The sequence below is a fragment of the Azonexus caeni genome, from assembly GCF_048146105.1.
Lineage (GTDB): Bacteria > Pseudomonadota > Gammaproteobacteria > Burkholderiales > Rhodocyclaceae > Azonexus > Azonexus aromaticus_B.
The window spans coordinates 1-57,145 of sequence record NZ_JBKJAD010000011.1; the positions used below are offsets into that span (position 1 = coordinate 1).

At 62.4% G+C, this 57,145-nt stretch carries 48 protein-coding genes and 1 pseudogene; 22 read left to right on the plus strand and 27 right to left on the minus strand.

Annotated elements, in window-relative coordinates; genetic code table 11:
* Positions 1-164: 164 nt before the first annotated feature.
* The gene (locus ACLIIZ_RS11755) at positions 165-977 is read right to left on the minus strand and encodes an inositol monophosphatase family protein (protein WP_416692316.1); all 813 of its coding nucleotides are present in this window, start codon (positions 975-977) and stop codon (positions 165-167) included.
* Positions 978-1,056: 79 nt separating this feature from the next.
* On the opposite strand from ACLIIZ_RS11755, the gene ACLIIZ_RS11760 reads away from it, so the two are divergent.
* On the plus strand, positions 1,057-1,818 hold the full coding sequence (locus ACLIIZ_RS11760) for an RNA methyltransferase (protein WP_416692318.1): 762 nt from the start codon (positions 1,057-1,059) through the stop codon (positions 1,816-1,818).
* Between the two features lie 113 nt (positions 1,819-1,931).
* Here ACLIIZ_RS11760 and ACLIIZ_RS11765 read toward each other — a convergent pair whose 3' ends face one another.
* From ACLIIZ_RS11765 to mnmH, 3 genes are read right to left on the minus strand one after another with little or no spacing between them, the layout of a single operon-like run.
* Positions 1,932-2,381, minus strand: coding sequence for a YaiI/YqxD family protein (locus ACLIIZ_RS11765; protein ID WP_465221447.1), 450 nt, complete (start codon positions 2,379-2,381; stop codon positions 1,932-1,934).
* Between the two features lies 1 nt (position 2,382).
* The gene (locus ACLIIZ_RS11770) at positions 2,383-2,682 is read right to left on the minus strand and encodes a hypothetical protein (RefSeq protein WP_416692320.1); all 300 of its coding nucleotides are present in this window, start codon (positions 2,680-2,682) and stop codon (positions 2,383-2,385) included.
* The gene (gene mnmH / locus ACLIIZ_RS11775) at positions 2,679-3,782 is read right to left on the minus strand and encodes a tRNA 2-selenouridine(34) synthase MnmH (protein ID WP_416692321.1); all 1,104 of its coding nucleotides are present in this window, start codon (positions 3,780-3,782) and stop codon (positions 2,679-2,681) included. Before mnmH ends, ACLIIZ_RS11770 begins: the two co-directional genes overlap by 4 nt.
* Positions 3,783-3,844: 62 nt before the next feature.
* Here mnmH and selD point away from each other — a divergent pair, with 62 nt between their 5' ends.
* Positions 3,845-4,900: a selenide, water dikinase SelD gene (gene selD, locus ACLIIZ_RS11780; protein ID WP_416692322.1), complete on the plus strand. Its 1,056-nt coding sequence runs from the start codon at positions 3,845-3,847 to the stop codon at positions 4,898-4,900.
* Positions 4,901-4,918: 18 nt separating this feature from the next.
* Here selD and asd read toward each other — a convergent pair whose 3' ends face one another.
* From asd to ACLIIZ_RS11815, 7 genes and pseudogenes are all read right to left on the minus strand, one after another.
* Entirely contained in the window at positions 4,919-5,773 is an 855-nt protein-coding gene (asd, locus tag ACLIIZ_RS11785) for an archaetidylserine decarboxylase (protein ID WP_416692323.1), read from the minus strand.
* Between the two features lie 77 nt (positions 5,774-5,850).
* Positions 5,851-6,852: an LLM class flavin-dependent oxidoreductase gene (locus ACLIIZ_RS11790; protein WP_416692324.1), complete on the minus strand. Its 1,002-nt coding sequence runs from the start codon at positions 6,850-6,852 to the stop codon at positions 5,851-5,853.
* Entirely contained in the window at positions 6,849-7,478 is a 630-nt protein-coding gene (locus ACLIIZ_RS11795) for a class I SAM-dependent methyltransferase (protein WP_416692325.1), read from the minus strand. Before ACLIIZ_RS11795 ends, ACLIIZ_RS11790 begins: the two co-directional genes overlap by 4 nt.
* A 333-nt stretch (positions 7,479-7,811) precedes the next feature.
* Positions 7,812-7,946, minus strand: a pseudogene (locus ACLIIZ_RS11800) (transposase); the annotation flags it as partial.
* 51 nt (positions 7,947-7,997) lie between these two features.
* Positions 7,998-9,434 (minus strand): hypothetical protein, encoded by a 1,437-nt coding sequence (locus tag ACLIIZ_RS11805; protein WP_416692326.1) that lies wholly within the window; start codon positions 9,432-9,434, stop codon positions 7,998-8,000.
* Between the two features lie 10 nt (positions 9,435-9,444).
* On the minus strand, positions 9,445-14,400 hold the full coding sequence (locus ACLIIZ_RS11810) for an AAA domain-containing protein (RefSeq protein ID WP_416692327.1): 4,956 nt from the start codon (positions 14,398-14,400) through the stop codon (positions 9,445-9,447).
* Between the two features lie 338 nt (positions 14,401-14,738).
* A complete protein-coding gene (locus ACLIIZ_RS11815; RefSeq protein ID WP_416692329.1) occupies positions 14,739-16,310 on the minus strand; it encodes a Fic family protein in 1,572 nt (523 codons plus the stop codon).
* Between the two features lie 460 nt (positions 16,311-16,770).
* Here ACLIIZ_RS11815 and ACLIIZ_RS11820 point away from each other — a divergent pair, with 460 nt between their 5' ends.
* Positions 16,771-17,505 (plus strand): hypothetical protein, encoded by a 735-nt coding sequence (locus tag ACLIIZ_RS11820; protein WP_416692330.1) that lies wholly within the window; start codon positions 16,771-16,773, stop codon positions 17,503-17,505.
* A gap of 252 nt (positions 17,506-17,757) precedes the next feature.
* On the opposite strand, the gene rlmF is transcribed toward ACLIIZ_RS11820, so the two are convergent.
* Positions 17,758-18,744: a 23S rRNA (adenine(1618)-N(6))-methyltransferase RlmF gene (rlmF, locus tag ACLIIZ_RS11825; RefSeq protein ID WP_416692331.1), complete on the minus strand. Its 987-nt coding sequence runs from the start codon at positions 18,742-18,744 to the stop codon at positions 17,758-17,760.
* A gap of 160 nt (positions 18,745-18,904) precedes the next feature.
* On the opposite strand from rlmF, the gene ACLIIZ_RS11830 reads away from it, so the two are divergent.
* A complete protein-coding gene (locus tag ACLIIZ_RS11830; RefSeq protein WP_416692332.1) occupies positions 18,905-20,602 on the plus strand; it encodes an AAA family ATPase in 1,698 nt (565 codons plus the stop codon).
* Between the two features lie 16 nt (positions 20,603-20,618).
* On the opposite strand, the gene ACLIIZ_RS11835 is transcribed toward ACLIIZ_RS11830, so the two are convergent.
* The gene (locus tag ACLIIZ_RS11835) at positions 20,619-23,123 is read right to left on the minus strand and encodes a cache domain-containing protein (RefSeq protein WP_416692333.1); all 2,505 of its coding nucleotides are present in this window, start codon (positions 23,121-23,123) and stop codon (positions 20,619-20,621) included.
* 263 nt (positions 23,124-23,386) lie between these two features.
* Here ACLIIZ_RS11835 and ACLIIZ_RS11840 point away from each other — a divergent pair, with 263 nt between their 5' ends.
* Positions 23,387-23,692, plus strand: coding sequence for an antibiotic biosynthesis monooxygenase family protein (locus ACLIIZ_RS11840; RefSeq protein WP_416692335.1), 306 nt, complete (start codon positions 23,387-23,389; stop codon positions 23,690-23,692).
* 7 nt (positions 23,693-23,699) lie between these two features.
* On the opposite strand, the gene ACLIIZ_RS11845 is transcribed toward ACLIIZ_RS11840, so the two are convergent.
* Entirely contained in the window at positions 23,700-24,857 is a 1,158-nt protein-coding gene (locus ACLIIZ_RS11845) for an NnrS family protein (protein ID WP_416692336.1), read from the minus strand.
* Between the two features lie 182 nt (positions 24,858-25,039).
* Between ACLIIZ_RS11845 and ACLIIZ_RS11850 the strand changes: the two genes are divergently transcribed.
* From ACLIIZ_RS11850 to ACLIIZ_RS11865, 4 genes are all read left to right on the plus strand, one after another.
* Positions 25,040-26,296 (plus strand): nitronate monooxygenase, encoded by a 1,257-nt coding sequence (locus ACLIIZ_RS11850; RefSeq protein WP_416692337.1) that lies wholly within the window; start codon positions 25,040-25,042, stop codon positions 26,294-26,296.
* 85 nt (positions 26,297-26,381) lie between these two features.
* Positions 26,382-27,587, plus strand: a complete 1,206-nt coding sequence (locus tag ACLIIZ_RS11855; protein ID WP_416692338.1) for a hypothetical protein — start codon at positions 26,382-26,384, stop codon at positions 27,585-27,587.
* A 4-nt stretch (positions 27,588-27,591) separates the two neighbouring features.
* Complete coding sequence (locus ACLIIZ_RS11860; protein WP_416692339.1) at positions 27,592-28,023, plus strand: hypothetical protein; 432 nt, start codon at positions 27,592-27,594, stop codon at positions 28,021-28,023.
* Between the two features lie 112 nt (positions 28,024-28,135).
* Positions 28,136-28,576 (plus strand): CBS domain-containing protein, encoded by a 441-nt coding sequence (locus ACLIIZ_RS11865; RefSeq protein ID WP_416692340.1) that lies wholly within the window; start codon positions 28,136-28,138, stop codon positions 28,574-28,576.
* Here ACLIIZ_RS11865 and ACLIIZ_RS11870 read toward each other — a convergent pair.
* The 3 genes from ACLIIZ_RS11870 to ACLIIZ_RS11880 all read right to left on the minus strand — a co-directional run bounded on the left by ACLIIZ_RS11870 (position 28,570) and on the right by ACLIIZ_RS11880 (position 31,340).
* Positions 28,570-29,301: a tRNA pseudouridine(65) synthase TruC gene (locus tag ACLIIZ_RS11870; RefSeq protein ID WP_416692342.1), complete on the minus strand. Its 732-nt coding sequence runs from the start codon at positions 29,299-29,301 to the stop codon at positions 28,570-28,572. The genes ACLIIZ_RS11865 and ACLIIZ_RS11870 overlap by 7 nt on opposite strands.
* Positions 29,294-30,277, minus strand: a complete 984-nt coding sequence (locus ACLIIZ_RS11875) for an HpcH/HpaI aldolase/citrate lyase family protein (RefSeq protein ID WP_416692343.1) — start codon at positions 30,275-30,277, stop codon at positions 29,294-29,296. Before ACLIIZ_RS11875 ends, ACLIIZ_RS11870 begins: the two co-directional genes overlap by 8 nt.
* Before the next feature lie 70 nt (positions 30,278-30,347).
* Positions 30,348-31,340 carry a malate dehydrogenase gene (locus tag ACLIIZ_RS11880; protein ID WP_416692344.1) on the minus strand — a complete coding sequence of 331 codons (993 nt, stop codon included), beginning with the start codon at positions 31,338-31,340 and terminating at the stop codon, positions 30,348-30,350.
* A 197-nt stretch (positions 31,341-31,537) separates the two neighbouring features.
* Between ACLIIZ_RS11880 and ACLIIZ_RS11885 the strand changes: the two genes are divergently transcribed.
* The 10 genes from ACLIIZ_RS11885 (at position 31,538) to lpdA (ending at position 43,026) form a co-directional block, all read left to right on the plus strand.
* Positions 31,538-32,293: a GntR family transcriptional regulator gene (locus ACLIIZ_RS11885; protein WP_416692345.1), complete on the plus strand. Its 756-nt coding sequence runs from the start codon at positions 31,538-31,540 to the stop codon at positions 32,291-32,293.
* A 121-nt stretch (positions 32,294-32,414) separates the two neighbouring features.
* On the plus strand, positions 32,415-32,813 hold the full coding sequence (gene sdhC / locus ACLIIZ_RS11890; RefSeq protein WP_416692346.1) for a succinate dehydrogenase, cytochrome b556 subunit: 399 nt from the start codon (positions 32,415-32,417) through the stop codon (positions 32,811-32,813).
* Positions 32,810-33,157 (plus strand): succinate dehydrogenase, hydrophobic membrane anchor protein, encoded by a 348-nt coding sequence (gene sdhD / locus ACLIIZ_RS11895; RefSeq protein WP_416692347.1) that lies wholly within the window; start codon positions 32,810-32,812, stop codon positions 33,155-33,157. Before sdhC ends, sdhD begins: the two co-directional genes overlap by 4 nt.
* Before the next feature lie 2 nt (positions 33,158-33,159).
* Positions 33,160-34,944 carry a succinate dehydrogenase flavoprotein subunit gene (gene sdhA, locus ACLIIZ_RS11900; RefSeq protein ID WP_416692348.1) on the plus strand — a complete coding sequence of 595 codons (1,785 nt, stop codon included), beginning with the start codon at positions 33,160-33,162 and terminating at the stop codon, positions 34,942-34,944.
* An 11-nt stretch (positions 34,945-34,955) separates the two neighbouring features.
* Positions 34,956-35,666 (plus strand): succinate dehydrogenase iron-sulfur subunit, encoded by a 711-nt coding sequence (locus tag ACLIIZ_RS11905; RefSeq protein ID WP_416692349.1) that lies wholly within the window; start codon positions 34,956-34,958, stop codon positions 35,664-35,666.
* Positions 35,666-35,908: an FAD assembly factor SdhE gene (locus ACLIIZ_RS11910; protein WP_416692351.1), complete on the plus strand. Its 243-nt coding sequence runs from the start codon at positions 35,666-35,668 to the stop codon at positions 35,906-35,908. The genes ACLIIZ_RS11905 and ACLIIZ_RS11910 overlap by 1 nt, the downstream gene beginning before the upstream one ends.
* A gap of 112 nt (positions 35,909-36,020) precedes the next feature.
* The gene (gltA, locus tag ACLIIZ_RS11915; protein ID WP_416692353.1) at positions 36,021-37,319 is read left to right on the plus strand and encodes a citrate synthase; all 1,299 of its coding nucleotides are present in this window, start codon (positions 36,021-36,023) and stop codon (positions 37,317-37,319) included.
* Between the two features lie 105 nt (positions 37,320-37,424).
* On the plus strand, positions 37,425-40,265 hold the full coding sequence (locus ACLIIZ_RS11920; protein WP_416692355.1) for a 2-oxoglutarate dehydrogenase E1 component: 2,841 nt from the start codon (positions 37,425-37,427) through the stop codon (positions 40,263-40,265).
* Positions 40,266-40,290: 25 nt separating this feature from the next.
* Positions 40,291-41,529, plus strand: coding sequence for a 2-oxoglutarate dehydrogenase complex dihydrolipoyllysine-residue succinyltransferase (odhB, locus tag ACLIIZ_RS11925; RefSeq protein ID WP_416692357.1), 1,239 nt, complete (start codon positions 40,291-40,293; stop codon positions 41,527-41,529).
* A gap of 75 nt (positions 41,530-41,604) precedes the next feature.
* A complete protein-coding gene (gene lpdA, locus ACLIIZ_RS11930; protein ID WP_416692358.1) occupies positions 41,605-43,026 on the plus strand; it encodes a dihydrolipoyl dehydrogenase in 1,422 nt (473 codons plus the stop codon).
* Between the two features lie 112 nt (positions 43,027-43,138).
* On the opposite strand, the gene ACLIIZ_RS11935 is transcribed toward lpdA, so the two are convergent.
* Positions 43,139-43,669, minus strand: coding sequence for a hypothetical protein (locus ACLIIZ_RS11935; RefSeq protein WP_416692359.1), 531 nt, complete (start codon positions 43,667-43,669; stop codon positions 43,139-43,141).
* A gap of 148 nt (positions 43,670-43,817) precedes the next feature.
* Between ACLIIZ_RS11935 and zapE the strand changes: the two genes are divergently transcribed.
* Together zapE and ACLIIZ_RS11945 are read left to right on the plus strand one after the other, a co-directional pair.
* Complete coding sequence (zapE, locus tag ACLIIZ_RS11940) at positions 43,818-44,936, plus strand: cell division protein ZapE (RefSeq protein ID WP_416692360.1); 1,119 nt, start codon at positions 43,818-43,820, stop codon at positions 44,934-44,936.
* A gap of 10 nt (positions 44,937-44,946) precedes the next feature.
* Entirely contained in the window at positions 44,947-45,747 is an 801-nt protein-coding gene (locus ACLIIZ_RS11945; protein WP_416692361.1) for a hypothetical protein, read from the plus strand.
* A 46-nt stretch (positions 45,748-45,793) separates the two neighbouring features.
* Here ACLIIZ_RS11945 and ACLIIZ_RS11950 read toward each other — a convergent pair whose 3' ends face one another.
* The 5 genes from ACLIIZ_RS11950 to lysS all read right to left on the minus strand — a co-directional run bounded on the left by ACLIIZ_RS11950 (position 45,794) and on the right by lysS (position 52,133).
* Positions 45,794-46,417 (minus strand): acetate uptake transporter, encoded by a 624-nt coding sequence (locus ACLIIZ_RS11950; RefSeq protein ID WP_416692362.1) that lies wholly within the window; start codon positions 46,415-46,417, stop codon positions 45,794-45,796.
* A 276-nt stretch (positions 46,418-46,693) separates the two neighbouring features.
* Positions 46,694-47,965 (minus strand): O-acetylhomoserine aminocarboxypropyltransferase/cysteine synthase family protein, encoded by a 1,272-nt coding sequence (locus ACLIIZ_RS11955; protein WP_416692363.1) that lies wholly within the window; start codon positions 47,963-47,965, stop codon positions 46,694-46,696.
* Positions 47,966-48,079: 114 nt separating this feature from the next.
* Complete coding sequence (mnmC, locus tag ACLIIZ_RS11960; RefSeq protein WP_416692364.1) at positions 48,080-49,999, minus strand: bifunctional tRNA (5-methylaminomethyl-2-thiouridine)(34)-methyltransferase MnmC2/FAD-dependent 5-carboxymethylaminomethyl-2-thiouridine(34) oxidoreductase MnmC1; 1,920 nt, start codon at positions 49,997-49,999, stop codon at positions 48,080-48,082.
* Positions 49,999-50,511, minus strand: coding sequence for a hypothetical protein (locus ACLIIZ_RS11965; RefSeq protein WP_416692365.1), 513 nt, complete (start codon positions 50,509-50,511; stop codon positions 49,999-50,001). Before ACLIIZ_RS11965 ends, mnmC begins: the two co-directional genes overlap by 1 nt.
* A gap of 128 nt (positions 50,512-50,639) precedes the next feature.
* Positions 50,640-52,133: a lysine--tRNA ligase gene (gene lysS, locus ACLIIZ_RS11970; protein WP_416692366.1), complete on the minus strand. Its 1,494-nt coding sequence runs from the start codon at positions 52,131-52,133 to the stop codon at positions 50,640-50,642.
* A gap of 670 nt (positions 52,134-52,803) precedes the next feature.
* On the opposite strand from lysS, the gene ACLIIZ_RS11975 reads away from it, so the two are divergent.
* The gene (locus ACLIIZ_RS11975; RefSeq protein ID WP_416692367.1) at positions 52,804-53,742 is read left to right on the plus strand and encodes a nucleoside recognition domain-containing protein; all 939 of its coding nucleotides are present in this window, start codon (positions 52,804-52,806) and stop codon (positions 53,740-53,742) included.
* Here ACLIIZ_RS11975 and ACLIIZ_RS11980 read toward each other — a convergent pair whose 3' ends face one another.
* The 4 genes from ACLIIZ_RS11980 to prfB all read right to left on the minus strand — a co-directional run bounded on the left by ACLIIZ_RS11980 (position 53,743) and on the right by prfB (position 57,028).
* Positions 53,743-54,069, minus strand: coding sequence for a cupin domain-containing protein (locus ACLIIZ_RS11980; RefSeq protein WP_416692368.1), 327 nt, complete (start codon positions 54,067-54,069; stop codon positions 53,743-53,745).
* Positions 54,070-54,079: 10 nt separating this feature from the next.
* Entirely contained in the window at positions 54,080-54,676 is a 597-nt protein-coding gene (locus ACLIIZ_RS11985; RefSeq protein ID WP_416692369.1) for a DUF4276 family protein, read from the minus strand.
* Positions 54,676-55,905, minus strand: coding sequence for an AAA family ATPase (locus ACLIIZ_RS11990; protein ID WP_416692370.1), 1,230 nt, complete (start codon positions 55,903-55,905; stop codon positions 54,676-54,678). Before ACLIIZ_RS11990 ends, ACLIIZ_RS11985 begins: the two co-directional genes overlap by 1 nt.
* 18 nt (positions 55,906-55,923) lie before the next feature.
* A protein-coding gene (prfB, locus tag ACLIIZ_RS11995) for a peptide chain release factor 2 (protein ID WP_416692371.1) occupies positions 55,924-57,028 on the minus strand; the annotation gives its coding sequence in 2 pieces (ribosomal slippage) (positions 55,924-56,946 and positions 56,948-57,028; 1,104 coding nt in all).
* Positions 57,029-57,145: the final 117 nt, after the last annotated feature.

The following is a 57,145-nucleotide window of genomic DNA, read 5'->3' on the forward strand; positions in this document are numbered from 1 at the left end:
CGAACCCAGCTTCAATACGCCATCGTGGAAAAACGACGGGGGCGTCAATGCCCCCGTATCGTCAAAGCCCTGCCAAAACGCTACACCGTTCGTTACCTGAAGAAAGACATTAACTGAACGGCATTACGCCCGGCGGGCGCTTTTTCGGGGATGTCGGCGGGGACTCAGCCGCGCACCGATTCCGGCAGCTTTTCCTCGATCAGCTTGAGCAGCGGCAGGAAGACCTTGGGCGTGCCGGCGACGATATTGCCAGTTTCCAGGTAGTTGGCTTCGCCGCGCAGGTCGCTGACCAGGCCGCCGGCTTCGGCAATCAGCAGGGCGCCGGCCGCCATGTCCCACGGCGCCAGGCCGAATTCCCAGAAGCCGTCGTAACGGCCGCAGGCGACGTAGGCGAGGTCGAGCGAAGCGGCGCCGGGGCGGCGCTGGCCGGCGGTCTTCTGCGCCAGCTCCTTGAAGATGGACAGGTAGAGGTCGATCTTGTCGAATTCGCGGTAGGGGAAGCCGGTGCCGATCAGCGCTTCGCCGAGGCGGATGCGCTTGGAGACGCGGATGCGGCGGTCGTTGAGGAAGGCGCCGCCGCCCTTGGAGGCGGTGAACAGTTCGTTGCGGTTGGGGTCGAAGACGACCGCGTGTTCCAGCACATTGCCGCGCGCCAGCGCGATCGAGATCGCGTATTGCGGCAGGCCGTGGATGAAGTTGGTGGTGCCGTCGAGCGGATCGATGATCCACTGGTATTCGCTGTCGCCGCCTGCCTTGGCCGGGGAGACGCCGGACTCCTCTGCTAGAATCCCGTACGCCGGATAGGCATCCACCAGGGTTTCGATGATCGCGGCTTCGGCGGCCTTGTCGACTTCGGTGACGAAATCGTTCGGTTGCTTGCTGGCAACCTTGAGCGAATCAAGGTCGTTGGAAGCGCGGTTGATGATCTGGCCGGCGCGACGCGCGGCCTTGACGGCGATATTGATGGCTGGATGCATGGCTTTGAAAGAGCGATCGGGCGGTCCGCGTCTCGTCGGCCGTCCGATTCAGATTTTAGGAAAGCGCGAATTTTACACCATGAAACCGGAAGTCCTGCTCTCACGTATCCGCATCGTGCTCTGTCGTCCCAGCCACCCGGGCAACATCGGCGCCGCAGCGCGGGCGATGAAGACAATGGGCCTGTCCGACCTGCGCCTGGTGACGCCAAAACAGTTTCCCGACCCGGAAGCCGACACCCGGGCGACCGGCGCCGTCGACCTGCTCGAACGGGCAAAGGTCACCGAGACCCTTGCCGAAGCCCTGCAGGGGACGGTGCTGGCCGTAGCGCTGTCGGCGCGCCGGCGCGATCTCGGGCCGCCGGTCGGCACGCCGCGCGAGACCGTCGCCCGCCTGCTCGCCGCGGCGGCCGAAGGTGAGGTGGCGCTGGTCTTCGGCAACGAGACCTCCGGCCTGGCCAACGAAGAAGTCCTGCAATGCCAGGCGGCGGTGACCATCCCGACCAACCCGGAATTCAGTTCGCTCAACCTCGGCGCCGCTGTCCAGCTCCTTTGCTACGAATGCCGCATGGCCGCCTTTGCCGGCGCCGCGCCGCTGGCCGGCGACGGGGCGACGCCGTTCGCTTCACCGCCGGCAACGCACGACGAGGTCGAAGGCTTTTACGGCCACCTGGAAGCGGTGATGACCACCAGCGGTTTCTTCAACCCGCAGCAGCCCGGCCGCCTGCTGCCCAAGCTGCGCCGCCTGTTCGGCCGCGCCGGGCTGGAGAAGGACGAAGTCAACATCCTGCGCGGCATCCTGTCGGCGACGCAGAAGCCTACCGGGCACGGGCGCAAGGACTGAGCCGGCGTGGCGGACGGTCGAGGAAGCGTCCGCTGACATTTGACGCAACGGGCTGTGCCTGCCGTGAAACTGGCGCCAGTTTTCCGTCCGTCAACGCGGGCGGGCCGCGGCGCTCAACCCGGAATCTTCGCCAGAAAGCGGTCGAGCTGGTTGGCGAAGGCCTGCCGGTCGGCCTGGCTGAAGGCCGCCGGGCCGCCGGTTTCGATGCCGGCGGCGCGCAGGCCTTCCATGAAGTCGCGCATGTTCAGGCGTTCGCGGATGGTCGCCGTGGTGTACAACTCGCCACGCGGATTGAGTGCCTGCGCGCCGCGTTCGATGACCAATGCGGCGAGCGGGATGTCGGCAGTGATGACGAGATCGCCGGGCGCCACCTGGCTGACGATGTGCGCGTCCGCAACGTCGAAACCATGGGCGACCTGGATGGCGCGGATGAATTTCGACGGCGGCGTGCGCAGCATCTGGTTGGCGACCAGCGTGGTGCGGATCTGCCGGCGCTCGGCAGCGCGGAAAATGATTTCCTTGATCACGCCGGGGCAGGCGTCGGCATCGACCCAGATCTGGATGTCAGCCATGGAAGGCCCACCAGGCTGCGAGCGCGAAGCAGGCGATCATCAGGTAGCCGGCCAGTCCGCCGTAGAGCATCTGGCGGTCGCCCTGGCGGCCGAGCGGCAGCATCTCGGTGACCGGTACGCGGCGGCCGTAGCGCGCCTGCCCGGCTTCGCCGACGCGCAGCGAGAAGAGGGCGGCGCCGATGCCGAGCGCAATCAGTAGCGGTACCGGCGTCGTCGTCCAGGCAATCCAGCCGAGTACGGTGAACAGGATGGCGAGGCTGAGGCCGCGCATGGCGAGCTGAACGGGTTTCATGCCGTGGTGGTCTCCGGTTCGTGGGCAGCGAGGAGGCAGGCGGCGAGCTCGTCAATGCCGGCGGCGTCGAGGCTGGCGGCGGGCAGTGGCTGGTGCGTCGCGGCGCCGTAGTCGCGGGCACGGGCGCGCGCATAGAGCGGATCGTAATGGTGTTCGAGCAGCGAATCGGTGAGGCCGGCAAAATCGCCGTCATTGATCTGCCGGTGCCAGCCGGCGATGCGCGCTGCGCCGAGCAGCGGGTGGAGGGTGTCGAGGTTGGCCTTGAGCGCCGCGCCGTCGGCGGTGAAATAGTCGTAGTCGCGCAGCAGGTAGGCGACGCGCGTTTCCCGCTCGGCGACGATGTCGCAGCAGGGACCGGCCTGCATCGCCGCGAACAGCGCGGCGGGCAGGCGCAGGCTGCCGATCTTGCGCGATTCGGCTTCGATGAACAGCGGGCGGGCCGGATCGAAACGGCGCAGCGTGTCCCAGATTTGCGTCTCGAACCATTTCTGCGACGGTTGCGGCTGGCCGGGCAGGCGGCCGAGCACCGAGCCTTTGTGGCAGGCCAGTCCTTCGAGGTCGAGCGTCTGCGCGCCGCGCGCCGCCAGTGCCTGCAGCACGCGCGTCTTGGCCGAGCCGGTGGGGCCGTCGAGGACGACGTAGCGGAAGCGGCCGGGCAGGGTTTCCAGGTCGTCAAGCACTTGCTGGCGGAAACGCTTGTAGCCGCCTTCGAGCTGGCAGGCGTCCCAGCCGACCGAGCGGAAGACGGTGGCCATCGCCCCCGAGCGCATGCCGCCGCGCCAGCAGACGATCAGCGGTCGCCAGTTGCGGTCGCGATCGAGGAAGTGGTCGCGCAGGTGGCGGGCGATGTTGGCCGAAACATAGGCGGCGCCGAGCTTCTTGGCGGCAAATGGCGACACCTGCTTGTACAGGGTGCCGATCTCGGCGCGCTGTTCGTTATCGAGCACCGGACAGGAAATCGCGCCCGGCAGGTGGTCGTCGGCGAACTCGGCCGGCGAGCGGACGTCAATGATGGTATCGAAGCCGGCCGCTTCGTCGAGTGTGGCGATACCCTTGCGGGAGCGCTGAAATTCCTGGCCGGCGGTGGGCGCCTGCGACATCTTCCGTTATCCTTCGCGGCGTTCGAAAAAAAACGGCATTTTAACCAGCCTCGGTGCGGAATATGGAAAACCCAGACAATACCCCGGCCTTGCGCCTGACCAGCTTCGCCCACGGCGGCGGCTGCGGCTGCAAGATTTCGCCGGCCGTGCTCAACCAGATCCTGGCCCATGTCGGCCCCGGCGTGATTCCGCCGCAACTGCTGGTCGGCATCGAATCGTCCGACGATGCCGCCGTCTATCAGTTGAACGAGCGGCAGGCGATCGTCGCCACCACCGACTTCTTCACGCCCATCGTCGACGACCCCTACGACTTCGGCCGCATCGCCGCGACCAACGCGCTGTCCGACGTCTATGCCATGGGCGGCACGCCGATCCTGGCGCTGGCGCTGGTCGGCATGCCGCTCGACAAGCTGCCGCTGGAGGTCATCGGCCGCATCATCGAAGGTGGCGCCAGCGTCTGCCGGGAAGCCGGCATCCCGGTCGCCGGCGGTCATTCGATCGACGTCGTCGAACCGATCTACGGCCTGGTCGCGCTCGGCATCGTCGATCCGGCCAAGGTGCGCAAGAACGCCGCGGCGCAGGCCGGCGACGTGCTGGTGCTGGGCAAGCCGCTCGGCATCGGCGTCCTCTCGGCGGCGCTCAAGCAAGGCAAGCTTTCGGCCGACGGCTACGCCGAGATGCTGCGCTGGACGACGCTGCTCAACACGCCGGGACCGGCGTTGGCGGAAATCGACGGCGTGCATGCGCTGACCGACGTCACCGGTTTCGGGCTGGCCGGCCACTTGCTGGAAATCTGTCGCGGCTCCGGGCTCGGCGCCGCAGTGAACTTCGCCGATCTGCCGCTGCTCGCCAGCGCCGTCGCCTTCGCACGCGACGGCGTGGCCACCGGCGCGTCGACGCGCAACTGGCAGAGCTACGGCAGCGAAGTGACGCTGCCGGCCGATTTCCCGCTCTGGCAGCAGAAGCTGCTGACCGATCCGCAGACCTCGGGCGGCCTGCTGGTCAGTTGCGCGGCGGATGCGGTCGATGCCGTGCTCGCCTGTTTCCGGGAAAAGGGGTTTGCCGAAGCGATGGTGATCGGTCGCATGCTCGAGGGCAGCGGCCTGCGCGTCGGCTGAGCGCCGCCCGGGCGTCGCTTACGGCGTCAGCGCGCTGGCCATCGCTTCGCCCATGCGCACCGGGCGCGTCGGCGCCCAGTCCGGGTTGAAGGCGAGGCGGCCCTTGGGGAAGAGCAGGACGACCGTCGAGCCGAGCAGGAAACGGCCCATTTCCTGGCCCCGGTCGAGGCGGACCAGGGTCTCGCCGTCGTAGCGCCATTCGCGCACGACGCCGGGGCGCGGCGGATTGACCGTGCCGTGCCAGACCGTCGCCATGCTGCCGACGATGGTGGCGCCAACCAGCACCAGCGCGAACGGGCCGGCGGCGGTATCGAAGATGCAGACGACGCGCTCGTTGCGCGCGAACAGCCCGGGCACGCCGCGCGCCGTCGTCGGATTGACCGAGAACAGCGCGCCCGGCACGTGGATCATGCGGCTCAGGCGGCCGGCGCAGGGCATGTGGATGCGGTGGTAATCGCGCGGGCTGAGGTAGAGCGTCGCGAAACTGCCGTTCTCGAACTGTGCCGCCAGCTCGCGGTCGCCGCCGAGCAGCGCGGTGGTCGAATAATTGTGGCCCTTGGCCTGGAAAATCTGGTCGCGCTCGATGCCGCCGAACTGGCTGATCGCGCCGTCGACCGGGCACAGGAAATCGGCCTCGGCCAGCGGCCGGGCGCCGTCTTTCAGCGGCCGGGTGAAGAATTCGTTGAAGCTCTTGTAGGCGGCCGGATCGGGATTGGCCGCCTCGTCCATATTGACGCCGTAGCGCTGGATGAAGCGGCGGATCAGCGCGGTCGTCGCCTTGCCGGCTTCGGCACTGGCCAGGCGGCCGGCAAATCGGGTCAGCGCCAGCTTCGGCAGGAGGTACTGGGGCAGGACGGCGAGGCGATCGGACACATGACGAACCTGTGATGAAGAACCGCCGATTATACGGGCTCGCTGCGTGCTGCCCAAATATTGGGCTGAATCTGCGTTCAAGCGGGCAGATGCGGCCGCACCTGCTCGGCAAACAGCGTCAGCGCGCGGCGGTTGGCCTCCGGCTCGTAAGCGGCGGGTTTGAGGAGCAGCACGCAGGGGCCCAACTGCTCGCGCAGCGCCAGGCATTGATCGACGCAGGCGGCCGGGTCGCCGACGATGGCGTTGTCGAGCAGCGCCGCGTCGTCGTAGGCGGTGGCCGGCTGGTGGAAAGGTTGCACCGGCTGGGCGGCGGGGATGCGCTGGATCGCCCGGCGCATGTTGGCGCCGAAATCGCGGATGAAGGGCAGGGCGGTGGCGCGCGCCTTGCCGTGCTCGGGATCGCAGAGGAAATAGCGGGCCAGCACGTAGGGCGGGCTGCGTTCCGGGCGCAGGGCGCGGAAGGCATCGAGCAGCGCCTTGATCCGCGCCACCGGCGCCGCCGACGGCCCCATCAGCCCGTAACCGCGTTGCGCGGCGAGCGCCAGACTGTCGTCCGCCAGGCTGGCCAGCCAGATCGGCGGCCGGCGCGGCGGCCGGGGAAAGACCGACAGATCGTCGTAACGGTAATGCGTGCCGTGGTGGTCGACGTTGGTCTCGGCAAAAATCTTCTCCAGCAGGTCCAGCCCCTCGAACATGCGCGCCCGGCTCTCGTCGTGGCTGACGCCGAAATGGCGGAACTGGTCGGGAAACGGCCCGCCCTTACCGATCCCCAGCAACAGCCGGCCGCCCGACAAGGCATCGACGGTGGCGACGTCCTCGGCGACGCGCAACGGATCGTGAAACGGCAGCAGCACGGTGCCGGCGCCCAGCCGGATGCGCTCGGTACGTGCCGCCAGATGGGCGAGCAGCGCAAAGATCGAGGCGCTGACGCTGAACGCGTTGAAATGGTGTTCGGTCAGCCAGACCTCGTCGAAACCCAGACGCTCGGCATGCAGCACGGTTTCCACCGACTCGTGCAGCGCCCGCGTCGAATCGCCGAACGGATTCTCGAAGTTGGCGAACAGCGCATAGCCGCTCATGCCGCCACCGCCGGCTTGCGGAAGACGATCCAGGTTCCTTCGTCGTCGTGACGCACCTCACCGGCAATCTCCAGTTCGCCAAGCAGGCGGGCGAAATGCTCGGGCGGGTTGCGCTGGCCGCGCTCCTTGCGGGCGCGGTTCCAATCGCCATCCGCCGCCTTCGCGGCAAGGATTTCCTCGCGCAGCTCCCGGTTGCCGAAACCGCCACCGACCCAGGCCCAGCCGCCGGGGCGCAGGACGCGATGGATTTCGCGCAGGCCGGCGGCCTGGTCGGTCCAGAAATAGATCGCTCCCCGGCTGACCACCAGATCGACCGAATCGTCGGCGAAATCCAGTTGCTCGGCACAACCCGTGCGCGCCTCGACCCGTTCGCCCAGGCCATGCTCGGCGATGTTCTCGAACGCCAGCGCCACGCACTCGGCCTGCGGATCGACCACCGTCACGCGCAACTCGCTGGCCTGCGCAATGCGGATGCCAAGCATCCCCGGCCCGCCCCCAAGATCGATGCAATGCCCCTGCCGCACCCCCGTGCGGCTGACAATCTGCCCGGCAATCACCGGATAAATCTTGCGAAACAGCCCCTTCATCGTGTTCTCGTTATAACTGCGCGCGTCGAAAACCTGCATGCCGGACTCCTGAAAATGAGCGGGCGCCACTTGAGGAACCGGCGCCGGAGGGTTCGCTATCACCGGAAGCGAAGCCTGTGCCATGTGCGTGAAGTGCGTAAAGTCAATGACTTGGATTTGGTTTGTGCCTTCGCTATGTTGTGTTGTCTGCAACGCTTGTCAGATTTGTTCCGTGGTGTGGAAGCGGTAATGCAAGGAGGTGTATATGACCGCGCAGATTCCGCGCAACTCCAATCAGCATGACTCAGAAAGCCTCGCGCTCGCCTTGCACCTGTTCGCCCCGTTCGTTCATGAACTCCTCTTCGCGCGGCGGTATTCCGGTTAAAAAAACTGTCCCAGTTTCGAGCGCCAGTTGTAGAACGAGGCGTCACTGAAGCCATGCTGCCGGCACAGTTCCATGATCGGCACGCCCGCTTCTGCCTGCTGCAAGAGACCGACGATCTGCTCTTCTGAAAACCGCTTCTTCAAGTCCATTCTCCTTCTCGAAAAAGGACTTTACTAAATTACCAGTGGCAATGATTACGGGGGGCACCTCAATCCAATCCTAGAAATTAACCCGCAGTCATTCGGCCGCTCAAACCCCGAGGTCCCCTCAACGTAAGACTTCAAAATCCGACCGATGGAAGAGACCGCGTCCTTCTCTGCACTGATGAATCCGACGGGGAAGCTGACGGGGTATGAGTCGCGCAGCGAGACGTGATAAACGACCACAACGAATTCCCCTTCGAAATGCAGCACCTCAACACTTCCACCAAGGAAACCCTCAATGAGCCCGCGAACCTTGCTGGTGTTTGGCTCAAACTCCCTTTTCCATTGTTGTGCAGTCCTATGATCATCGGGACCGCCGACGGGCAAATAGATGGTCGGCGAATAGAGTTTCTTATCCTTCGTACTCGCCTGATCAAAAATCTGACTGATCCTGACTTGCAGACTGCTGCTCATTCCCCAATACGGGTCGCTGGGAGCGACCCAAAGAAATGGAGTCTGCCCCACATCAGACTTGCTTTCCTGCCTTGCCTTGATGAGCGGAGCCAAATGAGTCTGGAGCAGTTTCCAATTTTCTGACGAGTAGATTGGTCCGATAAATGTGGTTCTCTTCTTTTGGCTGTGGGATTCGAGCTTTGCCAAGTCTTCGAAGAATTGCAGGCTCACGGAACTGCCCTTCGAATCGAAGAGTTTCAGCGTGTCGCCATCCCCGATCTCGACCATGATTTTTGCAATCTCACCGAAATTGCTGGGGCGAGCACGGTTATCCAGTTCGAGAGAAATTTGCGCATGGACGTAATCTGAACTTTTCAGGTTCTCAAAATCCTCTCGCTCGACGTTTCGCCCATCCTCGTCCACTTTGAAATGAACCGGCAGTCTGACGGGCATCTGCTTGATCTTGTTCACCGAGTTCACGGTGTAGACGTTCGGCGAGTCCTTGTCGTCCTGGGTCAGTGCCTTGGAAAGGAACCCTTTCTGCAAGATTTCATGGAATTGACGCTGGAAATGCTTTCTTACGTGAGTCTGGCTGCAGGATGCATTCTCGTCGTCGACCTTGATTGGAATGCCTGCCTTCCACTTATCCGAAAATTTGTCTTTACCAAGGCAAGAGAAGGTTGCGAGGTCAAAAGACAAGCAAGCCGTACTGTCTCGAAGCAGCGACAAACGCGGAACCTCGCCGAGTTCAGTGAAGTAGCTGCTCGATTTCTCCGTAAGAGTCAGGCGACCGTTTTCAGACAGAGTCAATTCGCCACGCTCCACGAGGTCATCAATTGCCTCTTGAACTTCCTTGCGCGAGAAGCCAAAGAAGGTTGCTACCTGCGACATGGACATTGGCGCAAGGTGGATAAGCCGAAGAACGAATTCCCGAACGAACGGCAGCCCTTTTTCAGTGATGTACGAGAAATTGATGTTGAAGCGTTGCGCTGGCAACAGGAAGTCAATCTCGTGATAAATCGTCGTGTTTTCCAATGTCGTCACCTTAGCGTGTCTTCTTCGCGGACATGAACTTATAGCCGGCACCCTCGCCCATATCGTTCATGTAGGAAACAACCTGTCCGAGAGGCTTGTCCTTGTTGTGGGTCTTCCACATTTCCGCATTGCCAATGATCAACAGACGGTCCATGGCTCGGGACATCGCCACGTTGATTCGATTGGGAGTACGCAAGAAGCCGGGGCTCTTTTGTTTATCGGAACGCGTCAGGCTCAAGATGATGATTCGGTTCTCCTTGCCCTGGTAGCTATCGACAGTATCGATTTTCACCAATGCCTTGAACCCGTCGCTCCAGATTCCCTGGTTGAACTTCTGGCGAATCAGCCGCTTTTGTTCGGCATACATGCAGATGACACCGATCAGCGCATCATCCTTGTCTTTGAGGTCTGAAAGGTCGTTCAGGAATTGCCCGCTCTCAGAAATCTGCTTGAGCAGGTCGATGACCTGTTCAGCCTCGCAACGGTTGTAAATACTGACGCCACGGTCGCTCTGATGATTGGCATGTTCGCCAAGCGATGATGTGTCCAGCCATGTCACGGCAGAGCGAAGCAAACTCGGAGCAGTTGCATAGATGTCGGGAATTGCCCGATCCCCATTGTTAAGCTTGCCGTCGTAGAAGGTATGGGAGACGAGATTGCCGATGGGAGGAGCCATACGATACTGAGTCAGCAGCGTGGCGCTCGCCTGCTTTCCATATTCCGAATTGAAAGCACGCGCAAAGTCGCTTCGCAGGACTTCATCAAGCTCGGTATGCTTGTCGTTGATGCCGAGTCGGCGAGCCAGGGCAGACTTGTGAGCATCGGAGTACAAGGGAGGCAGTTGCAAATGGTCGCCGACCAGAAGAACCCGTTTTGCGGACTGCATTGCAATCGCCAGTTCACTCGCGATTGAACGAGCCGCCTCATCAATGATTACGAAATCATAGATGTTGTCGTGAATACCGATGTGTCCTTGCCCAATGCCGACACAGGTACCTGTTACCAGTTGTCTTGAGCGAGCATAAAACTCGTCGATATTGACCCTCTCAGCCGACAGAGCGTCCTGGATGTCACGGGATATGCGAGCCAACGCCCGAACCCTTTTGGCTTCATTTGGACGGACTCCATACTCGGAACAGATATTTGAGAGCAGGATGGATTTCGCTTCTGAAACAGAGCTTTCTTTTGAAAGCGTGATTCCGTAGTCCGAGTGAAGTTTGCTTCGAATGCCTTTGTCCAGTTCAACTGCGATCAGTTTCAAGGCTTTGATATCTCCCTCGTCATCAACGTTTTCGAAGCTCTTGAGGAGAAATTCGAGTTGGTCAATCTGCTTGAACAGCTTCAACTCAGCGTCGACGACCTTGGCGATGAATTCGGCATCGAGACCTAGAGCATCCGATAGTGCTTCAACACGGTAGCGGTATTCGGCATTGAACAACTCGCGTTTTTCTGCGGTGATGGCATGGGAATACACGTCTTTCAGGCCATGCGAAACTGCGCCTTCTCGGTTGCTGAATCTGACGACCTCCAGCGGAGTCCCCAACCTCCCGCAGTGCTTCCGTATCCGTTCGGCAGCCGTATTGACCGCTTCGTGAGACTGGCTGACCAGCAGGATTCTTCGCACGTTCAGTTTTTCAACGAGAAAGTGGACGAATGCGGCGATGAACTCTGTCTTTCCTGTTCCAGGCGGTCCCTGCAAAAGCGACAGAGGACCATAGTTCAGGAGTTTGGTGAAAGCCTCACGCTGCTGCTCGTTAAGGCTAATCTTGTTCCCGTGCTGGTCTTCGCGGTCGTATCTGGCGAAATCCTCGTCAGTAACGGCAATGTTGTAGGTGGTTGCCTCCTTATTGCAGGCTGGGTCGAACAAATCGAGGAGTTCAGGCAATACCCCTTCCCTGTCAAGCAGCCTTTCAAGTGCAGCTTTCCGCTTGCGGTATGAAGCCCTGTCCTGTTTGGTCCTGAAAAAAACAGAATCGCCATCGCTAAGTCCATAGGCTGAACTTTTAAACTTACTCAGGCGGACTTCGTTCAACGCTGATTTTTTTAGCAAGACCTCTCCGATGACTTTTTCTGCACCATCCTGGTCAATGAGGAGAGCCTCGACTTCATCCGTGCTTGCGAAAGTACCCAAGGGATCAATGTCCGCTTCATAAGGCAGTATCAGTTCGGATTCGGAATCCGATGGTTTGAACGTGGCACCATTCAATTCAATATTCGGGCTTGACTCAGTCTCCGTGGCGAGGATTGCTCGCCAAAGTGCCTGTGTCGAAATGTCGACTGTGATTTCCGAATGCTCTTCCCCAATGGAGGCTTCAGCCCGATCGAACACATCTTTGAGTTGCTGGCTTAGTCCCGATTCATCAATTTCGGGCGGAACCATCTGGAGCATCTCGATAGCGCGATGAAAGGCGTCATCATCGCGAAGATGCTCCGACAATCCCGAAAACTGAGCGGGTCGTCCTGGTTTGATGCGAATTGCCGTACTGATTTCAAATTGGCTCTCTTCCGCCACCCTGAAATGAACATCAGATCTGACCCGAGGGGTTAATGCTCCGACAAAGCAACGCTGCTCCTTGTCGTAGAACGCGACAAACGAACCTCCAATGCCAGAAAAAGTCACCGAGTAATCAGTCTTGCCAGGTTTCGGTGCCTCTACCTTGACGAAAAGATGCCCGTTGTCGGGCAAAATCGTAATCGGCTGACTAACATTGGTGTGTGTTATTTCGACGAATTGCTGTTCCTGCACTTCGTCTGCGGTCGTCAGCGCCTTTTTGAACCGCCCCAAATCCCTGAAACCAAACGCCAGATCGCTCAGTTCCGACTGAACCACTTCCGAAATTCTTGGATAGGCTTGGGATCCCTCACCCCACTCCAATCCGAGCAACTCGCAAGACATACGGAGCACAGCAAAGATGTCACGCTGTTCGGATGAACTTCCGTCGATATTCTCGGGGCTATACCGATGATTTTTGGACTCAGCGGTGTTGTGGGAAAAATCCGGAATATCTACCAGATACACATTCCCATTTTCCCTCCCCAGCATCACATTGCCAGGGTGCAGGTCGCCATGCGAAATGCCGAGACCATGAAGATGCTCGACGGCATCCGTCAACTTCTCGATCACCCCTAGTTTGTCCGCATCATCAAGAGTGGCGTCAGCCCACGTCGTTCCATCAACGACGTCGGTCACCAAATACATGCTGCTCGACCTCGACGCCAGGCCGTACTCATGAATGCGCGGAAGGTAAGTGGGATTCACTGCTGCCAGCTTGTCCAGCCGCTTCAAAAAGGCAAGGACGCGGAAATTGCTTACTGAATCATCCCCTTTGCCGCCCACGTTCAACCAAGCTTTAACCAGCCTGCCTTCCGAGAAATAGACCTCTTTATCATCGGTCGAGACCAGAAATTCGCCTTGATCGGGGAACTGCCGTGTGTGGTTAATCGGATGACGATAGGCTTCCAGTTCGGAATCATCGAATGTCGGTATCACCTCGCCTTGCGGTTCTGCTCTCTTCAGTGCATCGAAGAATGCCGAAGCATCCGTGTATTGCCCTGTCACTGCTTCAAGAAGAACCCCTGCGTACCATTCGCTGCTTGAAAGTATCTCGTTCTGAATGTTCTCCAAGCTCTTCGGAGACATTCTTTGAGCCGTCAGGAGATGCCAAGACACAAGCCCCAGGGCATGAACGTCCTTCTGGAACGGGGTTGTTGACGCATCGTCCAGCATCTCCTTGACCTCAACAGCCCCCACCGAAAGGCTGTTCCGATAATCGCCAACAGTCCCTATTGGTTGGTGGTAAGCGGAGATGAAGTTGGAGAGCGCAATTTCCTTAGACGGCGACAGCCACAGACTATGGTCAGCAATGTCTCGGTGGGCAATCTTGATCCCATGCAGGTCAGCAAACTTCGCAATCAATAGCTTCGTGAGGTTCAGTCGGTCGGTCTGATTGAACGACTGACCGAACTTACCCACGAACTCGTTGAACCGTACATGTCCAGGCGGCAGTTCATATACCTCGCTGTACTGGGATGTAACCTCATCCTTTTCAAAACTGGTCAATGAGCGAAGACAGTGGTTGTACAGGTCGCGATTCTGATGGTTTATGAACTGCAACACTTCCCGCTCGCGGGACACGATTTCAGCCCTACCCTGCGAAGTAACTGCCTTGTTGCCACCGAGGTTTTTGAAATTCCAAACCCGAAGCAATGCCTCGGTACCCTTCGATATCTCTGAACTAGCCAAATATTCTTTGTAAACGGCATTCGGATGCCTAAAAATCTCCTCAACTGCTGTGTATCCGCCAATTTTTAGTGCTTTCGGTGCTGTATTGCCACTCAGGAATAGTTCATCAAAGACCTGGAAATCCTGATTTAGAACCTTTGAAGCGGGGTGCGGACGAAATTGTTTTTCGAACACCCCTTTGTCCGCAAATTTGAGAAAGTCCTTCAGGGACATCGTGTGACGAAGTTCAACCTCGGGAAGCTGACTGAAATCGGCGTTCCCCGTCATCACCACAAAGTATTCAACAAACGGGGGGTATCCCTTGTTTGAGAATCTCTGATTAAGCCTTTTCAGCTTGCTAGTGAGCGTGTATTGCTTTGTTCTCGTGACGCTGACTGGCGACCGCCCCATGTTCTTGTCGCCTTTGAACCAAATGTCGCCATTTGCAGTGATGGGCGCATGATTCCAGTCCTTCAGCTCGACGATGATGACATTACAGTGAGTCACGATCACCAAATCAAACTCACCCTCCTTGCCCTTGGAATCGACGAACCTGAACCCCGCATATCCTTTCCAAGGGAACATGCCATTTCGCCCAAGCTTGTATTGAAGCTGATCTCGAAGTGAGCCGCCTCTTGCATGGGACTTGTCATCAGGCTGGCTATCGGAGAACGCCGCCCCAATTTTTTTGATTGCCTCAATCTCTTGTTCTTGAAGACCGCCGTCCCAAATTTCGATTTCCAAGTTGCTTCCTTTGTCTTTGTTTTCTGTGAATCTGCTTGATAGGCTGGCTGCTCATGCCGAACGACTAAGTCTATCTCACATCAGTCACGGCATCACACGGAGTCCGCCTACCAGAGCTGGTTTGCGTCAAATTTCCGTTTACCCGCTGACAGACCGGTAAGCGGTAAATTGCCGCCTGATTCTGGTCAGTAGCCCAAGGTTTGATCTGGCCGACTAGTACCCGTTCAACCATCATATTGAACGGCGCCTTTCAAAAAACCGCCGCAGGGCTATCGAGCCGACGAACTCCTCTTCTGGGGCTTACAACCGCATCCGCTCAGTCAACACCTTCATCCCCATCATCCCACCAACCCCGGCTTTGCCGCTCGAACAACCTGCGCCGCAATGAACCCGGCGAATGCCGTCAGGTCGTCGTTTGCGCTGGCTGATTCAAGGGCGCGCATGTATTCGTCGCGGTCGTCGACGCGGATGACCGTCCACGGGTAGCCGCCGCCGGCCAGCAGGACGTTCATGGTGAATCGTGCTGTGCGGCCGTTGCCGTCCATGTACGGATGGACGAAGCCGAAAAGCCAGTGGCCGAGTACGGCGCGCACGAAGGCATCGGTTTCGGCGGCCAGGCATTCGCACAGGGCCGTCATGCCGTCGAGGACGGCGTCGTGGTGTGGCGGCGAGTGCAGCGAGCCGCGCAGGAAGACGTGCTGGCGGCGATAGCCGACGAGGTCGGCGACGGTGAGGATGCCGGCATCGACCGATGGCCCGAAGAGTTTCTGGTACCAGGTCTGGTGCTGGCTGGCGAACAGCCGGGCCGAGAGGCCGGGGTCCGCGGTGCGCTGCGCGTAAGCCTGTGCTGCGGCATCGCGTACCAGTTCGAAGGCGTCCAGGTAGCCTTTGGCGGCCATCGCCGCTACCTGTTTTTGATCGGCCGCGTCGCTGACCGGGTCCCAGGCTTCGTCGGCGACCTTGCGGATCAGTTCGGGGGTGACCCGGTAACGCTCGATGGATAGCGAGTGGTAGGCGTCCTCGGTGCGGATGGCTTGCACTCGGGCGAGGTAATCGGCGGGGCTGAGATCGAGAACGGCATTGTCCGGCCGGCAGGCGATCACGCTTTCCCGGTGTTGTTCCCACAGTGCGCGGATGCGGGCGTAGAGCGGCGAGCGCCCCGCTTGCCCGAGGGTGTAGATCGGTGTGGCGGCAAACGGGGTTTCGTCGGTCTTGAGCTGGATGCCCAGACCGGCAAGCTGGCTTAGCACCGCATCGGCGAAATCGTCTCGCTTGACCTGCCGGTACGCGGAAAGAATGCGGGCCAGGCCGGCACGGTTGACGTCGACCAGCGCGGCCAGCGGGCCTGGATCCTGCAACTGCGTCATGACGATCTGGATTTCGCGGCCGTGCGTGGCGAAGTGGCGGGGCGGCAGGCTGACCAGGCAGAGCGGGATGCTCATGCAGCGCAGGCCGTCGATGGCCTGCGTCTGGCTTTCCGTCGGGAAGGTCGATTTGCCGGGGAACATGCCGATCGTGTGGCCGAAGGCCAGTTCCTGCACCTGGCTCTGGCTGGAGGCCAGCATGACGTTGACCGTGGCGGGGATCACGGTTTGCCGGGCGTGCCGCAGCAGCGAATGCTCGGCGGTCAGGCAATAGCCGGTGGCGAAGCGTTCGCCGAGATAGCGCGCCAGGTATTCCCAGAAGTTTGCGTAGAACGGGGTGGTGTCGCCGGCCTCGGCCGTCGGGTCGGAGACGAAATACCAGCCCTTGAGGATTTCTCGCAGATAGCCGGTTTCCAGCAGCAGCACGCGATTGGCGTTGGTCAGTTGCGGCCCCCGCACTACGCCGCGGTCGGCGCCGAGTACGCCGTGCAGTTCAGTCAGGGCGCGGGCGAGTTTTTGTCGGGGGGTAAGTCGGGGGCGCGCCATAGGTCACCTGCGGGGTTGTGATTGATCGCCATGTTTTGCCGAAAACAATCTACATGTTCAGTTGAAATTAATCAACATGTTTTGATTGATTTTATTCGCCAATCATCACGTCCGGCCGGTGTGGGGCGTCAGTTTTCTCCCGGCAGGCCTTCCCCGTTTTCAGCGGCGATTCCCTCAGTCTTTGCTCAGCGTTCCCGCCGTCGTTGCGCAAGAGTTCGGTGCCGCCGCCGAAGTCGAGGCGCGGCTGAGGAAAATTTGGGAAAATTTGAGTCAGGGCCTTTTTGCGCTATCGAGATTGAAATAAGGAGCATTGCCATGGCTTTTAAGAATGAATACGTCCCACCCACAGGGAGCTTCTATAGCGAGATGCTCAACCTTTTGCGATTTCGGGTAATGGGGCGGCTCAATTTCAACAAACGTTTGTGCATGCATTTCGCATTTTGTTATCGGCATAACCGCTTTGCCTGCCTGTAGTAAAGGTATTGACACTGCCGAATGGAAAGAGGAAGTCAAACTTAGCGACGGCAGCGTGATCGTGGTTTGGAGAAAGGCTCGCGCCAAAAGCGGCGGATTTCCAGATTCAAAGCGTGGTGCGTATATCGACGGCGAACTGCGCTATGACCCCGAAGGGGTCTATTGGAAGGGCGATTTCGGTGTCTATCGGTCACCGATGAGCTTCGACCGCGTGGACGGGGTGTTCTATCTCGTGCGATACGCGGAAAGCATTCAGGCATGCTCCACCAAGAAACCCGAAGACTACGCCATTCAGATACTGAAGTGGGCCAATGCTAAATGGGTTGAAATTCCTCAATCTGACGCGCCGCTAGGCCGTATTCGAAGGAATCTGGAAATCGATCCATGGGGGCACAATCCTGAAGACGACACCAAGGGGTTGCTGAGACTCAATGGGCAAGACGATCGCCCATATGACCGGTATGCCAGGAGCGCCCGGGACAATAGAACGAATCCGGAGAGCATTCAGGCTCACTATGAGCGCACAGCCATTGATCCGCGCACCAAGCAAAGAGCAAGGAATGAGGATTTGTTTCGCTGGGGTCTCGAGTTCTGCGGGTATTGGCAAAAGAAAATTCCGGTAAGCGTTAATCCTAGCCGAGAGGAAACGCTCAAACGACTCGAAGAAGCCAAGAAAAGACTCAACGCTGGCAAAGAAAACAACTCATCTCAGGATCACTGATTATGACGACCATCACCCGCCCCGAATACGCACTGCTTTCCGCCAACGTTTATGGCAACAAAAACGAAAAAACCGCACCCGACGATCCCGGATAAAGCGGATAAAGAGGCCAACCTCGATTTTCGGCAAGAATGGAAAATCAAGTCTGATCACCTTTGTCGAATGCGCGCTGCAGTGCCTTCGTGGCGATAAAAATCACCATGTTTTGATTGATTTTACTCGCTGATCATCACGTCCGGACGGCGCCGGTCGTCAGTTTTCGGCCGGCAGACCTTCCCCGTTTTCAGCGGTGATTCCCTCGCTCTTTGCCCACCGTTCCCGCCGCCATTTCTCCCGTTCGCCGTTGGCGCAGAAGGTCCAAGCGACGATGCGGCTTTGTTTCTGGCCCTGGGTCATCGGCAGGATGCGCGATTCGACGACCTTGGCCTTTTTCAGCGCGGCTTCGATGTGCACCAGGTTGTCGGCTTTCGAGAGCAGCGAGGTGAACCACAGCACGCGCTTCGGGATCTGCGTGCTTTGCTCGATCATCGATTTGACGAACGCGCGTTCGCCGCCGTTGCACCAGAGTTCGGTACCGCCGCCGCCGAAGTTGAGGCGCGGCTGGGTGCTGCCCTTCCTGGCGCCGGGTTTGCCCAGGTTGTTCCATTTGCGCTGGCTGACGGCGAGGACTTCGTCCGGCGAGTTGTGGAAGGGCGGGTTGCACAGCGAGACGTCGAAGCTTTCGCCGCTGCGCAGCAGGCCGGTGAAGATGTTGTCCCAGACCGGTTGGTGGCGCAGTTCGATGCTGCCGGCGAGTTCCGGGTTCTTGGCGAGGATTTTCTGGGCGTTGGCGAGCGCCGCTTCGTCGATGTCGACGCCGAGGAAGGACCAGCCGTATTCGGCGTGGCCGATCAGCGGATAGACCAGGTTGGCGCCGGTGCCGATGTCGAGCGCGCGCACGCCGGGGCCGGTCGGGACGGCTTTCTTGTTGCAGGTGGCGAGCAGGTCGGCCAGCGCGTGCAGGTAGTCGGCGCGGCCGGGGATCGGCGGGCACAGGTAGCCTTCCGGAATCTCCCAGCCCTTGACGCCGTAGTGGTGCATGAGCAGCGCGCGGTTGAGCGCCTTGACCGCCGCCGGGTTGGCGAAGTCGATGGTCGGCTCGCCGGCCGGCGTGGTCTTCAGGTATTTGGCGAGCGCGGCCGAGGTCGCGGTGAGGGCGGCGAGGTCGTAGCCGTCGGCATTCTTGTTGCGCGGGTGCATGGTGATTTTTCCGGGAACGGGGCGCGATTGTCCCACGTGTTGCAGGTGCGACAAAATCGTCGGCGCGCAAGCGCATGATTTTTCTGGTGTTTGGCGGGTGAGCGGCAAGGCATGAAACTGGCTTGACGAAGCAACAAGCCAATCTCGGGGGAATCCGCCGATGAAGTTGTCGATCGAACGCCGCCACATTGAACCGCTGCTCGCAGCCTTTCCGCGCCTGGCGCACTTGCGCGAGCAATTGCGTTTCGGCAACCGGGTCGAGGTTTCCTTCGCCCAACTGGAAGCCGCCGAACTGGACTTGCTGCAGGCGCAGTACGCGGCTGGCGACCGCGAGTTGCGCGCGCAGGCAGCGCAGATAGCGACGCTGCGCGCGGCGCTGGCCGAGACCGGGCATCGCTTTGAGGCCGAAGAGCTGGAAATGGCGGTGCCGGCCATTGCTCGCTACCTGGCCGACGGCAGCGAACGCGGCTGGCTGTTTTCGGCGGCGATCACCGGCAAGCCGCTGGCCTGGGTGGTGGCGCGGCTCGATTACACGCCGCCGTCGGAGGAGGAAACGGGCAAGATCTTCCTCGAACTGCGGGCCAATTCGCGGGCGAAGATGGCGACGGCGACCTTGCGCATTTCCGGCCCCGACATCGCTGGCCACACGGTCGCCGAAATCCTTGCCGGCAAGGGCTTTGTCAAGGAGACGCCGGCCTTGCTGGCGGCCTACGAGGAAGGCGCGGCGCGCTATTTCGAGTGGCGAGCGCAGTACGGCGCCCAGTTTTCCGGGAGCGGCACCGGCTGGTTCGCCGAGAACCCGACGGCGACGCACCGCGACACCGATTATTCGCGCAAGGACCAGATCGTCCTCTCGTCGACCGGTTCGCCGGCGCGCCTGGTCAACGACGAGGGCATCCTCGGCGAGCGCGTGCTGGCGATGGACGCCACCGGTGACATCCTGGCCAAGTTCGTGCGTCGCGTGCAGCGCAACTCGCGCCTTTCCGGCAAGGAGGAGGCGGAAGTCGAGGAAACCCGCGACGGCATCGCCAAGGGCTTGTTTACCGAACTGCCGGTGCATTTCTTCATCCTGATGTTCCACCTCGACCTGCACCATTACGTCTGGGTCCATGTGGACGACATCGCGCCCTACGCCTACCAGCCGGAACTGAAGGACAAGCTGGTACTGCCGCCGGAGCAGACCGACCTGATCGACATCCTGACCGCCGAGATGGACGTGCTGATGGACGACATCGTCGCCGGCAAGTCGGGCGGCACGACGGTGCTCTGCGCCGGGCCACCGGGGGTGGGCAAGACGCTGACCGCCGAGGTGTACTCGGAGATCATCCGCCGCCCGCTCTACCGCGTGCATTCCGGCCAGCTCGGGCTGAACGTGGCGGAGATGGAAAAGATGCTGAAGGAGGTGCTGACCCGCGCCCAGCGCTGGGGCGCCGTGATGCTGATCGACGAGGCCGATGTCTACATCAAGCGGCGCGACGACAACATCACGATGAACGCGGTGGTCGGCGTCTTTCTGCGCGTGCTGGAGTATTTCAACGGGCTGTTGTTCCTGACGACCAACCGGGTGGACGACATCGACGAGGCGATCGTCTCGCGCTGCATCGCGCTGATCCGCTTCCACGCGCCGAGCCGGGAAGACCGCCGGAAAATCTGGGGGGTGATGGCGGCGCAGTTCGGCCTTGTGGTTGCACCGGAATTGCTTGAGCGCCTGCCCGACATCTTCCCGCAGGCGTCGGGGCGCGACATCAAGGGGCTGGCCAAGCTGGTCGCCAAATACTGCAGCCAGAAACAGGTGGCGGCGGGCGAGGCGGTGTTCCGGCGCTGCTCGATGTTCCGGGCGCTGGAGCAGGCGGAGTAGCGTTGGCGGGCCGGGCTCAGGCCCCGGGTTTGCTCAACCAGCGCAGCAGGGTTTCGTACAGGTGGTCGGGGGCGACCGGTTTGCCGAGGTGGTCGTTCATCCCCGCGTCGAGGCAGGCCTGGCGATCTTCGGCAAAGGCATTGGCCGTCATCGCCAGGATCGGCGTATCGGCGTGGGCGGGCAGGGCGCGGATGGCGCGCGTCGCGTCGATGCCGTTCAGGCAGGGCATCTGCATGTCCATCAGGATCAGCGCGTATGAGTGTTGCCGGGCAAGATCGACGGCCTGACTGCCATCGACGGCAATATCCACGCACAGCCCGACGTCTTCCAGCAGGCCGCAAGAGACTTCGCGGTTGATCGGCTCGTCTTCCGCCAGCAGGATGCGCTGGCCAGCGAATTCCGTCTGCAGGCGGGTTTCGGCCTGCGTCAGCGGCGGGCTGGCGGGCTGGCTCGGGGGCGGCAGGTGGGTTTCCGTGTCGAGCTGGAGCTTGACGGTAAACCAGAAGCTGCTGCCGCTGCCCGGCTGGCTGGTCACGCCGATTTCTCCGCCCATCATCTCGACCAGGCGCTTGCTGATGGCCAGCCCGAGTCCGGTGCCGCCATATTTGCGCGTCATCGAGCCATCGGCCTGTTCGAACGCCGTGAACAGGCGTTGCTGGTCTTCAGCGGTGATGCCGATGCCGGTGTCGGCGACTTCGAAGCGCAGCCGGACGCTGTCGGGGAGATCGTCGATCCGCCGCAGGCGCAGGTCGATGCTGCCCCGCTCAGTGAATTTGACGGCGTTGCCGAGCAGGTTGAGAAGTACCTGACCGAGGCGCAAAGGATCGCCGATCAGCACCAGGCGGGCAATTTCCGGCGGCAGTTCGGTACGCAGCGCGATTCCCTTCTCCTTCGCCTTGTGATCAAGCAGGGAGATGACCTTTTCCAGGACTTCGCCGAGGCGGAAATGCGTCATTTCCAGCGTCAGGCGTTCGGCTTCGATCTTGGAGATGTCGAGAATGTCGTTGATGACGGCGAGCAGATGCTGCGATGCCTGCTCGATCTTGCCCAGATGCTCGCCGAGTTGCGGTTCGTTGCTGCGCCGTCTGGCCTGTGCCGCCATGCCCATGATGGCATTCATCGGCGTGCGCAGTTCGTGGCTCATGTTGGCGAGGAAGGTGCTCTTGGCACGACTTGCCGCTTCGGCCGCTTCCTTGGCCAGATTGAGGTCGCGGGTGCGCGATTCGACGATTTTTTCGAGCTGCTCCTGGTACTCGCGCAAGGTTTCCTCCGCCTTGCGCCGGCGCGTGATCATGCGGTTGGCGCCTTCCGCCAGTTCGCGGAATTCCGCGATGTCGAGCGAAGCGAGCGGCATCTCGGTCTGGTCGTCGGCGCTGCGACTGAAGAAGCCGGAAAATTCCGCGATCATCGCCCGCGTCCGTACGTTCAGCCGGCCGGCCAAGCCAAAGGCGGCCAACCAGAGCAGGAACAGGATGCCGCAGATCTTGGCGATGTTCCAGAGCAGCTCGTTGCGCGCCCGCTGGCGGGCTTCGGCAACCAGATTGTCGATATCGTCGATATAGATGCCGGTGCCGATGTACCACTTCCACATGGGCAGGCCGCGGGCATAGCTGATCTTCGGCGCCGGGCGTTGTCCGTCGATTTTCGGCATCAGGTAATTGACGAAACCGCTGCCTTGTTGCGCCAGGCGGATCAGTTCCTGGACGATCATGACGCCGTTCGGGTCGCTTACCGCCAGCATGTTCTTGCCGGTGCCGGGGCCGGACAAGGCCACGCCGCTCCAGTCTCCGGCGAAAAGATAGGCATCGCCGTCGTAACGGATGCGGCGGATCCAGTCGAGTGCCTCGCGCTGCAGATCGCCTTCGGTGTCCTCCAGGTATTCGCCGGTGCCGATCAACCAGTCGAAAGGGGCAAAGTGCTTCACATAAGCAAGCTTGGCGTGTTCCTTCCCCGGGGCGCCCGGTCTGCTCCAGGTGTAGCGGTAGAACCCTTCGCCATCCTTCCTGACCAGTTCCGCCATGTCGCGGATGACGTAGGCGCCGCTGGCGTCGCGCAGGTCGAGCAGGTTTTTCTGCTCGAGTTCCGGGCAGGCGGCGCACAGCATTTCCATGCCATCAAGCCGGGTGGCGAAATAGTAGCCGCGTCCGTCGAGGAAGCGGATCGGGCGCAAGGCTTCGCGCACCATGTCCTGCAGTTCGGCGGGCGCCAGTTTGTTCTTGTAGTGGTCGTACAGGTAGGTGGCCAGGCGATGCGCTTCCAGCGTCCGCTCGCGAATGATGCGCCGCGTCCGCTCCTCGGTCTGGCCGCGCATGAACTCGAGATAGGCCGCTGCCGCGTCGACTTCCTGTTGCATGCGCGCCTTGCGCTCGGCGAGCAGACGCTCGCTCATCGCCGCGACTTCGGCGTTGAAGGCGAGAATTTCCTGGGCGATCCACAGGCTGCCGATCAGTACGCAGGCCAGCGTCGATACCAGCAGCATGTTGGCGAGCAAAATCCGGCTCAGGGTCTTGCGGGGCTTCATTCGGGCGGGAAAACGGTCGGGGTCCTTGGCAAAGTGGCAGCAGTTTAAGCACTAAAGACCATGTTTGCCACGTTGTTTTACAGGCGTGCCAGGCCTGCCCGCCGAGCTTCCCGTGGCGGCCGCTGGCAGCGTCTCACGGGGCTCCGGCAATGCCTTGTAGAATTGCCGGAGCCGGCTTCGTCACTGGTGCGGACCTTTCGGGCCGAATCCGTTTGGCGCGAGGGTACGGTCGTTAATTCCATTTGAATCGGGAGCTTCCATCCATGTTTCTCGCCATGAACCGTTTCCGCATCGCCCTCGGCAAGGAGGACGATTTCGTCGCCCACTGGCGCAACCGCAACAGCTACCTGCACGAGGTGCCGGGCTTCGTTTCCTTCAACCTGCTGCGCGGCGACAGCAACGACGAGCGCACCCTGTTTGCCTCGCATACGGTCTGGGAATCGGAGCAGGCTTTCGCCGACTGGACGAAGTCGGATGCCTTCCGCAAGGCGCACATGCAGGCCGGCCAGTCGCCGCGCGATTTCTATCTCGGGCCGCCGCAACTAGAGTTGTTCGAAGCCGTGCTCTAATCAGCGATCAGTGCTCACGGCCGTCGATGCGCGGCGCCAGCAGGAGCGGCACGTAGCGCCAGGCGAGCAGGCCGAAGGCGAGCAGCCAGCAGAGGGCGGCGGCGTCTATCCACAGCAGGTAGTGCGTCGGCGCCAGTTGCGGCAGCAGGGTGCGGATCGCCAGCGCCGCCAGCATGAGATAGAGCACGCCGCGGTCGGCGGCGTCGAAACTCACCTTGCGCCCGGTATGTCCCTTGGCGATGCGGACGATCATCGCCGGGATGACGCAGCCCATCGCGCCGAAAGTGAACAGGTGGGTCGGCAGGGTGCCGACCCAGGCCGGGCCGAAGAAATATTCCCAGGCATGCAGCAGCAATTGCCCGGCTATCGCCAGGTAGCCGACGAACATGATGCCGATGTCGATCCGGCGCAGCGCGCGCAGCGGGTGCCAGAAGGGCAGGCGGATCAGGAGCAGGGCGGCGAGCGCCAGTGCCAGGCCGGCGGCCAGCGCGCCGGGCAGCCAGGGGGCGGCCACCAGCAGCAGGCCGAGCCCCTTGATCGCCAGGTCGAGCCGGGCGTCGCGGCGGATCTCGACCTGGAAGGCAGCGCGCATGAACTGGCTCAGCGTGCGTTCGAGCATGAGCAGGAAGGCGAGCCGGAACAGGGCCAGGGTCATCGTCGTGCCGGCGGTGAAATCGCCATGCAGCAGCAGCGTCTTGGCGACGATGAAGACCGGCAGCAGGACGATGAAGAAGAGGTTGTCGCGGTAGCTGTCCTGGTTGCGGTGGCGGATCAGCGTCCACAGCAGCAGGGCGACGATGCTGCCGAGGAAGAGCTGTTCGCCGAGCAGGCACAGCACCACCGGCCAGTCGGCGCCGAGCAGCAGGGTGGTGCGTTCGAGCAGCCAGGCAACGCTGAGGAAGATGAGCCGGCCGCCGTGGTGGCCGCGCACATTGACCCAGTTCTTGGTGGCGGTGAGCAGGAAGCCGCCGAGGATCGCCCAGCCGAAACCGTAGAACATCTCGTGTGCGTGCCAGCGCAAGGGCTCGACCGGACTCGCGGCAAGACCGGCGTGGCCGCCGAAGAGCAGTGCCCAGCCAACCGGCAGGATGGCACCGGCGAGCATGCCGAGGAGGAAAAAGGGGCGAAAGCCGACCCGCCAGAGTGGGTGCGTGAGAAGCGACATGGGAACTCCGGGAAACGGGAGGGATCAGCAAAATACGTCGCAACTTTACCAAGCGGGAGTGGTCGATTCTTTGATTTATCCGATGGCGGCAAGCAGGCGCCGGGACATTGGCGTAAAATCCCAAGCTTGCCCGTCAGCGAGGGGGAGATGAATCGCGACGGACGGTTTTTCCAAGGATGAAGATGAAGCGTGTGGATGACTTCCGCTTGCGATTTGGCAAGCACGAGCTGGTTCCCATCATGATCGGCGGCATGGGTGTCGACATTTCGACGGCCGATCTGGCACTGGAGGCCGCCCGGCTCGGCGGCGTCGGCCATATTTCGGATGCGATGATCAACACCGTTTCCGATCGCCGTTACGATACCAAGCACGTCAAGGAAAAGCTCGCGCTGTACAAGTACAACGTGAACAACGAGGACAAGTCGTCGGTCAAGTTCGACCTCGGTCGCCTCGAGGAAGCCACCCGTCTGCACGTCGAGGCGACGATGACGCGCAAGCAGGGCAGCGGCATGGTCTTCATCAACTGCATGGAAAAGCTGACCATGAACGCGCCGCGCGAGACCCTCAAGGTCCGCATGTCGGCCGCGCTCGATGCCGGCATTGACGGCATCACGCTGGCGGCCGGCCTGCACCTCGGTTCCTTCGCGCTGATCGAGGACCACCCGCGCTTCCGCGACGCCAAGCTGGGCATCATCGTCTCGTCCGTGCGCGCCCTGCAACTTTTCCTCAAGAAGAGCGCCCGCACCAACCGCCTGCCCGATTTCATCGTCGTCGAAGGCCCGCTCGCCGGCGGCCACCTCGGTTTCGGCATGGACTGGGCGCAGTACGACCTGGCGACCATCGTCGCCGAGGTGATGCTGTACCTGAAGAACGAACATCTGGACATTCCGGTGATTCCGGCCGGCGGCATCTTCACCGGTACCGACGCGGCGCAGTTCCTTGATGCCGGTGCGGCTGCCGTGCAGGTGGCGACGCGTTTCACGGTGGCCGAGGAATGCGGTCTGCCGACGGCGGCCAAGCAGGAATATTTCAAGGCGACCGAGGACGACATCGAGGTCAACCAGATTTCGCCGACCGGCTACCCGATGCGCATGATCAAGTCCAGTCCCGGCATCGGCGACGGTATCCGGCCGAACTGCGAAGCCTACGGTTACCTGCTCGACGCCGCCGGCAAGTGTTCCTACATCACCGCCTACAACCGCGAGGTGGCGCTGCATCCGGGAGCCCGCAAGGTCAAGGTGATGGACAAGACCTGTCTGTGTACGCACATGCGCAACTTTGAAATCTGGACCTGCGGTCAACTGACCTGGCGTCTGAAGGACACCACGCACAAGCTGGCCGACGGCAGCTACCAGATGCTGACTGCCGAGCACATCTTCAAGGATTATCAATTCAGTACCGATAACCAGATCGCCCTGCCGACGGTCGTCCAGGCTTGAGCCTGGTCAGTCCGGCGGCGTGCCACCGGGTTCTCGGATAACGAGCGGGCCGTCAGCCGGCCGGGAGATTTCGCCAGAAATGTTCATGCTGAAACGCAGTGATCGATCCGGTGCCGGCCGACGAGCCGTGATCCTGGCGGCCTGCCTGCAGGTGTTTGCTGCTGGCGGCGTTCAGGCGGAAGACGAAGGGAATTTCACGGTTCGCGGTTTCGGTACGCTGGGCGCCGTGCGCACGACGACCGACGATGTCGAGTTCGTTCGCGACTTGTCGCAGGCGCGCGGGGCAACCGACGAATGGACGGCGAAGACCGACAGCGTGCTCGGTCTGCAGGCCGACTGGCAGGCAACGCCGCAATGGCTGGTGGCGGTGCAGGCGATCAGTCGCTATGACCAGCACCGCAGTTTCAAGCCGCAACTGGCCTGGGCCTTCGTCAAGTACGATCCGACGCCGAACCTGAGCCTGCGCGCCGGGCGACTGGGTACCGAGTTTTTCATGATGGCCGATTCGCGCTGGGTCGGCTATTCCTTCCTGACCGTGCGGCCACCCGGCGATTATTTCTGGTACCTGCCTTTCTACAGCATCCATGGCGGCGATGTTGCGCTGACCCTGCCGCTCGGCGAAGGCATCATCCGCGGCAAGGCGTTTTACGGCCTGTCGCGCGGCAGCATTCCGCTGGGCGACGAACAGTGGAACATCCGCAATTCGCCGATGGCCGGCGGCTATCTGGAATATCAGTCGGGGCACTGGCAGGTGCGTGGCAGCTACGCCAACATCCGCTTCGAGCACGATCTGCCGGTGGCGACGGTGATGGCGAAAAAAGGGCTGACGCTGTCGGCCGCCGATGCCGATTACCTGCGGGCTCGCGGCACTCGTACCCACTATTACTCGTTCGGCGTGGTCTATGACCGGGGGCCGGTGCAGGCGCAGTTGATGCTCAACCATATCGAGCAGGGTTCGCACGCGCTTGAAAGTTCGGATGCCGCCTATTTCCTGTTCGGTTACCGGCTTGCCGACTGGACGCCCTATCTGGGCTATTCGACGGTGCGTTCGCATCGCCGGGGGCGTTCGGCAAGCGCAGTGGTGAATTACGTGATGGAGGATTCGCATTCCGATCAGGACACCGTCTTCGCCGGGGTGCGCTGGGATTTCGCCCGCAACGTGGCGCTCAAGGCACAGTGGGATGGCGTGCGCGGTTCGGCGTCGTCGCTCTTTCCCTACCGGCGCGACGATCGGGCGAACTGGGATGGGCGGATGAACGTTTTCTCGATGAGTCTGGACTTCGTTTTCTGAACGCATGATTGGACGCTGGCTGAGATTCCTGCTGCTGACTGCCTTTTGCCTGGGCAGCAGCGTGGCGACCGCCGAACTGGTCGTCGTCGTCAATGCGCGCAGTGGGGTGGCGGCGATGACGCGCAACGAAGTGATCAACATCTTTTTCGGGCGCAATCGCCAGTTCTTCAATGGCACTGAGGTGCAGCCGGTCGACCTGGTCGACGCCAACCCGCAGCGGGCGCAGTTCTACCGCTTGCTGGTCGGCAAGGATCTTTCCGAAATCAACGCCTACTGGTCGCGGCAGATTTTTACCGGGCGCATGCAGGCGCCGCCGCGCGTCGATAGCTCCGAAGATGTCCTCAAATGGGTGGCGGCGCGCCCGGGCGGCATTGGTTTCGTCGAGTTGAGCCGGGCCGACGCCCGCGTCCGCGTGGTCTACGAACTGAAGCCGTGAGCGGCTTGCGGTCGGCTTCATAAAATCTCAATATGGCAGCGGCAGACTGGCCTTGGCCAGGCGCCGGCCGGCGACACGACGTCCCGGACCCATAACGATGAGGAGACCCGAAATGACTGCACGCCCTTTGCTTGAAATCATTGCCGACCGTCCGCTGGTGACGGCAACGCCGCAAACTTCCGTACGCGCCGCCTGCCAGTTGATGGCGAGTAAACGGATCGGTGCCCTGCTGATCGTCGACGGTGGGCGGACCGTCGGCATCTTCACCGAGCGCGATGCGCTCAACAAGGTGCTGGCCGGCGCGCTCGATCCCGATACCACGCCGCTCTCGGCGGTGATGGTGCGCGACCCGCAATGTGTCCGGGCCGACCGGCCGCTGGCGCACGCCTTGTTGCTGATGGCCGAGGGTGGCTTCCGCCATGTGCCGGTGGTCGATGCCGACGGGCGGGCGATCGGCATGGTGTCGGCACGCGACGCGCTGGGCCGCGATCTGGTCCAGCTCGAACACGACATCGAGCGCCTGGAAGCGCTGGAAAACTCGATCGGTTACTGAACTGCGGGCCAGCCGAAGCGTTCGAGCAGGGCGGCGAATTCGCCGCCCGGTGGGGCGTCGATGGCGATCGCCAGTTGTGTGACCGGGTGTCGGAAGGCGAGGCGGGTGCACGCCAGCAGCAGCCGGTGGCAGTCGAACTCGTCGGCGAAGTAGCGGTTGTGGCGGCCCTTGCCGTAGGTCGCGTCGCCGATGATCGGGTGGGCGATGTGTTTGAGGTGGCGGCGCAACTGGTGCTTGCGGCCGGTGACCGGGTTGAGTTCGAGCAGGGCGTAGCGGCTGCTCGGGTAGCGGTCGACGGCGACCGGCAGTTCGATCGTCGCCAGCCGCCGGTAGTGGGTCAGCGCCGGCTGCGCTTCCTGGCTGCTGCGTTCGCCCTGGAATTCGTAATCGTCGCGCTGCCGGGTCAGCGCGTGATCGATGCTGCCACTTGCCGGCGGATGGCCGCGCACGACGGCGAGGTAACGCTTGGCGACCGTGCCTTCGGCAAATTGCCGGCCGAGCGCGCTGGCGATCTCTGCAGAAAGACCAAAGAGCAGGACGCCCGAAGTGCCGCGATCGAGTCTATGCGCCGGCCAGACCTTCTGACCGATCTGGTCGCGTAGTAGCTGGATCGCGAAGCGCGTCTCGTGGCGGTCGATTTCCGAGCGATGGACGAGCAGGTTGGGCGGCTTGTCGATGACGACGATGTGCTCGTCGCGGTAAAGGATGGGTAGCTGTTCAGGCAAAGAAGCGTTGCCGGGCGGTATCGGGCAGGTCCATGCCAGTGACGTGGGCGCGCTCGAGCAACTCCCAGTAATAGCGGTAGGAGGCGCGGTCGTGTAGCTTGCCGGCGTGCTGGATCGGGCCCCAGTCCTTGTCCTGGGCGGCGATCAGGATTTCCGTGGCGGCTTCGACCTCGGAGAAGTCGGGGCGCATCGCCTCGACGATCGGCTGGATCTGGTTCGGGTGGATGCTCCACATGCGCAGGAAGCCAAATTCGCGACGGGCGCGCAGCGCGTCGTTGCGGATGGTTTCGATGTCCTTCAGTTCGGTGGTGACGTTGTGTGCGGGGACAACGCCACAGGCCAGCGCGGCGGCACTGATCTCGCACTTGGCGCGGGCGACCAGCGGATGTTCGAACTGGCCGGGGCTCTTCATCGCGCTGCCGGGGATCGCGCCGTGGTGGCCGGAGACGAAGTCCATCAGGCCGAAGTCGAGCGATTCGACGCCGGGCAGGGCGGCGATTTCCCAGACTTCGCGCAGCGCGCCGTGGGTCTCGATCAGCACATGCACCGGAATCCGTCGCTCGACGCCGGCGGCGCGCTCGATCTCGCGCAGCGCCTCGAGTTGCGTCTGGACATCGCCGACGCCGCAGGGTTTGGGCAGGGTGATGAAGGGCAGCCGGTTGCCGGCACCGCCGACCAGGATTTCCAGGTCGCTCCGCCAGTGACCATGGGTGACGTCGTGGATGCGCGCGCCGACGCGGTTGAATCGGTTGTCCGCGCTGTTGATGACCTCCACCACCATCGCGGCGTGTTCGCGTTCGGCGCCGGCGTGCGCGCCGTCCTCGCAGTCGCAGGTGATGTCGAAGATCGGCCCGAGTTCCTGCTGCAGTTGCAGGGCCTTGCGCATCAGCTTTTCCGAACCCGCGTAATGATCGACGGCGGGCAGGATGGGGAAGGGCTTTTCGCCCGCGAACAGGACGTGCTTGGGATGGCGCATGGAATATCGTCGGATAAATGAAAAAGGCCGCGGTATTTTACCGCGGCCTTCTGTTGGTGCCGAAGAACGATTACAGCATGCCGGCAACGGCGGCGCGTTCGTCTTCCAGTTCCTTCAGGGTGATGGCGATCTTGCCCTTGGAGTATTCGTCGATTTCCAGGCCCTTGATCAGGGTGAAGGAACCGTTCTTGCACTCGCACGGCAGACCGAAGACCAGGCCTTCCGGGATGCCGTAGCCGTTGTCGGCCGGGGCCGGGATACCCATCGTGACCCATTCGTCGGAGCCGAGGACCCAGTCGCGGACGTGGTCGATGGCGGCGTTGGCGGCCGAAGCGGCGGACGACAGGCCACGGGCGTCGATGATCGCGGCGCCGCGCTTGCCGACGGTCGGCAGGAAGACGTCGTTGTTCCAGGCGGCGTCGTTGATGATGTCCTTGACGCTGTCGCCGTTCGAGGTGACGAAGCGGTAGTCGGCGTACATCGACGGCGAGTGGTTGCCCCAGACGACCAGTTGCTTGAGCGAGGAGACGGCGCGGCCGGACTTCTGGGCCAGTTGGGTCAGCGCGCGGTTATGGTCGAGACGCAGCATGCCGTGGTAGTTGTTCGGGTTGGTGCGGCCAACCTTGATCGCCGCGGCGCGGGCGATGTAGGCGTTGGTGTTGCAGGGGTTGCCGACGACCAGCACGCGGACGTCTTCCTTGGCGTTCTCGGCGATGGCCTTGCCCTGAACGGTGAAGATCGCGCCGTTGGCTTGCAGCAGGTCGGCACGTTCCATGCCGGGGCCACGCGGACGGGCACCGACCAGCAGGCAGACGTCGGCGTCCTTGAAGGCGACGTTCGGGTCGTCGGTGGCGACCATGCCGGCGAGCAGCGGGAAGGCGCAGTCGTCGAGTTCCATCATCACACCTTGCACGGCCTTCTGGGCTTGCGGCAGGTCGAGCAGTTGCAGGATGACCGGCTGGTCCTTGCCGAGCATTTCGCCCGAGGCAATGCGGAACAGCAGGCTATAACCGATCTGACCGGCGGCGCCGGTCACGGCGACGCGCATGGGGGCTTTGGACATGTATCGCTCCTGAATTTAAAGCAGCTTGGTTGAATTATTGGTCGATTCCGGGAGCCGACGAATTCTCCTTGCGTCGGATCGGCTAGCGGAATTCACGATGTTAGAAGCTCGGTCTATCCGTGTCAATTGATTCATGTGTCTTATATAAGACAACTTTTGGTGGACGCTGGCGCTGAATTATGCTGAAATCGAGGCCCATGACCCGAGAGACCCTGCGTTCCGCTGCCCGCGCATCCGCGCCGACCTTCAGCCCCTTGTACCGCCAGATCAAGGATTTCCTGATCGGCTGTCTCGAGCGCGGCGAGTGGCGCCCGGGTGATGTGATTCCCAGCGAAGGCGAGCTGGCGCAGCGCTTCAATGTCAGTCAGGGGACGGTGCGCAAGGCCATCGACGAGATGGCGGCGGAGAACCTGCTGGTGCGGCGGCAGGGCAAGGGAACCTTCGTTTCCACCCATAGCGACCCGCGTGCCTACTATCGTTTCCTGCGCCTGATGCCGAATGACGGCATCGCCGTGCCGTCGGTCAGCGAACCCTTCTATTGCCAGGTGGTCGATGCGCCGCCCGAGGTGGCGGCGGTGTTCGGTCTGGCGCCAGGGGGGGCGGTGGTGCATATCAAGCGTTTGCTGCGTTTTGGCGGCGAGAAGGTCGTCTTCGACCAGATTTTCCTGCAGGCGGAGTTTTTTCCGGGCTTGACGCTAGAACTGTTGCGTGCCGGCGAGCGTTCGCTGTACAGCCTGCTGGAGAGTGATTTCGGCGTACGCATGATCAGCGCCGAAGAACATTTGCGTGCCGTGGCCGCCGACGAGGAATGCGCGGCGCTGCTCGGCGTGCAGTGCGGCGAGCCGCTGTTGCTGGTCGAGCGCACCGCCTACACCTACGGCAATCGGCCGGTGGAGTGGCGCAAGGGCCTGTACTGCACGCGCAACCATTATTACCGAAACGAACTGGGGTGATCGCTGAAACTGCTGCAAGGGCCGCCAACTGGCGCATCGGGGCTCGTTTGACTGTATAATTACGGCTCTTTTCAAACCACATACAAGCGGAAATCCGCACTCTTCGCGAGGGAATATCTTCATGGCAGAGATGATGATAAAGAAGGAGCGTCCAAGAAATCTGGACCTGGCTTCGCTGCGTAGTTACAAATTGCCGCTTCCGGGCAAGGTTTCCATCTTCCACCGGGTGAGCGGGGCGGGGCTGTTCCTGATGTTGCCGGTCATTCTCTGGCTCTTTCAGGCCAGCGTGACCTCGCCGGAGACTTTTGCGGTCTTTCAGGGGTTGGTGGCTTCCTGGCCGGTCAAGCTGATTCTGGCGGGTCTGATCTGGGCCTATGCGCACCATTTCTGCGCCGGCATCCGTTTCCTGCTGATGGACGTCCATGTCGGCGTCGATAAGCCGCAGGCACGCAAGTCCGCCGCTGCCGTGTTCGCGGTCAGCATTCCGCTGAGCATCATTCTGTGGGGGGTTCTGCTGTGATCAACCGTATCGTTGTCGGCGCCCATTACGGCCTCAAGGACTGGGTCGCACAGCGCGCCACTGCCGTCATCATGGCTGTTTATTCAGTCATCCTGGCCGCCGTGCTGCTGGTGTTTCGTCCTTCCACCTTTGAAGCCTGGCAGGCGGTTTTCGCCAATGGCGTCATCAAGTTCTTTACCTTCCTGTTCTTCGTCAGCCTGTTCTACCACGCCTGGATCGGCGTGCGTGACATCTGGATGGACTACATCAAACCGGTCGGCCTGCGCCTGACCCTGCATGTCCTGACCATTGCCGCGCTGGTGGGTTACGCCGCGTGGGCTGCTGCGATTCTCTGGAGGCTGTAAGCGTGAGTATTCCTGTTCTGAAATTCGATGCGGTCATCGTCGGTGCCGGTGGTGCCGGTCTGCGTTCCGCGATCCAGTTGTCCGAAGCCGGCCTCAAGACGGCCGTCCTGTCCAAGGTCTTCCCGACCCGCTCGCATACCGTTGCCGCCCAGGGCGGCGTTGCCGCATCGCTCGGCAACTCCGAGGAAGATCACTGGCACTGGCACATGTACGATACCGTCAAGGGTTCCGACTGGCTCGGCGACCAGGACGCGATCGAGTTCATGGTGCGCAAGGCCAACGAGTGCGTCGTCGAGCTTGAACATTACGGCATGCCGTTCGACCGTACCGACGACGGCAAGATCTACCAGCGTCCGTTCGGCGGCCACATGTCGAACTTCGGCGAAAAGCCGGTGCGTCGCTCCTGTGCCGCCGCTGACCGCACCGGTCACGCCATGCTGCACGCGATGTACCAGCGCAACGTCAAGGCCAATACCCAGTTCTTCGTTGAATGGATGGCGCTCGACCTGATCCGCGATGCTGATGGTCATGTCGTCGGCGTCACGGCGATGGAAATGGAAACCGGTCAGGTCGTCATCTTCCACACCCGCGCCACCATCTTCGCGACCGGTGGTGCCGGCCGTATCTTCTACTCTTCGACCAACGCCTTCATCAACACCGGTGACGGCCTGGGTATGGCGGCGCGTGCCGGCATCCCGCTCGAAGACATGGAATTCTGGCAATTCCACCCGACCGGCGTCGCCGGTGCCGGCGTGCTGATCACCGAAGGCGTCCGTGGCGAAGGCGGCATCCTGCGTAACGCCAACAAGGAACGCTTCATGGAGCGCTACGCGCCGAACGCCAAGGATCTGGCGTCGCGTGACGTGGTTTCCCGCGCCATGACCACCGAAATCAACGAAGGCCGCGGCTGTGGCGTCAACAAGGACTACGTCCTGCTCGACATCACCCACCTCGACCCGAACACCATCATGAAGCGCCTGCCGGGTATCCGTGAAATCGGCCTGCAATTCGCCGGCGTCGATTGCATCAAGGAACCGCTGCCGGTCGTGCCGACCTGTCACTACCAGATGGGCGGCATCCCGACGCATTACTCGGGTCGTGTCGTGGTCAGCGAGAACGGCGATCACAACACCGTCGTCCCGGGCTTCTATGCCGCCGGTGAATGCGCCTGCGCCTCGGTGCACGGTGCCAACCGCCTCGGTACCAACTCGCTGCTCGACCTGCTGGTCTTCGGCAAGTCGGCCGGTGACTCCGCGGTCGAAGATCTCAAGACCGGCCAGGCTCACCGCGATCTGCCGAAGGACGCTGCCGAGAAGTCGCTGGCCCGGATTTCCGCCATCGACAACCGCAAGGGCGGTGCCAACGTGCACGAAACCCGTCTGGCCATGCAACGCACGATGCAGAACCACGCCGGTGTGTTCCGTTTCGGCGACCTGCTCAAGTCCGGCGTCGAGAAGATCCTGGAAGTCGAGAAGGCGGCCCGCGCGCTCGAGATCAAGGACAAGTCGATGGCCTGGAACACGGCCCGTACCGAAGCGCTCGAAATGGAAAACCTGATCGAAGTCGCCAAGGCAACGATGCTCTCCGCCGAGGCCCGCAAGGAATCGCGCGGCGCCCACGTCCGCGACGACGCCCCGGATACCCCGGAATTCCCGAACGGTCGCAACGATGCCGAGTGGCTGAAGCACACCCTGTTCAATCCGGTGGATAACTCGATCACCTACAAGCCGGTCACCATGCAGCCGCTGACCGTCGAACCCATCGCGCTGAAGACGCGTTCGTACTAACGGAGAAGAACATGAGCAAACGCATGGTTCAATTCAGCATCTACCGCTACGATCCGGACAAGGACGACGCACCCTACATGCAGGACATCTCGGTCGAACTCGAGCCGACCGATCGCAAGCTGCTCGACGCCCTGACCAAGCTGAAGGCGAAGGACGACACGCTGTCCTACCGTCGTTCCTGCCGCGAGGGTGTCTGCGGTTCCGACGCCATGAACATCAACGGCAAGAACGGTCTGGCCTGCCTGACCGACATCGACGAACTGAAGCAGCCGATCGTGCTGCGTCCGCTGCCCGGCCTGCCGGTTATCCGCGACCTGATCGTCGACATGACCCAGTTCTTCAAGCAGTACCACTCGATCAAGCCCTACCTGATCAACAACGATCCGCCGCCGGAACGCGAACGCCTGCAGTCGCCGGAAGACCGCGAAGAGCTGAACGGTCTCTACGAGTGCATCCTGTGCGCCTGCTGCTCGACGTCGTGCCCGTCGTTCTGGTGGAATCCGGACAAGTTCGTCGGCCCGGCCGGCCTGCTGGCTGCCTACCGCTTCATCGCCGATACGCGCGATCAGGCGACCAACGAGCGTCTCGACAACCTCGACGACCCGTACCGCCTGTTCCGTTGCCACACCATCATGAACTGTGTTGACGTGTGCCCGAAGGGTCTCAACCCGACCAAGGCCATCGGCAAGATCAAAGACCTGATGGTTCGCCGCGCCGTCTGATGGAAAGAGCCGACTACGAACGCCTGCGTTGGCGTTGCATCCGCCGCGCCCTGCTCGAACTCGATATCGCGCTGACGCGTTTCCTGGATAACGGGTTCGCCAAGCTGTCGGACGAGCAGCAGCAGGTGTTCGTGGAAATGGCCGACATGGAAGACCACGATCTCTGGTACCTGATCAGTGGCCAGACGGAGTGCGAGGATCCACGCTATCTGCCGATTCTGGTGGCGATACGCGAGAGTTAACAGAAACTTACGGCAGCTCTGAGTAAGTCTTAAGTAAGGTTGATGCACTAAGTTGTGACATTGACCAAATTTGGCAGTGCAGTGATAACCAACACCTGACAAGGGAAAAACCATGACGACCGAACGCAAGGCAACCCTGAGCATCGACGGACTAGCACCTGTCGATTTCCCGATCATGTCCCCGACGCATGGCAATGATTGCGTGGATATTCGTAGCCTGGGCGGCAAGACGGGGCTGTTTACCTATGACTCCGGTTTCCTGTCTACCGCGAGTTGCCGTTCCAAGATCACCTTCATCGATGGCGACAAGGGCGAACTGCTCTATCGCGGCTACCCGATCGAGCAACTGGCGGAAAGCTGCAACTTCCTCGAAGTCGCCTACCTGCTGAAGAATGGCGAATTGCCGGATGCCTCCCAGAAGGTCAAGTTCGAAAACACCATCAAGAAGCACACGATGGTGCACGATCAGCTGACCCGTTTCTACAACGGCTTCCGTCGCGATGCTCACCCGATGGCCGTCATGGTCGGTGTGGTCGGCGCCCTGTCTGCCTTCTATCACGAAGCGATGGACTACTCCGATGCCGAACACCGCAACATCAGCTTCAACCGCATCGTCGCCAAGCTGCCGACGATCGTCGCCATGGCTTACAAGTACAACCGCGGCATGCCCTTCATGTACCCGGACAACGAGCTCGACTACACCGCCAACTTCATGCGCATGATGTTCGGTTCGCCGTGCGAGAAGTATGTGCCGAACCCGGTGCTGGTCCGCGCCCTGGACGTCATTTTCACGCTGCACGCCGATCACGAGCAGAATGCCTCGACCTCGACCGTCCGCCTTGCCGGTTCGTCGGGCGCCAACCCGTTTGCCTGTATCTCGGCCGGTATCGCCTGTCTGTGGGGCCCGGCGCACGGCGGCGCGAACGAAGCCTGCCTGCAGATGCTGGAAGAAATCGGCGACGTCTCGCGCGTTGGTGAATACATCAAGCGCGCCAAGGACAAGAACGATTCCTTCAAGCTGATGGGCTTCGGCCACCGCGTCTACAAGAACTTCGACCCGCGCGCCAAGCTGATGCGCAAGGTGTGCAACGAAGTGCTGTCGGAACTGGGTCTGGAAAACGATCGCCTGTTCAAGCTCGCGATGGAACTGGAAAAGATCGCTCTGGAAGACGAATACTTCGTCGAGAAGAAGCTCTACCCGAACGTCGACTTCTACTCCGGCATCGTCCAGAAGGCGATCGGCATCCCGACCGAAATGTTCACCTGCATCTTCGCGCTGGCCCGCTCGGTTGGCTGGATGACGCAGTGGGAAGAAATGATCTCCGATCCGGAATACAAGATCGGTCGTCCGCGCCAGTTGTATGTTGGTGCAGCCAAGCGCGACGTGGTACCGCTTGCCCAGCGCGGCTAATACAATAAACGGGCGGCTCGCGGGCCGCCCTTTTTTACATGCGGAGCATCACCGGTGCGCGTCAATGCGTGCCGCAGGAAAATAAAACCCATACAGGGGACGCTTATGACTACGATGAATGACAAGTTCGACAGCACGCTTTACTTTGGCGGTAACGCACCCTTTGTCGAAGAAGTATATGAAAGCTACCTGAACGATCCGACTTCCGTTGCCCCGGAATGGCGGGATTATTTCGATCGCCTGGCCCAGATGCCGGGCTTCGTCGCCCGTGACGTGGCGCATGCGCCGGTCGTTGCCGCCTTTGCCGAACTGGCGAAGGATGGTGGCTTCAAGCACAGTGCGCCGGCCTCGTCTTCCGCCGAACACCGCAAGCAATCCGCGGTCGGTCAACTGGTCACTGCCTACCGTTCGCTTGGTACCCGCTGGGCTGATCTCGATCCGCTCAAGCGCCTGCCGCGTCCGAAACTCGACGAACTGGAGCCGTCGTTCTACGGTTTCACCGATGCCGACCTGAAGCAGACCTTCAACGTCGGTTCGCTCAAGGGCCTGCCGGAAAACGCCAAGCTCAGCGACATCCTCGAAACGCTGAAGCAGACCTACTGCGGCACGATCGGCGTCGAGTACATGTACATGACCGACTATGACGAGAAGCGCTGGCTGCAGGAAAGGCTGGAAGGCATGCGTTCTCGTCCGTCCTACACGGTCGACCAGAAGAAGCGCATCCTCGAGCGCCTGACCGCCGCCGAAACCCTCGAACGTTACCTGCATACCAAGTACGTCGGCCAGAAGCGCTTCTCGCTCGAAGGTGGCGAATCGCTGATCGTCGCCATGGACGAAGCGATCCGTACCGGCGGCGCCAATGGCGTTGACGAAGTGGTGGTCGGCATGGCGCACCGCGGCCGCCTGAACGTGCTGGTCAATACCCTGGGCAAGGCACCGTCGATGCTCTTCGCCGAATTCGAAGGCAAGAAGAAGAGCGATCTCACCGCCGGCGACGTCAAGTATCACCTCGGCTACTCGTCCGACGTTGCCACCCCGGGCGGCCCCTGCCACCTGACGCTGGCCTTCAACCCGTCGCACCTGGAAATCGTCAACCCGGTGGTGGCCGGTTCGGTCTATGCCCGCCAGGTTCGCCGCGGCGAAGGCAGCAAGTCCAAGGTTCTGCCCATCCTGGTCCATGGCGATGCCGCCGTCGCCGGTCAGGGCGTCAACCAGGAAATGCTGAACTTCTCGCAGACCCGTGGCTACGGTGTCGGTGGCGTGCTGCACATCGTCGTCAACAACCAGGTCGGCTTCACCACGTCCGATCCGCGCGACTACCGTTCCGGTCACTACTGCACCGACATCTTCAAGATGGTCGATGCGCCGATCTTCCACGTCAATGGCGACGATCCGGAAGCCGTCGCGCTGGTCACCCAACTGGCCATCGAGTACCGTCAGACCTTCCTCAAGGATGTCGTCGTCGACATCATCTGCTTCCGCAAGCTCGGCCACAACGAGCAGGACGAGCCGATGGTCACGCAGCCGTTGATGTACAAGATCATCAGCAAGCATCCGGGCACGCGCAAGCTCTACGGTGACAAGCTGATCGCCGAAGGGACGCTGCCGGCTGACGGTCCGGACCAGATGATCGCCGAATACCGCGCTCACCTGGACAAGGGCGAACTGCTCTACAACCCGGTGCTGGCCGGCTACAAGCACCCGATGACGATCGACTGGACGCCGTTCCTGGCCAAGGATTACATCGAGACCTGCGACACCACCGTGCCGAAGGCCGAACTGCAGCGTCTGGCGCAGCGTCTGTCGACGCTGCCGGAAGGCTTCACCCTGCACTCGCGGGTCAAGAAGATCGTCGAGGATCGCGCGGCGATGGGCGAAGGCAAGCTGCCGGTCGATTGGGGCATGGCCGAGAACCTGGCCTACGCTTCCTTGCTGGTTTCCGGTTACGGCGTGCGCATTTCCGGCGAGGACGTCGGTCGCGGCACCTTCTTCCACCGTCACGCCGCCTTCCACGACCAGAACCGCAGCAGTTGGGATAGCGGTACCTATCATCCGCTGAAGAACCTGCAGGAAAAGCAGGCTGGCTTCCAGTGCTATGACTCGGTGCTCTCGGAAGAAGCCGTACTGGCTTTCGACTATGGTTACGCCTCGGCCAACCCCTATGAACTCGTGATCTGGGAGGCCCAGTTCGGCGACTTCGTCAATGGCGCCCAGGTCGTCATCGACCAGTTCATCACTTCCGGTGAAGCCAAGTGGGGCCGCGCCTGCGGTCTGGTCATGCTGCTGCCGCACGGTTACGAAGGGCAGGGGCCGGAGCACTCGTCGGCTCGCCTTGAGCGCTTCATGAACCAGGCCGCCGAAATGAACATGGAAGTTTGCGTCCCGACCACGGCCGCCCAGGTTTTCCACATGCTGCGCCGGCAAGCCGTGCGCATGCAGCGCAAGCCGCTGGTCGTGATGTCGCCGAAATCGCTGCTGCGCCACAAGGATGCCGCGTCGTCGCTCGACGAACTGGCCAATGGCGAATTCCAGCGCGTCATCGGCGAAGTCGACGAGATCGACGCCAAAAAGGTCAAGCGTGTTGTGCTGTGCTGCGGCAAGGTCTATTACGACCTGGTCAACGCACGTCGTGAGAAGCAGATCAAGGATATCGCCATCGTCCGTATCGAACAGCTTTATCCGTTCCCCTCGGGTTCGCTGGCCAAGGAATTGGCCAAGTATCCGAAGGCGACGGAAATCGTCTGGGCGCAGGAGGAACCGCGCAACCAGGGTGCCTGGTACTGGTTCGCCTCGCGTCATCATCTGGACAGCGGCCTCGACGCCAAGCAGAAACTGCTGCTGGTTGCGCGTCCCGCCTCGCCGTCGCCGGCGGTAGGGTATCTGGCCAAGCACAACGAACAGCAGAAAGCATTGGTCGAGTCCGCACTGGGCAAGATCGACTACTAATAACGAAAGCAGAGTGGAGTCACCCATGAGCATCATTGAAGTCCAAGTTCCGCAACTGTCCGAATCCGTCGCCGAAGGCACGCTGGCTTCCTGGAAGAAGAAGATCGGCGAAGCGGTCGGCCGCGACGAAATCCTGATCGACATCGAGACCGACAAGGTCGTCCTCGAAGTGCCGTCGCCGGCGGCTGGCGTTCTCGTTGAAATCATCAAGGGCGATGGCGAAACCGTCGTTTCCGGCGAGCTGATCGCCAAGATCGACACCGCCGCCACCGCTGGCGCCGTCGCGCCGGCCGCTGAAGCACCGAAGGCTGCTGCTGCTCCCGCCGCTGCTCCGGCGCCTGCCGCAGCCGCTCCGGCTGGCACGGCCAGCCCGGCCGCCCGCAAGATCCTCGACGAGAAGGGCATCGCTGCCGCCGACGTCGCCGGTTCCGGTCGCGGCGGTCGCGTCACCAAGGAAGATGCCGTTGCCGCCCAGGCCAAGCCGGCTGTCGCTGCTGGTCCGGTCGTCGCTGCCAAGTCGACCACCTCGCTGCCGGTGCCGCCGACCGGCGTCGCCCTCGGTGACCGCACCGAAGAGCGCGTGCCGATGACCCGTCTGCGTGCCCGTATCGCCGAGCGCCTGCTGCAGTCGCAACAGACCAACGCCATCCTGACCACGTTCAACGAAGTGAACATGGCCCCGGTCATGGCCCTGCGCAAGCAGTACGGCGAGAAGTTCGAGAAAACCCACGGCGTCCGCCTCGGCTTCATGGGCTTCTTCGTCAAGGCCGCCGTTGCCGCGCTGCAGAAGTTCCCGATCCTGAACGCCTCGGTCGACGGTAACGACATCGTCTATCACGGCTACGTCGATATCGGTATCGCCGTCGGTTCGCCGCGTGGCCTGGTCGTGCCGATCCTGCGCAACGCCGACCAGATGTCGATCGCCGACATCGAGAAGAAGATCGCCGAATTCGGCGCCAAGGCCAAGGACGGCAAGCTGTCGATCGAAGAACTGACCGGCGGCACCTTCTCGATCTCGAACGGCGGCATCTTCGGTTCGATGATGTCCACCCCGATCATCAACCCGCCGCAGTCCGCGATCCTCGGCATCCACGCCACCAAGGACCGTGCCGTTGTCGAAAACGGTCAGGTTGTCGTGCGTCCGATGAACTATCTGGCGATGTCCTACGATCACCGCATCATCGACGGCCGTGAAGCCGTCCTCGGTCTGGTGACCATGAAGGAAGCGCTGGAAGATCCGGCCCGCCTGCTGCTCAACGTTTAAGCCAGCATCGCCGGCGCCAGTGTTCCCGCACGGGCGCTGGCGCCTTTGCACATCTGAAATCTGAAAGGTTGATCCATGTCCAAGCAATTTGACGTGCTCGTTATCGGCGGTGGTCCCGGCGGCTACGTGGCCGCCATCCGCGCCGCCCAGCTCGGCTTCAACACCGCCTGCGCCGAATCCAACGCCTACGCCGACCCGAAGGGCGAACCGCGTCTCGGCGGTACCTGCCTGAACGTCGGCTGCATTCCGTCCAAGGCCCTGCTGCGCTCCTCCGAACTATTCGAAGAAGCCAATCATTCCTTCGCCATGCACGGCATTTCGGCCAAGGGCGTTGCCATCGACGTGCCGACCATGATCGGCCGCAAGAACACCATCGTCACCCAGCTGACCGGCGGCATCCGCGGTCTGTTCAAGAAGAACAAGGTGACCGGCCTGAACGGCCACGCCAGCTTCTCCGGCAAGGAAGGCGAGTTGTACAAGGTCAAGGTCGGCGAGGAAGAAGTCTTGGCCAAGCACGTGATCATCGCCACCGGCTCCAAGCCGCGCCACCTCGACGGCATCCCGGTCGATAACAAGGTCATCTGCGACAACGTCGGCGCGCTCGATTTCGACGCCGCACCGAAGCGCCTGGGCGTCATCGGCGCCGGCGTCATCGGTCTGGAAATGGGCTCGGTCTGGCGCCGTCTCGGTACCGACGTGACCGTCCTCGAAGCCGCCCCGGATTTCCTGCCCTTCGTTGATCAGGATATCTCCAAGGAAGCGCTCAAGCTGTTCACCAAGCAGGGCCTGAAGATCACCACTGGCATCAAGCTGGGTAAGGTCTCGGTCGCCAAGAAGGGCGTCACCGTCGAGTACGAAGACAAGGACGGCGCCAAGAAGCTCGAATGCGACAAGCTGATCGTCTCGGTCGGCCGCATCCCGAACACCGACGGTCTGAACGGCGATGCCGTCGGCCTGAAGATCAACGAGCGCGGCCAGGTCGAAGTCAACGGCCACTGCCAGACCAACCTGCCCAACGTCTGGGCGGTCGGCGACGTCGTCCGCGGTCCGATGCTGGCGCACAAGGCCTCCGAAGAAGGCGTCATGGTCGCCGAGCTGATCGCCGGCCAGTCCGGGCACTGCGACTTCAACACCATTCCGGGCGTCGTCTACACCCACCCGGAAATCGCCTGGGTCGGCAAGACCGAACAGCAGCTCAAGGCCGAAGGCATCGCCTACAAGCCGGGCAAGGTGCCCTTCCTGGCCAGCGGCCGGGCGCTCGGCCACGGCGACGCCAGCGGCTTCGTCAAGGTCCTGGCCGACGCCAAGACCGACCGCATCCTCGGCGTGCACATCATCGGCAACAACGCTTCCGAACTGATCGCCGAAGCCGTCGTCACGATGGAATTCGCCGGCGCCTCCGAAGACCTCGGCCGCATCTGCCACGCCCACCCGACGCTGTCGGAAATCGTGCACGAAGCCGCCCTGGCCTGCGACAAGCGGTCGCTGCACTTCTAAGCAGTTTCGCTTCGTCTGCCAAAGGCGGGATGTGCGAATAGCACATTCCGCCTTCTTTCATTGTTCCGGCAGCGACAGTGAATGATCGGTTGCAGTTTTCGCGGGTCTACCGTCAGGCGATGGCCGGGGACGACAGCCAGCGACGCGATCGCTGCAGGAGCAGGCCTGTCAGCAGGAGGCAGGCGGCATAGCCGGCAAGCAAGCCCCAGAACGGTGCGACGCCGTAAGCCAGCGGTTTGGCGACGCCAAGGAAACTGCCGTAAATCAGCGAACCGAGCGAGATGGCGAACATCGCAATGCGTCGCTGGTCCAGGCCGCTGCGGCTGTAGTGGCGGAGCAGCCAGGAATTCAGGCTCCACAGCGTGATCAGGATCACTTTCGTCCACAGCTTGGGATTGTCGAAATAGGGCATGCCCTTGAGCGCGACACCGAGGGCGATGATCAGCAGGCCGGAAAGCCACAGATGGAGCTCGCCGTTCAGGATCAACGGCCGGATCAATCGCCTTTCCGTCGCCATCCCCCGCAGACGGCACAGTGCCAGGAAGACTCCGGTGAGCGACGCGAACAGGGCGGCCAGGTGATAGAAAACCGCCAGGGTGACGAGGAGTTCCATGATCGATCCGCCGGGAACATGCGAAACCATGATTCAATCCGATTGCCATGACGCGCTGATGACAGGGGGGGGCAGAGTTCGCCGTCGGTTAGCCGGTCATTCCGGTAAAGCGCATTGCGCTGTAGAACCTCGTCAATATTTGCGAAAATAGCGGACCCGAGAACAACGACAACCGACGATGCCCCACAAGAAACTGAAAGTCTCCGCCACCGGCATGCTTGACGCCTACGATGCGCTGCTCGCCGAGCGCGGTTATGTCGCCGATGCGGCGCAGCGGAGGGCGGCGCAGGCCCTGCAGTCGCTCTATGGCAACCTGCTGTCGTTCAAGGTGGACCGGGGCAGCACGATCAAGCGCCTGCTGAAGCCGCCGAAGCCGCCGCGCGGCGTTTATTTCTGGGGCGGTGTCGGGCGCGGCAAGAGTTTCCTGATGGACTGCTTTTACGCTTCGGTGCCGTACCGGCGCAAGAAGCGGCTGCATTTCCACTCCTTCATGCAGCAGATCCATCGCGATCTCGACAAGTACAAGGGCGAGCCGGATCCGATGCTGAAGCTGGCCGCGGCGATCGCCCAGGACGTCCGGCTGCTCTGTTTTGACGAGTTCCACGTCTCCGACATCGCCGACGCGATGATCCTCGGCCGCCTGCTCGAGGGCTTGTTCAGCCATGGCGTGATCCTGGTCATGACCTCGAATTACCCGCCGGACATGCTTTACCCCAACGGCCTGCACCGGGAGAGCTTCCTGCCGGCGATCGCCCTGCTCAAGAAACACCTCGACGTGTTCGAGGTCGATGCCGGTGTCGACTACCGACTGCGCGCGCTGGAGCAGGTCGAGATTTACCACCATCCGGCCGATGACGCGGCCGAGCGCAAGATGCTCGACTATTTCCGCATGGTCGCCGGCGAGGAGGGCGAGGAGGGCGGGCAGATCGAAATCCTCGACCGCCAGATCGCCACCCTGCGCCGCGGCAACGGCGTCATCTGGTTCGATTTCCGCACCCTGTGCGGCGGCCCGCGCTCGCAGAACGATTACCTGGAAATCTCGCGCGGCTACCATACCGTGCTGCTGTCGCACATCCCGAAGATGACCGTGCACCAGGCTTCGGAAGCCCGCCGCTTCACCTGGCTGGTAGACGTTTTCTACGACAACAAGGTCAAGCTGATCGCCACCGCCGACTGCGCCGCCGATGACTTGTACACCGAGGGCACGCAGGCCAGCGAGTTCAAGCGTACAGTGAGCCGGCTGACCGAAATGAATTCCCGTGCCTATCTCGCCGAACCGCATATCGTCGCCCCCTGAGGAGAGCGCCATGAGACCCGCCCTGAAGTTCCTGCTCGCCGTTTTCGTTGCCTTGTGGGCCGGCGTGGCCGCGGCGCAACTGGAGGTCATCGAGCTGAAGAGCAAGACGGTCGACGAAGTCCTGCCGGTGCTGCTGCCGCTGGTCGAACCCGGAGGCACGCTGAGTGGCCAGAACAATCAGCTCTTCCTGCGCACTTCGCCGCGCAACCGCGAGGGCATCAAACGGGCGCTGGCGGCGATCGACAAGCCGGCGCGCCGGCTGATCATCCACGTCGCTCACGACCGCCAGCGGATGAACGCCCAGCGCGAGGCGGAAGCCATCGGCCAGGTGGTGCTCGGCAGCAACAGCCGGGTCGAGGTCGAAGGCCGGGTCTGGGACACACAGCGCCAGCGCGAGGAAAAGGCTGCGCAACGGGTGCAGACGGTCGAGGGCGGGCGCGCCTTCATCCAGGTTGGCCGTTCGCTGCCGGTGCCGATGCGCATGGTGGCGGTTGGCCCCGGTGCTGCGGTGGTCAACGAAGGTGTCGTCTATCGCGATATCGGCAGTGGTTTCTACGCGACGCCGCGCCTGGCCGGCGATCGCGTGACACTGGACATCTCGCAGCAGGCCGAACAACTCGATGCGCGCCGTCCCGGCAGCATCGCCACGCAGCGCCTGAGCACCACGGTCAGCGGCCGCCTCGGCGAATGGATCGAACTCGGCGGCAGCGGCCAGCAAGCCGGCAGCCAGCGCGATGGTTCGTTCAGCGTCGGCACCGGGCAGATGCGCGAGCAACGGGCGATCTGGTTGCGGGTCGAGGAAGTCGAATGAAAAACGGGCCGCATCTGCGGCCCGTTCGGTTTCGCGGTCAGCCCGTTCAGGCGGCGGCCTTGGCCGGCAGCGGGGTGACGACCGGCGCCGCGCCCTTGCTGATCAGTCCCAGCGGCTTGCCGAGCGGCAGCAGGGTGCGGCCGAAGAAGTTGTTCAGGAAGACGGCACCGGCAGCGTAGAAGCCAAGCAGCGAAATGCCCAGTTCCGACCAGGCGGCAAGCGCCCCGAACAGTTCCTTGTTCACGCCGAGGATGGACAGCGCCAGCGACGGCAGCAGCACGTTGATCAGCACCAGGATGACGGCGAAAACCTTGTTGGCTTCGAAGGCGGCGACCATGATGAAGAGCGAGAAGATGAAATAGCCGATGCAGGCGAAAGCGAGTTGCTTCGGGTCGGCATTGGCGCCAACCTCGCCCAGCCAGCCGAGGCTGATTGCCCAGTGCATGGCGACGGCGATCCAGAACAGGCCGTAGGCGCCGAGGACGATGGCGCCGAAATAGTTGTTCTTCTTGAAGTCGACCATCGACGCCCAGATCTGAGCCAGCGAGCCGAGGAACAGCGCCCATGGAATCAGGTAGGCGACGCCGGTCGTCCAGCCCATCTTGGCCGACGCGGCGACGAAGGTGACCATCGACAAACCGAAAACACCCAGCGCCGTGGGGTCGGACATGACGATTTTGGTTTCAGTGACTTGCTGTTGCATACGCGCTCCCTCGAATTGATTTGTGATTTTTTTGCTGCACTGCGTCAAACGATCGTTTGGACGATCCGGGCGATTTTCGACGGGGGCATGCGAGCGCCATCTGATTTAGGTCAACAAAACAAAATAAATATTTAAAATCATTGTGTTATGAATAATTCAATGCATTATGGTTGAGTGGATTTGGCGCCGCTTGGGCGCAAAAAAAGCCCGGCGTTGCCGGGCTTGCTCGGGGGTGCCGGTGACTCAGGCGGCGTTGAGCGCCTGATCCAGATCGGCGATCAGGTCATCGACGTGCTCGATGCCGACCGACAGGCGGATCATGTCTTCCGACACGCCGGCCTTGGCCAGTTCTTCCGGCGACAGCTGGCGGTGCGTGGTCGATGCCGGGTGGCAGGCGAGCGTCTTGCAGTCGCCGATGTTGACCAGGCGGGTGACCAGTTGCAGGGCATCCTGGAACTTGCCGCCGCCTTCGCGGCCACCCTTGACGCCGAAGTTGAGGATGCCGGAAGCGCGGCCGCCCATGTACTTCTGGACCAGCGCGTGGTCCTTGTGGTCGGGCAGGCCGGCGTAGTTGACCCAGCTGACCTTCGGATGCGTCTTGAGGAATTCGGCAATCTTCAGCGAATTGTCGCAGATGCGGTCCATGCGCAGCGCCAGCGTCTCGATACCCTGCAGGATCAGGAAGGCGTTGAACGGGCTGATCGCGGCGCCCATGTTGCGCAGCGGCACGACGCGGGCGCGGCCGATATAGGCGGCGGCGCCGAGCGCTTCGGTGTAGACGACGCCGTGGTAGGACACGTCCGGCTCGTTGAGGCGCTTGAACTTCGCCTTGTGCTCGGCCCACGGGAACTTGCCGCTATCGACGATGATGCCGCCGATCGAATTGCCATGGCCGCCCAGGTACTTGGTCAGCGCATGGACGACGATGTCGGCGCCGTGCTCGAACGGGCGGCACAGGTAGGGGGAGGGCACGGTGTTGTCGACGATGACCGGCACGCCGTGCTTGTGGGCGACTTCGGCGAGCTTCTCGAAATCGGTGACGTTGCCGAGCGGGTTGCCGACCGATTCGCAGAAAACGGCCTTGGTCTTCGCGTCGATCAGCTTCTCGAAGGCGTCCGGGTCGCGGTAGTCGGCGAAGCGCACTTCGATGCCGTACTGCGGCAGGGTGTGCGCGAACAGGTTGTAGGTGCCGCCGTACAGCGTGGACGAGGTGACGATGTTGTCGCCGGCTTCGGCAATCGTCTGGATTGACGCGGTGATCGCCGCCATGCCGGAGGCCATGGCCAGCGCGGCAACACCGCCTTCCATCGCAGCGACGCGCTTTTCCAGCACGTCCTGGGTCGGATTCATGATCCGCGTGTAGATGTTGCCGGCGACCTTGAGGTCGAACAGGTCGGCGCCGTGCTGGGTGCTGTCGAAGGCGTAGGAGGTGGTCTGGTAGATCGGCACGGCGACTGCCTTGGTCGTCGGGTCCGGGCTGTAGCCGCCATGAACGGCGAGGGTTTCGATCTTCATCCGCGTGTCTCTCTTTTGTGTTTGGAAAAAATGTGAAGTTTACAGGAGCCCGGCTAGCTTAACCGGGCGTGATGCGGGCTGCCAATAACATCGGCAGCTAAGCTTATGCCGGTTTCACGTGCGGTCGTCGAAGCCGTCGTCTTCCTGCATCCGGCCGGCCGGTTTGAGCAGGAAGCGGCCGGGATCGACGGCGTCCACCAGGTCGTTCTCCAGCGGTAGCGGCTCGCCTTCCAGGCGCGACAGCAGCAGGTCGGCCATCAGCGCCGACCAGACGATGCCGCGCGCGCCGAAACCCTGCACGCACCACAGGCCAGGGTGTCGAGGCAGGGCCGGCAGGCGGGGCTGGCCCTTGAGCGCGGCGAGGTCGGGCAGCGGGCCGACGATGGGCAGGCGGTCGGGCGACATCGGCCGCACGCCGCAGCGGCCGTCGAGCGTCGCCGGGTCGATGGCGGTGGCGAAGCCGGGCAGACTGCGTTGCAGGCGGGCCAGGTTTTCGGCGTGGTCGGCCGGGCGCAAGGTCAGGTCGGCTTCGCTCGGCTGCAGCGTGGCGCCGGTCAGGCAGATGCCGTCGATGGCCGGCATCAGGTAGCCATGGCGGCAGACGACGTGCGGCAGCGGGGTGATGCTGGCGGCCGGCAGGTGGCTGACCTGGCCGCGCGCGCCTTTCTGCGGCTGGCCGGCGAACTGCGCGAAATGCGTGGCGCCGGCACCGGCGGCCAGGATCACCACCGGCGCGCGGGCAATCTCGCTGCCGTCGGCGGCGAGCAGGCGCCAGCCGTCGTCCGTTCTTTCCAGGCGGTCGACGGCGACGCCGTAGCGCGTGGCGATGCGTTGCGGAAAAGCCGCCAGCGCGGCGCGGCAGACCGAGGCCGGATTGACCCAGCCGCCCTGCGGGAACCACCAGCCGCCGGTTTCCACCGATCGGCCGAGGCGTTCGGCAACGGCGTCGGCGGCGGCGAACTGGAGCAGTTCGGGCGGCAATTGCAGGCGCTCGACGACGCGGCGCTGGGTCGCTTCATGCGCCGCGTCGCGGCCGAGATGCAGCACGCCGCACGGCGACCAGCGGGCGTCCGGCAGCGTCTGCAGGAGGGCGCGGGTGGCCAGGTAGCCGGCGCGAGTCAGGCGCGACAGGCGGTTCTCGTCAGCGCTGGGCAGCGGCCGCAGCACCCCGGCGATGTTGTTGGAGGCGCCGGTGGCCGGCGTCGCCGCGCTTTCGATCACCTCGACCTGCCAGCCGGCGCCGGCCAGTGCGCTGGCCGTGGCGCAGCCGGCGATGCCGGCACCGATGACGATGGCGCGCCGTTCGGCTGGCGGGCGGTGGCGGTCGGGCCGGCGCGAGCGGAAACGGCCGTGCAGCATCTGTCGCTTGCCGGCGAAGCCGGGGCGTTTTTCCAGGTCGAACTCGGCGGCTTCCAGCGCCGCCCGGACGTGGCCGGCAACCGACCAGGTGGCCAGCGTGGCGCCCGGCGCCGCAAGGCGCGACAGCGCGCGGCACAGTTCCGGCGTCCACAGTTCGGGGTTCTTCGCCGGCGAGAAACCATCGAGAAAAAACGCGTCGACCGAGGCGTCGAGCTGGCGCAACTGCGTCGTCGCGTCGCCGAAGAACAAGGTCAGGATGACCTGCCGGTCGTCGAGGAAAAGGCGATGCACGCCCGGCGTCAGCAGCGGCCAGCGGGCCTGCAGTTGCGCCGCCAGTTCGGCGAACTCCGGCCAGGCGCGCTGGGCGACGGCGAGGTCGGCGGCGGAGAAGGGATGTTTCTCGAAGGAAACGAAGTGCAGCCGCCGGCAGCGCTGCGGGTCGGCGCGCCAGGCCTGCCAGGTGGCGAGGAAGTTCAGCCCGAGGCCGAAGCCGGTTTCGAGAATGACGCAGCGGTCGCGTCCCTGCCAGCGCTGCGGCAGTTCGTTGCCGCCGAGAAAGACGTGGCGCGCCTGCGCCGGGCCGCCGTGGGCGGAGTGATAGACATCGCCGTAGGCGCTCGACCAGGGGGTACCGTCGTCGGCGAATTCGAGCCGGGCGGGGCGCAGCGCTTCCACTAGTGGAGGAGGCCGGGCTTCTTGTCGCCAGCCGGCATGGCCGGCGTTTCCCCGGGTACCGCCGGCGCGTAGTCGAGGGCGAGATCCCAGGCGGCTTGATCGGCCGCCGCACGCAGCATGGCGCACAGCGCCTGCATCAGTTCGGCGTTGAGATTCAAGTTGAAGGCACGTTCGCGAGCTTCGCGGAAAGTCAGGCGAGCCAGGCCTTCACCCGCCTCGGCCAGCGTCGCCTCGCTGGCCAGCAGCGGCGTCGAACCGAGCGGATAGAGCGGGTTGTCGTCCTTGAACGGCTGCTCGAAACTCGCCTGCGCCGCCTTCGCCGGCGCCTCGGACGCTTGCCGCGGCCGGGCGGCCAGGTGGCCGGCGAGCATTGCCGTCAGGTGCGGCCACAACTCGCGCAGATAGCGCCGGGTGATCCAGACCCGGTATTCCTCGTTCGCCTGCGTCGCTACGCGCAGGATCAGGCGATCCTGGACGGCGTCGCGGGCAACCTGGAGCTGGCGGATCTGCATCAGTTGGCCTGGTGCCGCTTCGGCGCAAACCATGAGCGAGCGCAGCCAGAACAAGGCGCAACGGCACGCCGCATAGCAGCGCTATGCAAGTGCCGTTGCAACGCCGTTATGGCAAGCGCAGCCATGGTTTATTCGGGGCGCATTTGGGGGAAGAGGATGACATCGCGGATCGCCGGGCTGTCGGTGAGCAGCATGATCAGCCGGTCGATGCCGATGCCGCAACCACCGGTCGGCGGCAGACCGTATTCCAGCGCGCGGATGTAGTCGGCGTCGTAGTACATCGCTTCCTCGTCGCCGGCATCCTTGGCCTTGGCCTGTTCCTGGAAGCGGGCGGCCTGGTCTTCCGGGTCGTTCAACTCGGAGAATCCGTTGGCGATCTCGCGGCCGACGATGAACAGCTCGAAGCGTTCGGTGATTTCCGGGTTGCTGTCGGAGGCGCGGGCCAGCGGGCTGACTTCGACCGGGTAGTCGATGATGAAGGTCGGCTCCCAGCACTGCGCTTCGGCGCAGGCTTCGAACAGTTGCAACTGCAGGCTGCCGAGGCCGCCCGGCTTGACCTTCTCGCCGAAGGCGACGATCTTGGCCTTGAGGAATTCGGCGTCGGCCAGTTGTTCGTCGGAGAACGACGGCTGTTCGCGCTGGATCGCCTGGGTGATGGTCAGGCGATGGAAAGGCTTGGACAGGTCGAGTTCGCGCCCCTGGTAGATGAAGACTTCCTTGCCCAGCGCTTCGCGCGCCGCGTGGCGGATCAGGCCTTCGGTGAAGTCCATCAGCGTGTGGTAGTTCGCGTACGCCTCGTAGAACTCCATCATCGTGAATTCGGGGTTGTGGCGGGGCGAAAGGCCTTCATTGCGGAAGTTGCGGTTGACCTCAAACACCTTCTCGAAGCCGCCGACGACCAGGCGCTTCAGGTACAACTCCGGCGCGATGCGCAGGAACTGCTGCATGTCGAGCGCGTTGTGGTGGGTGACGAAGGGCTTGGCCGCGGCGCCGCCGGGGATCGGGTGCATCATCGGCGTCTCGACTTCCATGAAGCCGTGGCCGCACATGTAGTTGCGGATCGACTGGACGATGGCCGAACGGGCGCGGAAGGTGAAGCGCGTTTCCTCGTTCATGATCAGGTCGACGTAGCGCTGGCGGTACTTCATCTCGGTGTCGGAGAGGCCGTGGAACTTGTCCGGCAGCGGGCGCAGCGACTTGGTCAGCAGGCGGATTTCAGTGGCGGCGATGGTCAGCTCGCCGGTCTTGGTCTTCATCAAGGTGCCGACGACGCCGAGGATGTCGCCGAGGTCCCAGCCCTTGAAGGCGGCGTAGCTTTCTTCGCCGACCCTGTCGCGGGCGACATAAACCTGGATGCGGCCGGAGACGTCCTGCAGCGTGGCGAACGAGGCCTTGCCCATGACCCGCTTCAACATCATGCGGCCGGCGACCTTGACCTCGACCGGCAGGCCTTCGAGTTCTTCCGCCGATTTCTCGCCGTAGCCGTCGTGCAGCTTCTGCGCCGTGTTCTCGCGCTGGAAGTCGTTCGGGAAGGCGACCCCACCCTGGCGCAGCTCGGCCAGCTTGGCGCGGCGCTCGGCGATGATGTGGTTCTCGTCTTGTTGCTGTTCGGCGTTGGACATCGGGGAATCCTTGGGGAAATCGGGGTTTGGCGCGGTGGCGCGCGAAAGCAGGGATTTTCGCCGATTCGGGGGGGAGGGACAAGGGAAAGGGGGCTGTTTTGTGCCGCTGACCGGCGGATGGGTTTGGTTATAGGGGTTGAGGGTTCCGCGCCTGATGGGCTGGTGGTTTTGGTTTTTAAAGTGCGGGGTTCCGCGGTTGACTGGCGGGGTGCTTTGGTTTCTGAGGCGCCGATTTCCGCGCCTGATGCGCGGGCGTACTTTCTTTTTTGTGGAAAAAAGAAAGTAGGGCGGTTTCAAAGGCGGGGTGTATCGCTGCCGCAGGCAAAAAGCCACCCCCAGCCCGTCGCCATCCGCCCAAGCCCCGACACCGACGGCCTCTTCGACATCTACTTAGCCCATCACCAACTGATGCGCATCGACCTGCGGCAAAACCCTTCGCCTGCCCCATAATCCGTCAACCATGTCCGCGCACAGGTGTCCACCATGTGTTCGGTCCATACAGCGAAACAAGAAGAAAGTACGCCCGCCGGTCAACGGCGGAACCCGGCGGTTAATCAACCAAACACGCCCGCGCGTCAGGCGCGGAACACGGCGGTTAGAGGAGAGCGCCGCCGGCCGGTCCGATAGTCGGAAAACAGAGCTCCACCAAGCAATGCAATAATCCCGCCCCATGGAAATCCTGATCGAAATTCTCCTCAAAGCCGGCCGCTCCGCCGTCGAGCTTTCACTGTTCATCCTGCTGCCGGTAATGGTCGTGATGCTGTCGCTGATGCGCCTGCTCGAAGCGCGTGGCGCGCTCGACTGGGTGGTGGCGAAACTGGCGCCGGTATTGAAACCCTTCGGCCTGACCGGGTTGGGCGTGTTCGCGGCGCTGCAGATCAATTTCGTCAGCTTTGCGGCGCCGATGGCGACCTTGACGATGATGGACCAGCGCGGCGCGTCGGATCGCCATGTCGCGGCGACGCTGGCGATGGTTTTCGCGATGTCGCAGGCCAACGCGGCGCTGCCGATGATGACGATGGGGCTCGACATCGGCCTGACCCTGCTGTGGTCGTTGATCGGTGGGCTGGCTGCGGCGGCGGCGACGTATTACCTGTTCGGGCGCGGGCTGTCGGCGAACGAGGGGCTGGTCGACGAGCATCTGGCGCACCCGGTCGCGGAAAGCGCCAAGGGCGTGCTCGACGTGATCAACCGGGCCGGTGCCGAGGCGTTCAAGCTGGCGGTCGGGGCGATCCCGATGCTGGTGCTGTCGCTGGTGGTGGTCACCGCGCTGCGTACTTTTGGCGCCATCGACCTGCTGACGACGCTGGTCGGGCCCTTGCTCGACCTGCTGGCGATCGACCGGGTGCTGGTCCTGCCGACGCTGACCAAATACCTGGCCGGCGGCACGGCGATGATGGGGGTGGTCGACGAAATGCGCCGCGCCGGTCAGATGAGTGCCGAGTTGCTCAACGCCAGCGCCGGTTTCCTGATTTCGCCCTTCGACCTGCCCGGCGTCGCCGTGCTGATCGCGGCCGGGCCGCGCGTTGCCAAGGTGTGGAAGCCGGCGGCGCTCGGCGCCTGCATCGGCATCGCGCTGCGTACCGTCGGCCACCTCGTCTTTGCCTGATCAGGCGGCGTAGAAGACGGCCAGCCAGACTGTGACCTGATCGGGTGCCGTCCAGTCGACGCGGTGCTGGCGGTGCGCGGCGATGTCCACGCAATCGCCGGCCCGCAGGTGGCGGGCGTTGGCTTCGTCGGCGAAGCGCAATTTGGCCTCGCCCTGCAGCACCACCACCCACTCGCCTTCGTCCTGGTCGTACCAGAAGCCTTCCGGGTTGGCCTGGCCGGTCGAGACGATGCGCTCGATGCGTAGTCCCGGGCGCTGCAGAATTGTCGCGAATTGCTCGTCGGCCAGCGCGGCCGACGGCAATTCGGCGAACAGGTTGGGCGTCACTTGCCCTGTGTCAGGCGGGAATTTCGGCATCGATTAGCTTGAGCAGCGCGCGTTCCAGATGGGCGAAATCGCCCGATTTCTGGCGTAGCAGGTCGATGTCCAGGTGCGCGGCAATTTTCTGCTGATGCACGGATTCCTTGTAGGCCATGCCCTTGGGCCTTTTCTCGCTCAACCATTCCTTGGCGCCTCGTATGCGCTCCGGCTGCTCAGGGAAAACAACCTGCTTGGGGATGTCGGTGAAGACTGAGCGGGTGGCGGCTTCGTCGTGCAGGAACAGGGTTTCGAATTCCTTGACCAGGAAGGCGAAGGCGATCGGCCAGGCGGGGTAGAGTCGAGCGGCGCGCCCGGCAAGGCTGGCAGCTTCCAGGGAGGGGCAATCATGGCCTTTGGCGTCGAAATCCATGATCCAGAGGATGGGCGCCCGTTCCTTGATTGCGGCCAGGAAGAAGTTGTCGAAGCTCTTGGCGACTGCCGGGTATTCACCGCGCCGCTGCGTTGGGCGGAGGATGACGTCGTAATGGCCATGCTGCTCAAGAATCTTGCGTACCAGTATCGGGGCGGCTTTTTCGTCCCCGTGGCCTTCGACGATGAGCAGCAGCGGGCGCATCAGGCGTCCTCCGGCTGTAGTCCTTCCGCCGCCATGATCTGCTCCAGGCTGAGCAGGTGTTCCTTGATCGCTTCCTGCTGGCTGGCGCGGATTTTCGCGATGCGCGTTTCGCCGTCCTGCATCGTGACGACGCGAATGTTTTCGGTCGGGAAGAGGTCGACCAGATGCGGGCTATGGCTGGTGATCAGTAGCTGGGTGCGTTCCGAACACTCGCGGAAGGCGTCGGCCAGCACGGCGAGCAGCGCCGGGTTGACGGTCTGTTCCGGCTCTTCGATGACCATCAGCGAGGGATGCGGCGTTTGGTAAAGCGCGAGCAGGATGCCGAGGATGCGCAGGGTACCGTCGGAAATTTGCGAGGGGTCAAACAGATGCGCCTCGCCGCTGGTTTCGCGCACCTTGAAGCGAGGCAGGATGAAACCGCCGACCGCCACCGGCGAAATGTCCTCCAGTTGCGGCATGACCACCTGCATCATCTCCCGCACTTGTTCCCAGGCCTGCTTGCCCCGGCTGGTCTGCTTCATCTTGCGCAGGATGGACGCCCAGTTGGCACCGTTTTCCTTGAGGATGGGGTCGGTGTCGGGCGGGGCAGGCTGGCGCAGGGTGTTGGGGTAAATGGAGGAAAAGCGGAAGTTGCGGATGAAGTCGTGGAGTGTGGTACTGCCAAAACTTGCAGTGGTTAATCCGTACTTCTTTATTAAGCCGGTACCTAGAGCCAGGGTGTCAGGAGAAACTGAATAATTACTGTCCAACGGGAGTTCTATTCCGGCATCTTTGAGCGTGATATGACCTTCGGCATTGCGTTCGGCGAGTATTGCTTTGAAATCACTCTCAAATAACTCCAAGGATTCGCCGTCAAAGACGTAGTCATTTGGGACAAACCACTCGCAGCGTTCACGTTCAACCCGAAAGTTGCCCTCGCGCAAGCTGCTTAGCGTCAGTTGATAACGGGTGAGATGCGCGGCCTTATCCTCCTCTGCAAAGCCAAAATCGAACGAAACCTGGTACGGCTTCCTCGGCGAATACTGCCGGATCAGCCCAATGCCGCCACGCGTGCTGACGGCATGGTCCAAACCCTGGACGACCGCGTCGCGCAGGAAACGCAAGGCGTCCGCCATGTTGCTCTTGCCGACCCCGTTGCAGCCCACCAGTACCGTGACCGGTTGAATATCGGTCAGCGCAATGTCTGACAGACTCTTGTAGTGGCTGATACGGAGGTCGACCAAGCGCATGGTTTTCTCCTGATGTGGTTAGACGCCCTGTTTCAGGCTGGCCTCGATGAAAGGGTCGAGGTCGCCGTCGAGTACGGCCTGTGTGTTGCCGGTCTCGTGGTTGGTGCGCAGATCCTTGATCCGGCTCTGGTCGAGCACGTAGGAGCGGATCTGGTGGCCCCAGCCGATGTCGGACTTGGCGTCTTCCAGCTTCTGCTGCTCGGCCTGCTGCTTGCGCAGTTCGAACTCGTAGAGGCGGGCGCGCAGCATTTGCCAGGCTTCGTCGCGGTTGCGGTGCTGCGAACGGTCGTTCTGGCACTGCACGACGATGCCGGTCGGGACGTGGGTCAGACGCACGGCGGAGTCGGTCTTGTTGATGTGTTGACCGCCGGCACCGGAAGCGCGGTAGGTGTCGGTACGCACGTCGGCCGGGTTGATGGCGATTTCGATCGAATCGTCGACTTCCGGGAATACGAAAACCGAGGTGAAGCTGGTGTGGCGGCGGGCGTTGGAGTCGAACGGCGACTTGCGCACCAGGCGGTGGATGCCGGTTTCGGTGCGCAGCGTGCCATAGGCGTAGTCGCCGCTGAACTTGACGGTGGCACTCTTGATGCCGGCGACGTCGCCTTCCGATTCTTCCATCACTTCAACGGTAAAGCCCTTCTTTTCGCCGAACTTCAGGTACATGCGCAGCAGCATCGCGGCCCAGTCCTGCGCTTCGGTGCCGCCGGCGCCGGCCTGGATTTCCAGGAAGCAGGGCATGGGGTCGGACGGGTTGTTGAACATGCGGCGGAATTCGAGCGCGGCAAGCTTCTTTTCCAGTTCGGCGTTGTCGGCTTCGACGGCGAGCAGGGTGTCGTCGTCGTCGTCTTCCTTGCCCATCGCGAACAGTTCGCGGCCGTCATTGACGCCGTTGTCCACGGCTTCGAGGACGAGGACGATGTCTTCCAGCGATTTCTTTTCCTTGCCCAGTTCCTGGGCGCGTTTCGGATCGTCCCAGATCTTGGGATCTTCCATCTCCTGGTTGAGGAGGGTCAGGCGCTCGCGCTTGTGATCGTAGTCAAAGATACCTCCGCAACTCGGCGGCGCGCTGCGCCAGATCGTCGAGTTTGTTGGCGATACTGTTGAGTTGTTCTGCTTCCATGTCGGTTCAATTCATTCAAATGCAAAACGCGGATTATACATTGAGCAGCTAGTGCGCCTGGCGCCACCCGGCGGGGAATGGATGCACCATATCGGGGCGCGAGTTTGTGGTTTTTCC

Bases quoted from the DNA above. Each gene is read 5' to 3' on its own strand.
- ACLIIZ_RS11755 (WP_416692316.1), bottom strand. From the start codon at position 977: ATGCATCCAGCCATCAATATCGCCGTCAAGGCCGCGCGTCGCGCCGGC.
- ACLIIZ_RS11760 (WP_416692318.1), top strand. From the start codon at position 1,057: ATGAAACCGGAAGTCCTGCTCTCACGTATCCGCATCGTGCTCTGTCGT.
- ACLIIZ_RS11770 (WP_416692320.1), bottom strand. From the start codon at position 2,682: ATGAAACCCGTTCAGCTCGCCATGCGCGGCCTCAGCCTCGCCATCCTG.
- mnmH (WP_416692321.1), bottom strand. From the start codon at position 3,782: ATGTCGCAGGCGCCCACCGCCGGCCAGGAATTTCAGCGCTCCCGCAAG.
- selD (WP_416692322.1), top strand. From the start codon at position 3,845: ATGGAAAACCCAGACAATACCCCGGCCTTGCGCCTGACCAGCTTCGCC.
- ACLIIZ_RS11790 (WP_416692324.1), bottom strand. From the start codon at position 6,852: ATGAGCGGCTATGCGCTGTTCGCCAACTTCGAGAATCCGTTCGGCGAT.
- ACLIIZ_RS11795 (WP_416692325.1), bottom strand. From the start codon at position 7,478: ATGCAGGTTTTCGACGCGCGCAGTTATAACGAGAACACGATGAAGGGG.
- ACLIIZ_RS11815 (WP_416692329.1), bottom strand. From the start codon at position 16,310: ATGGCGCGCCCCCGACTTACCCCCCGACAAAAACTCGCCCGCGCCCTG.
- rlmF (WP_416692331.1), bottom strand. From the start codon at position 18,744: ATGCACCCGCGCAACAAGAATGCCGACGGCTACGACCTCGCCGCCCTC.
- ACLIIZ_RS11830 (WP_416692332.1), top strand. From the start codon at position 18,905: ATGAAGTTGTCGATCGAACGCCGCCACATTGAACCGCTGCTCGCAGCC.
- ACLIIZ_RS11835 (WP_416692333.1), bottom strand. From the start codon at position 23,123: ATGAAGCCCCGCAAGACCCTGAGCCGGATTTTGCTCGCCAACATGCTG.
- ACLIIZ_RS11840 (WP_416692335.1), top strand. From the start codon at position 23,387: ATGTTTCTCGCCATGAACCGTTTCCGCATCGCCCTCGGCAAGGAGGAC.
- ACLIIZ_RS11845 (WP_416692336.1), bottom strand. From the start codon at position 24,857: ATGTCGCTTCTCACGCACCCACTCTGGCGGGTCGGCTTTCGCCCCTTT.
- ACLIIZ_RS11850 (WP_416692337.1), top strand. From the start codon at position 25,040: ATGAAGCGTGTGGATGACTTCCGCTTGCGATTTGGCAAGCACGAGCTG.
- ACLIIZ_RS11855 (WP_416692338.1), top strand. From the start codon at position 26,382: ATGCTGAAACGCAGTGATCGATCCGGTGCCGGCCGACGAGCCGTGATC.
- ACLIIZ_RS11860 (WP_416692339.1), top strand. From the start codon at position 27,592: ATGATTGGACGCTGGCTGAGATTCCTGCTGCTGACTGCCTTTTGCCTG.
- ACLIIZ_RS11865 (WP_416692340.1), top strand. From the start codon at position 28,136: ATGACTGCACGCCCTTTGCTTGAAATCATTGCCGACCGTCCGCTGGTG.
- ACLIIZ_RS11875 (WP_416692343.1), bottom strand. From the start codon at position 30,277: ATGCGCCATCCCAAGCACGTCCTGTTCGCGGGCGAAAAGCCCTTCCCC.
- ACLIIZ_RS11880 (WP_416692344.1), bottom strand. From the start codon at position 31,340: ATGTCCAAAGCCCCCATGCGCGTCGCCGTGACCGGCGCCGCCGGTCAG.
- ACLIIZ_RS11885 (WP_416692345.1), top strand. From the start codon at position 31,538: ATGACCCGAGAGACCCTGCGTTCCGCTGCCCGCGCATCCGCGCCGACC.
- sdhC (WP_416692346.1), top strand. From the start codon at position 32,415: ATGGCAGAGATGATGATAAAGAAGGAGCGTCCAAGAAATCTGGACCTG.
- ACLIIZ_RS11905 (WP_416692349.1), top strand. From the start codon at position 34,956: ATGAGCAAACGCATGGTTCAATTCAGCATCTACCGCTACGATCCGGAC.
- ACLIIZ_RS11910 (WP_416692351.1), top strand. From the start codon at position 35,666: ATGGAAAGAGCCGACTACGAACGCCTGCGTTGGCGTTGCATCCGCCGC.
- gltA (WP_416692353.1), top strand. From the start codon at position 36,021: ATGACGACCGAACGCAAGGCAACCCTGAGCATCGACGGACTAGCACCT.
- ACLIIZ_RS11920 (WP_416692355.1), top strand. From the start codon at position 37,425: ATGACTACGATGAATGACAAGTTCGACAGCACGCTTTACTTTGGCGGT.
- odhB (WP_416692357.1), top strand. From the start codon at position 40,291: ATGAGCATCATTGAAGTCCAAGTTCCGCAACTGTCCGAATCCGTCGCC.
- lpdA (WP_416692358.1), top strand. From the start codon at position 41,605: ATGTCCAAGCAATTTGACGTGCTCGTTATCGGCGGTGGTCCCGGCGGC.
- ACLIIZ_RS11935 (WP_416692359.1), bottom strand. From the start codon at position 43,669: ATGGTTTCGCATGTTCCCGGCGGATCGATCATGGAACTCCTCGTCACC.
- zapE (WP_416692360.1), top strand. From the start codon at position 43,818: ATGCCCCACAAGAAACTGAAAGTCTCCGCCACCGGCATGCTTGACGCC.
- ACLIIZ_RS11945 (WP_416692361.1), top strand. From the start codon at position 44,947: ATGAGACCCGCCCTGAAGTTCCTGCTCGCCGTTTTCGTTGCCTTGTGG.
- ACLIIZ_RS11950 (WP_416692362.1), bottom strand. From the start codon at position 46,417: ATGTCCGACCCCACGGCGCTGGGTGTTTTCGGTTTGTCGATGGTCACC.
- ACLIIZ_RS11955 (WP_416692363.1), bottom strand. From the start codon at position 47,965: ATGAAGATCGAAACCCTCGCCGTTCATGGCGGCTACAGCCCGGACCCG.
- ACLIIZ_RS11965 (WP_416692365.1), bottom strand. From the start codon at position 50,511: ATGCAGATCCGCCAGCTCCAGGTTGCCCGCGACGCCGTCCAGGATCGC.
- lysS (WP_416692366.1), bottom strand. From the start codon at position 52,133: ATGTCCAACGCCGAACAGCAACAAGACGAGAACCACATCATCGCCGAG.
- ACLIIZ_RS11975 (WP_416692367.1), top strand. From the start codon at position 52,804: ATGGAAATCCTGATCGAAATTCTCCTCAAAGCCGGCCGCTCCGCCGTC.
- ACLIIZ_RS11985 (WP_416692369.1), bottom strand. From the start codon at position 54,676: ATGCGCCCGCTGCTGCTCATCGTCGAAGGCCACGGGGACGAAAAAGCC.
- ACLIIZ_RS11990 (WP_416692370.1), bottom strand. From the start codon at position 55,905: ATGCGCTTGGTCGACCTCCGTATCAGCCACTACAAGAGTCTGTCAGAC.